55 protein-coding genes and 1 pseudogene (1 of these 56 running past the window's edge) are annotated in these 55,284 nt (G+C 64.1%); 16 read left to right on the forward strand and 40 right to left on the reverse strand.

The genetic code is table 11. The features are described from left to right. Positions 1 to 109 precede the first annotated feature (109 nt). On the forward strand, positions 110 to 1,150 hold the full coding sequence (locus HMPREF2565_RS11055; protein ID WP_371441019.1) for a methionine ABC transporter ATP-binding protein: 1,041 nt from the start codon (positions 110 to 112) through the stop codon (positions 1,148 to 1,150). Next, positions 1,147 to 1,827 carry a methionine ABC transporter permease gene (locus HMPREF2565_RS11060; protein ID WP_046648398.1) on the forward strand — a complete coding sequence of 227 codons (681 nt, stop codon included), beginning with the start codon at positions 1,147 to 1,149 and terminating at the stop codon, positions 1,825 to 1,827. Before HMPREF2565_RS11055 ends, HMPREF2565_RS11060 begins: the two co-directional genes overlap by 4 nt. On the opposite strand, the gene HMPREF2565_RS11065 is transcribed toward HMPREF2565_RS11060, so the two are convergent. Further along, positions 1,824 to 2,714, reverse strand: a complete 891-nt coding sequence (locus tag HMPREF2565_RS11065) for a sucrase ferredoxin (RefSeq protein ID WP_071407372.1) — start codon at positions 2,712 to 2,714, stop codon at positions 1,824 to 1,826. The two genes, HMPREF2565_RS11060 and HMPREF2565_RS11065, sit on opposite strands and share 4 nt — an antisense overlap. 98 nt (positions 2,715 to 2,812) lie before the next feature. On the opposite strand from HMPREF2565_RS11065, the gene HMPREF2565_RS11070 reads away from it, so the two are divergent. Continuing rightward, positions 2,813 to 3,466: an AMIN-like domain-containing (lipo)protein gene (locus HMPREF2565_RS11070; protein ID WP_083295510.1), complete on the forward strand. Its 654-nt coding sequence runs from the start codon at positions 2,813 to 2,815 to the stop codon at positions 3,464 to 3,466. 5 nt (positions 3,467 to 3,471) lie between these two features. Here HMPREF2565_RS11070 and HMPREF2565_RS11075 read toward each other — a convergent pair whose 3' ends face one another. Both HMPREF2565_RS11075 and HMPREF2565_RS11080 read right to left on the reverse strand, forming a co-directional pair. Then, positions 3,472 to 5,016, reverse strand: coding sequence for a DNA polymerase Y family protein (locus HMPREF2565_RS11075; protein WP_070545963.1), 1,545 nt, complete (start codon positions 5,014 to 5,016; stop codon positions 3,472 to 3,474). Beyond that, the gene (locus HMPREF2565_RS11080) at positions 5,013 to 5,696 is read right to left on the reverse strand and encodes a hypothetical protein (RefSeq protein WP_070545961.1); all 684 of its coding nucleotides are present in this window, start codon (positions 5,694 to 5,696) and stop codon (positions 5,013 to 5,015) included. The genes HMPREF2565_RS11075 and HMPREF2565_RS11080 overlap by 4 nt, the downstream gene beginning before the upstream one ends. 59 nt (positions 5,697 to 5,755) lie before the next feature. Between HMPREF2565_RS11080 and HMPREF2565_RS11085 the strand changes: the two genes are divergently transcribed. After that, positions 5,756 to 6,166, forward strand: a complete 411-nt coding sequence (locus HMPREF2565_RS11085; protein WP_070545959.1) for a hypothetical protein — start codon at positions 5,756 to 5,758, stop codon at positions 6,164 to 6,166. 25 nt (positions 6,167 to 6,191) lie between these two features. On the opposite strand, the gene HMPREF2565_RS11090 is transcribed toward HMPREF2565_RS11085, so the two are convergent. Further along, complete coding sequence (locus HMPREF2565_RS11090; RefSeq protein WP_070545957.1) at positions 6,192 to 6,845, reverse strand: response regulator; 654 nt, start codon at positions 6,843 to 6,845, stop codon at positions 6,192 to 6,194. A 2-nt stretch (positions 6,846 to 6,847) separates the two neighbouring features. Further along, complete coding sequence (locus HMPREF2565_RS11095) at positions 6,848 to 7,996, reverse strand: ATP-binding protein (protein ID WP_210384387.1); 1,149 nt, start codon at positions 7,994 to 7,996, stop codon at positions 6,848 to 6,850. Between the two features lie 113 nt (positions 7,997 to 8,109). On the opposite strand from HMPREF2565_RS11095, the gene HMPREF2565_RS11100 reads away from it, so the two are divergent. From HMPREF2565_RS11100 to HMPREF2565_RS11110, 3 genes are all read left to right on the forward strand, one after another. Continuing rightward, positions 8,110 to 9,165 carry a PspC domain-containing protein gene (locus HMPREF2565_RS11100; RefSeq protein ID WP_070680524.1) on the forward strand — a complete coding sequence of 352 codons (1,056 nt, stop codon included), beginning with the start codon at positions 8,110 to 8,112 and terminating at the stop codon, positions 9,163 to 9,165. An 11-nt stretch (positions 9,166 to 9,176) separates the two neighbouring features. Further along, entirely contained in the window at positions 9,177 to 10,226 is a 1,050-nt protein-coding gene (locus tag HMPREF2565_RS11105) for a threonine aldolase family protein (RefSeq protein ID WP_071407373.1), read from the forward strand. 79 nt (positions 10,227 to 10,305) lie between these two features. Beyond that, positions 10,306 to 11,430: an HNH endonuclease signature motif containing protein gene (locus tag HMPREF2565_RS11110; RefSeq protein WP_246819150.1), complete on the forward strand. Its 1,125-nt coding sequence runs from the start codon at positions 10,306 to 10,308 to the stop codon at positions 11,428 to 11,430. Positions 11,431 to 11,977: 547 nt separating this feature from the next. Here HMPREF2565_RS11110 and guaA read toward each other — a convergent pair. Continuing rightward, on the reverse strand, positions 11,978 to 13,546 hold the full coding sequence (guaA, locus tag HMPREF2565_RS11115; RefSeq protein ID WP_046648408.1) for a glutamine-hydrolyzing GMP synthase: 1,569 nt from the start codon (positions 13,544 to 13,546) through the stop codon (positions 11,978 to 11,980). A gap of 24 nt (positions 13,547 to 13,570) precedes the next feature. After that, on the reverse strand, positions 13,571 to 14,497 hold the full coding sequence (locus HMPREF2565_RS11120) for a LysR family transcriptional regulator (RefSeq protein ID WP_071407375.1): 927 nt from the start codon (positions 14,495 to 14,497) through the stop codon (positions 13,571 to 13,573). Between the two features lie 74 nt (positions 14,498 to 14,571). Between HMPREF2565_RS11120 and HMPREF2565_RS11125 the strand changes: the two genes are divergently transcribed. Next, on the forward strand, positions 14,572 to 15,537 hold the full coding sequence (locus tag HMPREF2565_RS11125) for an EamA family transporter (RefSeq protein WP_168162666.1): 966 nt from the start codon (positions 14,572 to 14,574) through the stop codon (positions 15,535 to 15,537). A 47-nt stretch (positions 15,538 to 15,584) separates the two neighbouring features. Here HMPREF2565_RS11125 and HMPREF2565_RS11130 read toward each other — a convergent pair whose 3' ends face one another. Next, positions 15,585 to 16,781 carry a GuaB3 family IMP dehydrogenase-related protein gene (locus HMPREF2565_RS11130; protein ID WP_070511368.1) on the reverse strand — a complete coding sequence of 399 codons (1,197 nt, stop codon included), beginning with the start codon at positions 16,779 to 16,781 and terminating at the stop codon, positions 15,585 to 15,587. A gap of 9 nt (positions 16,782 to 16,790) precedes the next feature. Beyond that, a complete protein-coding gene (guaB, locus tag HMPREF2565_RS11135; protein ID WP_071407376.1) occupies positions 16,791 to 18,305 on the reverse strand; it encodes an IMP dehydrogenase in 1,515 nt (504 codons plus the stop codon). Positions 18,306 to 18,454: 149 nt separating this feature from the next. Between guaB and HMPREF2565_RS11140 the strand changes: the two genes are divergently transcribed. Further along, the gene (locus HMPREF2565_RS11140) at positions 18,455 to 18,829 is read left to right on the forward strand and encodes a DUF5319 domain-containing protein (protein WP_046648414.1); all 375 of its coding nucleotides are present in this window, start codon (positions 18,455 to 18,457) and stop codon (positions 18,827 to 18,829) included. Between the two features lie 89 nt (positions 18,830 to 18,918). On the opposite strand, the gene HMPREF2565_RS11145 is transcribed toward HMPREF2565_RS11140, so the two are convergent. Together HMPREF2565_RS11145 and HMPREF2565_RS11150 are read right to left on the reverse strand one after the other, a co-directional pair. After that, positions 18,919 to 19,761, reverse strand: coding sequence for a hypothetical protein (locus HMPREF2565_RS11145; protein ID WP_071407377.1), 843 nt, complete (start codon positions 19,759 to 19,761; stop codon positions 18,919 to 18,921). 92 nt (positions 19,762 to 19,853) lie between these two features. Next, entirely contained in the window at positions 19,854 to 20,471 is a 618-nt protein-coding gene (locus tag HMPREF2565_RS11150) for a sigma-70 family RNA polymerase sigma factor (RefSeq protein WP_070545939.1), read from the reverse strand. Positions 20,472 to 20,821: 350 nt separating this feature from the next. Between HMPREF2565_RS11150 and HMPREF2565_RS11155 the strand changes: the two genes are divergently transcribed. Next, positions 20,822 to 21,121: a WhiB family transcriptional regulator gene (locus tag HMPREF2565_RS11155; protein ID WP_046648418.1), complete on the forward strand. Its 300-nt coding sequence runs from the start codon at positions 20,822 to 20,824 to the stop codon at positions 21,119 to 21,121. Positions 21,122 to 21,410: 289 nt separating this feature from the next. Here the strand turns inward: HMPREF2565_RS11155 and groL are convergent, their stop codons facing one another. The 11 genes from groL to glmS all read right to left on the reverse strand — a co-directional run bounded on the left by groL (position 21,411) and on the right by glmS (position 32,117). Then, positions 21,411 to 23,027: a chaperonin GroEL gene (gene groL / locus HMPREF2565_RS11160; RefSeq protein WP_049157037.1), complete on the reverse strand. Its 1,617-nt coding sequence runs from the start codon at positions 23,025 to 23,027 to the stop codon at positions 21,411 to 21,413. A gap of 12 nt (positions 23,028 to 23,039) precedes the next feature. Further along, on the reverse strand, positions 23,040 to 23,339 hold the full coding sequence (gene groES / locus HMPREF2565_RS11165) for a co-chaperone GroES (protein ID WP_167595557.1): 300 nt from the start codon (positions 23,337 to 23,339) through the stop codon (positions 23,040 to 23,042). A 355-nt stretch (positions 23,340 to 23,694) separates the two neighbouring features. After that, complete coding sequence (locus tag HMPREF2565_RS11170; protein WP_049157036.1) at positions 23,695 to 24,123, reverse strand: hypothetical protein; 429 nt, start codon at positions 24,121 to 24,123, stop codon at positions 23,695 to 23,697. Between the two features lie 78 nt (positions 24,124 to 24,201). Then, positions 24,202 to 25,254 (reverse strand): tRNA (adenosine(37)-N6)-threonylcarbamoyltransferase complex transferase subunit TsaD, encoded by a 1,053-nt coding sequence (gene tsaD, locus HMPREF2565_RS11175; RefSeq protein WP_071407378.1) that lies wholly within the window; start codon positions 25,252 to 25,254, stop codon positions 24,202 to 24,204. Beyond that, complete coding sequence (rimI, locus tag HMPREF2565_RS11180) at positions 25,248 to 25,733, reverse strand: ribosomal protein S18-alanine N-acetyltransferase (protein ID WP_046648421.1); 486 nt, start codon at positions 25,731 to 25,733, stop codon at positions 25,248 to 25,250. Before rimI ends, tsaD begins: the two co-directional genes overlap by 7 nt. Then, positions 25,730 to 26,422, reverse strand: a complete 693-nt coding sequence (tsaB, locus tag HMPREF2565_RS11185) for a tRNA (adenosine(37)-N6)-threonylcarbamoyltransferase complex dimerization subunit type 1 TsaB (RefSeq protein WP_070511358.1) — start codon at positions 26,420 to 26,422, stop codon at positions 25,730 to 25,732. The genes rimI and tsaB overlap by 4 nt, the downstream gene beginning before the upstream one ends. Further along, on the reverse strand, positions 26,422 to 26,967 hold the full coding sequence (locus HMPREF2565_RS11190) for a hypothetical protein (protein ID WP_046648423.1): 546 nt from the start codon (positions 26,965 to 26,967) through the stop codon (positions 26,422 to 26,424). Before HMPREF2565_RS11190 ends, tsaB begins: the two co-directional genes overlap by 1 nt. Positions 26,968 to 27,065: 98 nt before the next feature. Beyond that, positions 27,066 to 28,658 carry an aspartate:alanine exchanger family transporter gene (locus HMPREF2565_RS11195; RefSeq protein ID WP_071407379.1) on the reverse strand — a complete coding sequence of 531 codons (1,593 nt, stop codon included), beginning with the start codon at positions 28,656 to 28,658 and terminating at the stop codon, positions 27,066 to 27,068. 1 nt (position 28,659) lies between these two features. Next, positions 28,660 to 29,124: a tRNA (adenosine(37)-N6)-threonylcarbamoyltransferase complex ATPase subunit type 1 TsaE gene (gene tsaE, locus HMPREF2565_RS11200; protein ID WP_046648424.1), complete on the reverse strand. Its 465-nt coding sequence runs from the start codon at positions 29,122 to 29,124 to the stop codon at positions 28,660 to 28,662. Next, entirely contained in the window at positions 29,114 to 30,214 is a 1,101-nt protein-coding gene (alr, locus tag HMPREF2565_RS11205; RefSeq protein WP_175973961.1) for an alanine racemase, read from the reverse strand. Before alr ends, tsaE begins: the two co-directional genes overlap by 11 nt. Before the next feature lie 31 nt (positions 30,215 to 30,245). Then, positions 30,246 to 32,117, reverse strand: coding sequence for a glutamine--fructose-6-phosphate transaminase (isomerizing) (gene glmS / locus HMPREF2565_RS11210; RefSeq protein ID WP_071407380.1), 1,872 nt, complete (start codon positions 32,115 to 32,117; stop codon positions 30,246 to 30,248). 121 nt (positions 32,118 to 32,238) lie between these two features. On the opposite strand from glmS, the gene HMPREF2565_RS11215 reads away from it, so the two are divergent. Then, positions 32,239 to 33,072: a dienelactone hydrolase family protein gene (locus HMPREF2565_RS11215; RefSeq protein WP_071407381.1), complete on the forward strand. Its 834-nt coding sequence runs from the start codon at positions 32,239 to 32,241 to the stop codon at positions 33,070 to 33,072. A gap of 55 nt (positions 33,073 to 33,127) precedes the next feature. Here HMPREF2565_RS11215 and HMPREF2565_RS11220 read toward each other — a convergent pair whose 3' ends face one another. The 5 genes from HMPREF2565_RS11220 to glmM all read right to left on the reverse strand — a co-directional run bounded on the left by HMPREF2565_RS11220 (position 33,128) and on the right by glmM (position 37,275). Beyond that, complete coding sequence (locus HMPREF2565_RS11220) at positions 33,128 to 33,352, reverse strand: hypothetical protein (RefSeq protein ID WP_046648429.1); 225 nt, start codon at positions 33,350 to 33,352, stop codon at positions 33,128 to 33,130. 98 nt (positions 33,353 to 33,450) lie between these two features. Continuing rightward, positions 33,451 to 33,723 carry a hypothetical protein gene (locus HMPREF2565_RS11225; RefSeq protein ID WP_071407382.1) on the reverse strand — a complete coding sequence of 91 codons (273 nt, stop codon included), beginning with the start codon at positions 33,721 to 33,723 and terminating at the stop codon, positions 33,451 to 33,453. After that, positions 33,723 to 35,480, reverse strand: coding sequence for a zinc metalloprotease (locus tag HMPREF2565_RS11230; RefSeq protein WP_070517427.1), 1,758 nt, complete (start codon positions 35,478 to 35,480; stop codon positions 33,723 to 33,725). The genes HMPREF2565_RS11225 and HMPREF2565_RS11230 overlap by 1 nt, the downstream gene beginning before the upstream one ends. Beyond that, complete coding sequence (locus HMPREF2565_RS11235) at positions 35,480 to 35,791, reverse strand: hypothetical protein (protein ID WP_053089098.1); 312 nt, start codon at positions 35,789 to 35,791, stop codon at positions 35,480 to 35,482. The genes HMPREF2565_RS11230 and HMPREF2565_RS11235 overlap by 1 nt, the downstream gene beginning before the upstream one ends. Positions 35,792 to 35,931: 140 nt before the next feature. After that, positions 35,932 to 37,275, reverse strand: coding sequence for a phosphoglucosamine mutase (gene glmM, locus HMPREF2565_RS11240; protein ID WP_049157018.1), 1,344 nt, complete (start codon positions 37,273 to 37,275; stop codon positions 35,932 to 35,934). Positions 37,276 to 37,429: 154 nt separating this feature from the next. On the opposite strand from glmM, the gene HMPREF2565_RS11245 reads away from it, so the two are divergent. Genes HMPREF2565_RS11245 through HMPREF2565_RS11255 form a run of 3 tightly spaced genes read left to right on the forward strand, consistent with a single transcriptional unit; the run spans position 37,430 to position 39,206 of the window. After that, positions 37,430 to 37,978 carry a hypothetical protein gene (locus HMPREF2565_RS11245; protein ID WP_141745912.1) on the forward strand — a complete coding sequence of 183 codons (549 nt, stop codon included), beginning with the start codon at positions 37,430 to 37,432 and terminating at the stop codon, positions 37,976 to 37,978. Next, the gene (locus HMPREF2565_RS11250; protein WP_046648434.1) at positions 37,975 to 38,529 is read left to right on the forward strand and encodes a hypothetical protein; all 555 of its coding nucleotides are present in this window, start codon (positions 37,975 to 37,977) and stop codon (positions 38,527 to 38,529) included. The genes HMPREF2565_RS11245 and HMPREF2565_RS11250 overlap by 4 nt, the downstream gene beginning before the upstream one ends. After that, positions 38,526 to 39,206: a hypothetical protein gene (locus HMPREF2565_RS11255; protein ID WP_070821415.1), complete on the forward strand. Its 681-nt coding sequence runs from the start codon at positions 38,526 to 38,528 to the stop codon at positions 39,204 to 39,206. The genes HMPREF2565_RS11250 and HMPREF2565_RS11255 overlap by 4 nt, the downstream gene beginning before the upstream one ends. Here HMPREF2565_RS11255 and HMPREF2565_RS11260 read toward each other — a convergent pair. The 8 genes from HMPREF2565_RS11260 to eccCa form a co-directional block, all read right to left on the reverse strand. Beyond that, complete coding sequence (locus tag HMPREF2565_RS11260; RefSeq protein ID WP_141745913.1) at positions 39,203 to 39,871, reverse strand: hypothetical protein; 669 nt, start codon at positions 39,869 to 39,871, stop codon at positions 39,203 to 39,205. The genes HMPREF2565_RS11255 and HMPREF2565_RS11260 overlap by 4 nt on opposite strands. A 9-nt stretch (positions 39,872 to 39,880) precedes the next feature. After that, a complete protein-coding gene (locus HMPREF2565_RS11265) occupies positions 39,881 to 41,299 on the reverse strand; it encodes a hypothetical protein (RefSeq protein WP_070545921.1) in 1,419 nt (472 codons plus the stop codon). Between the two features lie 108 nt (positions 41,300 to 41,407). After that, entirely contained in the window at positions 41,408 to 41,944 is a 537-nt protein-coding gene (gene rpsI / locus HMPREF2565_RS11270) for a 30S ribosomal protein S9 (RefSeq protein WP_046648438.1), read from the reverse strand. Next, positions 41,944 to 42,387 (reverse strand): 50S ribosomal protein L13, encoded by a 444-nt coding sequence (rplM, locus tag HMPREF2565_RS11275; RefSeq protein WP_010189505.1) that lies wholly within the window; start codon positions 42,385 to 42,387, stop codon positions 41,944 to 41,946. The genes rpsI and rplM overlap by 1 nt, the downstream gene beginning before the upstream one ends. Before the next feature lie 436 nt (positions 42,388 to 42,823). Beyond that, a complete protein-coding gene (locus HMPREF2565_RS11280; protein WP_071407385.1) occupies positions 42,824 to 43,111 on the reverse strand; it encodes a WXG100 family type VII secretion target in 288 nt (95 codons plus the stop codon). Between the two features lie 70 nt (positions 43,112 to 43,181). Beyond that, positions 43,182 to 43,499, reverse strand: a complete 318-nt coding sequence (locus HMPREF2565_RS11285) for a WXG100 family type VII secretion target (RefSeq protein WP_046648440.1) — start codon at positions 43,497 to 43,499, stop codon at positions 43,182 to 43,184. Positions 43,500 to 43,673: 174 nt separating this feature from the next. Continuing rightward, the gene (locus HMPREF2565_RS11290) at positions 43,674 to 44,786 is read right to left on the reverse strand and encodes a type VII secretion-associated protein (RefSeq protein WP_071407386.1); all 1,113 of its coding nucleotides are present in this window, start codon (positions 44,784 to 44,786) and stop codon (positions 43,674 to 43,676) included. Further along, the gene (gene eccCa / locus HMPREF2565_RS11295) at positions 44,783 to 48,505 is read right to left on the reverse strand and encodes a type VII secretion protein EccCa (RefSeq protein WP_210385906.1); all 3,723 of its coding nucleotides are present in this window, start codon (positions 48,503 to 48,505) and stop codon (positions 44,783 to 44,785) included. Before eccCa ends, HMPREF2565_RS11290 begins: the two co-directional genes overlap by 4 nt. A gap of 129 nt (positions 48,506 to 48,634) precedes the next feature. Between eccCa and eccD the strand changes: the two genes are divergently transcribed. Together eccD and HMPREF2565_RS13550 are read left to right on the forward strand one after the other, a co-directional pair. After that, a complete protein-coding gene (gene eccD / locus HMPREF2565_RS11300; protein WP_071407388.1) occupies positions 48,635 to 49,966 on the forward strand; it encodes a type VII secretion integral membrane protein EccD in 1,332 nt (443 codons plus the stop codon). After that, a pseudogene (locus tag HMPREF2565_RS13550) lies at positions 49,963 to 50,931 on the forward strand (S8 family serine peptidase); the annotation flags it as partial. The gene eccD and the pseudogene HMPREF2565_RS13550, both read left to right, overlap by 4 nt. A gap of 184 nt (positions 50,932 to 51,115) precedes the next feature. Here HMPREF2565_RS13550 and eccB read toward each other — a convergent pair. The 5 genes from eccB to rpsD all read right to left on the reverse strand — a co-directional run. Next, positions 51,116 to 52,375, reverse strand: a complete 1,260-nt coding sequence (gene eccB, locus HMPREF2565_RS11305) for a type VII secretion protein EccB (RefSeq protein WP_071407389.1) — start codon at positions 52,373 to 52,375, stop codon at positions 51,116 to 51,118. A 53-nt stretch (positions 52,376 to 52,428) separates the two neighbouring features. Further along, complete coding sequence (gene truA, locus HMPREF2565_RS11310; RefSeq protein ID WP_071407390.1) at positions 52,429 to 53,289, reverse strand: tRNA pseudouridine(38-40) synthase TruA; 861 nt, start codon at positions 53,287 to 53,289, stop codon at positions 52,429 to 52,431. A 217-nt stretch (positions 53,290 to 53,506) separates the two neighbouring features. Continuing rightward, a complete protein-coding gene (gene rplQ / locus HMPREF2565_RS11315) occupies positions 53,507 to 53,995 on the reverse strand; it encodes a 50S ribosomal protein L17 (protein ID WP_070680573.1) in 489 nt (162 codons plus the stop codon). A 79-nt stretch (positions 53,996 to 54,074) separates the two neighbouring features. Further along, a complete protein-coding gene (locus HMPREF2565_RS11320) occupies positions 54,075 to 55,085 on the reverse strand; it encodes a DNA-directed RNA polymerase subunit alpha (protein ID WP_010189530.1) in 1,011 nt (336 codons plus the stop codon). Between the two features lie 69 nt (positions 55,086 to 55,154). Further along, positions 55,155 to 55,284: the end of a 30S ribosomal protein S4 gene (gene rpsD, locus HMPREF2565_RS11325; RefSeq protein ID WP_010189536.1), read on the reverse strand. The gene runs 476 nt beyond the window's last position; only the last 130 of its 606 coding nucleotides appear in the window; its start codon lies off the right edge, out of view; the stop codon is at positions 55,155 to 55,157.

Consider the following 55,284-nt stretch of genomic DNA (forward strand, 5'->3'; position numbering starts at 1 on the left):
CCCCCCCCCCCCCCCCCCCCCCCCCCCCCGAGTTCACGCTTCAGTGTGTGGCCGGGGGATTTGGCCGTTACACACGATTCACATAACCCCCACAAGGACACCTCACGTGATTGACCACACTGGCGCCCCTCGAGGCACCCGGATTGAGTTCCGCAACATCACCAAAGTCTTCACAAACAAAAAGACCACTACGAAAGCACTCGATAACGTCTCCCTGACCGTCGAGTCCGGCGAGATTGTCGGCATCATCGGCTTCTCGGGTGCCGGCAAGTCCACGCTGGTGCGCATGATCAACGGCCTCGATACCCCAACGTCGGGAGAGCTGCTTCTCGACGGCACCGATGTCGTCGGCATGCCCGAAAAGCAGCTGCGCGGTCTGCGCCGCAACATCGGCATGATTTTCCAGCAGTTCAACCTCATGTCCTCGCGCACCGCGGCGGGCAATATTGAGTACCCGTTGAAGCTGCAGGGCGTCGAGAAGCAGGAGCGTAAGAAGCGCGTTCAGGAGCTTTTGGAATTCGTCGGACTGGCGGACAAGGGCAATAACTACCCGGAGCAGCTCTCCGGTGGCCAGAAACAGCGCGTCGGTATCGCCCGCGCTTTGGCGAATAACCCTTCCCTGCTGCTGGCGGATGAAGCCACCTCAGCGCTCGACCCCACCACCACCCATGAGGTTCTTGACCTGCTGCGCAAGGTCAACCGCGATTTCGGCATTACCATCGTGGTCATTACTCACGAGATGGACGTCGTGCGCTCCATCGCAGACAAGGTCGCCGTTATGGAAGGCGGCCACGTTATTGAGTCCGGCAGTGTCTATGAGGTCTTCTCCAATCCTCGAACCAAGGTGGCGGAGAAATTCGTAGCGACGTCCCTGCGTAACACCCCGGACGTCGTCGAGGCCGATGACCTCTTGGCCCACGAGGGCCGCCTGTTCACCATCAACCTGACGGAGAAGTCCGGCTTCTTCGATGCCGCGGGCAAACTCGCGGACGAGGGCGTGTCCATCGCCGTGGTCCACGGCGGTATCACCACCTTGCAAAAGCACTCCTTTGGCAAGATCACCGTCCGCCTCAACGGCCCGGACGCCGCCATCGAAGACTTCTACGCACACATGCAACGCACCACCGAGATTGAGGAGATCCAACGATGAACGTCACCTACCTCGCGCAGGCCAATTGGGATCGACTGGGCGGCACGCTTGTCGACGCCGTCAAGGACACCCTCATCATGGTCGCCACCACCCTGGTGATCGCCGGCATCATCGGCTTGGTTCTCGGCATCCTGCTCTACACCACCCGCCCGGGCGGCATCCTGCAGAACAAGCCCATCTACTTCATCATCAACATCCTGGTGAACTTTGTTCGCCCGATTCCCTTCATCATCTTGCTGGCCTTTGTCCAGCCGCTGACGGTGGCGGTGCTGGGCAGCTCTATCGGCCGTGAACCGGCCACGTTCGTCATGGTTATTGCGGCCACGTTCGCGGTGGCGCGCATCGTGGAGCAGAATCTCGTGGCGCTGGACCCGGGCGTGATTGAAGCAGCCCGCGCGATGGGCGCTTCGCCGTGGAAGATCATCACCACGGTCATCATTCCGGAGGCGCTGGGCCCGCTGGTGCTGGGCTACACCTTCCTGTTCATCGGCATCGTCGACATGTCCGCGATGGCCGGCTACGTCGGCGGCGGTGGCTTGGGTGACTTCGCCATCGTCTACGGCTACCGCGCCTTCGAGTGGGAGGTCACCGTGGTGGCTACGCTTATCATCATCGTGCTGGTGCAGGCAGCGCAGTTCTTTGGCAACTGGCTCTCGGCCAAGATTATGCGCCGCTAACCGCGCGCCGCGTCCTGCGACGCGGCGCGTAGGATACGGACGCGGCGCGCGGCATAGAAACGAGAGGTCTTCGGCTCGTCTCCACAAGAAGAGACGACGCCGGAGGCCTCTTTTTCTTCGAGTTCTACGTCCCATGCGCGGCCATCGCGGTGGCGCACAGCGGCAGTACCTGCCGCTGTGGTATCTGTCGCGTCGACGGTGAGGTCGCCGTAGTGGAGGGTCTCGGAGGCGTCGAGAAGCTGGCGCGCCACCGCAAGCTCCGCCACCTGCCCTTGGGGCGTGGTGAGGCCGGAACCGCGGTTAGCGGGATAGAAATACTCGCCGTGCAGCGCCTTGCCCACGAGCTCGCGGCCAGCTTCCACGTTGAGGCGGCCAAAGGAATAGCCCCACGGCATCAGCAGCACCGACGGCGCGAAGCGGTGCCCCTTGGTGTGGGAGGTTTCCCACACGGTCTCCTCAAATTCGCATGCCAGGGAGGCAGCAAGCGGGCGGCCCTTGATTGCGCAGCAGGCATCGCGCTTGGCGTGGGTGCACACGAGCACCAGCGGCAGGCACGTGCCGGTGGGGTGCTCCAGATCCAGATCGAGGATGTCCTCCGGGCCGTTCAGGACGTAATCCTGCACTAACCCCTCGCGTGCCCACACGACGAAACAACGGAAGTGCCCCGTCCCCCGCTCGTGCCCGGCGCGCCCGGGGCGGCGAATGAGCTGCAGGCCCGCCACGCCTTTGAGCTTGGCCTTGAGCTTCTCGGTGAGGCCTGGGCCAAAAGTACGACCATCCAGCACGTCGCGAGACCAGGCCGTAGGCCACTCAAAAAGGACATAAACAGATTCTTGTTTAGCGGTACCAGCCAGGGGCTCGACCTGGACATCGGAGCAGAAGGTCATGGCGCCATCTTAACTGGCATCACTCCTTTCACAACAATGTGGTTACGATGTTTACTTCAATGCATAGAATGTCTCGCGGTACCGCTACCCTCGGAGTTATGCCGAAACACAATCTCTTGCGCACAGCCGCCCCCGTGGCCGCACTCGTTGTCTCGGGTGCGCTCGTGCTTCAGGGATGCGCTCCGTCTTCCTCCTCGGACGGCGGTACCGACGGCCCCACGAGGACTCTCGACGCTACCTTGTCCGGCGCCTCCACCTCCACTGCCACAGTCACTCCTGCTGCCCCCTCCCCCGCCGCACCGGCTGGGCTGACCCCGCTGGGCGACGCCAACATGGAGATGAAAACCCTCCGCCCACCGGCCCCCTCGGAGCTGGTGGTGACCGATGTCCGCGTGGGCAAGCATGAAGGTTTTGACCGCGTGGTCTTCGAATTCGTCGGGAACGGTTCACCGGGCTGGTTCATTGATTACACCGATGCCCCCGCCCAGCAGGGCTCCGGCAACCCGATTCCTTTCAAGGGTTCCACCGCGCTCGACGTCAGCATCGACGGCACTGCTTATCCCTTCCAGCTCGATATGGAAGACCCGAATATCGGCACCGTAAACGGCGCCGGCGGCCTAGTTACCCAGGTAGTCAGCGGCGGTACCTTCGAGGCTCGCTCGCAGTTCGTTATCGGGCTTAATGAACGCCACCCGTACTCGGTCCAGGTGCTCAGGGGGCCGACGCGCCTGGTCATCGACATCTTGAATTAAGCCGTTCAGGCATAGGTTGCCTCCACAGACCAGCGCCCGCCTGCCCACACGAGGAGCCAGGCGCGCTGGCCTTTCTCGTTTTCTCCGACGACTTGCAGGCGCGCGCAGCGCTGCGCCGCACCCGCCTCCCACCACCCGGTGTCTACGGGCCACGGGCCGGCCCAACCGGTCACCCGGTAGCGGTGGCGCCCCCATCCCAGACCCGCCGGCTCCCCGGAAAGGAGGGCCTCGGCGGTGACGATGACCTCCTTCGAGGAGACGTCGATAAGCCGAATCCGCGCGGCCGGGTGCGCCAGGCTCGCCGGGAGCGGCGCCGGGATGCGCCCCGGCCAGGTGCCCTCCGGCTGCGGATCGCGCTGCTCGCCATAGGGGACGTACTCGATGCGCTCGGCCACCCCACGCCCGCCCGCCGGGCGAGGCTGCAGCACGCGGTCCACCCCCAGCTGGGATTGCACCCGCGCGATGACACGCTTGGCCTGCTCCGCGGATTCGCCTGCGCCCCACAGGAGTCCATCCCCCGGCGGGGCGACCTCCACCGGCTCCAACGCCAGCTTGACGACGCCTCCTCCCTCACCCGGCGCACTCCCCGCCCACGCAGCACTCAGCCAGCCATCGAGCTGCCAGCGCACGCGGTCCGCCGTGGCGGCCTCGCTGAGCGCTTCCTGGGTACGCCAGATCCGCTCCAAACGCTCGCCGCCCTCGAACTCCGCAGCAACGCGCAGCCGCAGACACACCACGCCGGCCTCATCGAGCACCACATGCAGGCGCGCCGCGAGCTGGCGCGCGGCGAAGGCCGCAGCGTCCACGCGCTCTAAGGGTTCTTCGAAGTCCTGCTCCACGCCTAAGTCAGGGCACGCAAGCTCCGGCGCCACGCGCCGATCCGGTGCGGCCGCGGCCACCGCGTGGCACCGCCGTCCAGCCTCGCCGAAACGGGTGGTGACTTGGCGCAGCGGCAAACTCGCCAGCTCCCCTAACGTGCGCACGCCCAGCTGCTCCAAGGCATGCACCACGTCCGCCGCACACCCCAGCGCCACTTCCGCGGCCAATACTCCCACCGGCTGCTGAGCCAGAAAGTCGCGCGAGCCGCCTGCCGGGACTACCGCGCCCAGGTTGTGGTGGCGCGCGGCAATCAGCGCGGTAGCAATCTCATCGGCGACGCCGACGGTGGCGTCGAGGTGGGATCTGGCGGTGGCGTCGACAAGCATCTCCACTGCTTTTGCCTCGCTGCCGTGGAAACGCCCGGCCGCGCCCGCGTCCACGATGACCAGGCCCGGACGCAGCACCTCCACCGAGGAGGCCACCGCATCCAGCCCCGCGGCAATCTCCGCGAACACCACCCCGTCCCGGTCCGGGTTGACCTCCTCCACACGCAGCTCCGGTAGGAGAGCTTGGGCTTGGCGCACCCGCATCCCGCGGCGCACCCCCGCCCGGCGCGCTGCTGCGTTGCAGACCGCCACGCGGTGCTGGGCGGCGATAGCGCACGCCATCCTGTCGGCGTCCTGCAGCGCCTGGATAGGCCAATCCGGGAACCACAGCGCCGCGACCCTCACACGACCTCCAAGTGCGGGCGCGCGTCCGGCCGCTGCCCGCACGTGAGCACTCCACGGCGCGGGCGCATGCTTGCCGACGCCACCCGCACCCCTATATCAACTCCCCGAATACGCCCGCTGCCCCGGCCTAAGCCATGTACCGCAACGACCTCCGCACCTATCTCCATCGCCGTTCCTGGCAGCCGGGTTCCCACGGTGAGCAGGGCCGCCTGCCCTGCCCGCACCTTCGCCAGCACGGGGCGCGCCCGGGTGGGGCTCAGCTCGCCTGTGCCTTTGTGCACCACCAGGTCCAGCCCCTCACACAGCACGCCGGTCACCGCCCAGGGCTCCGCGCCCGGTTCGGGCACCGCGATGACCCGGGAGATATCTCCATCCTCAACCACCTGTGCGAGTGAGAGATCGGGCCAACCCACCACCGCAACGTGTCCGCCCGCCGCGCTAACATGGGATATCAGCTCCACCACGAGAGCGGCACATTCCGCACAGACGGTTGCTCGCTTGCGGGGAAGGCCACCGCCCGGGAGCAGCTCAGATAGCCCTTCGGGGACGCCGAGAAGCTCCACCTCCGGCTGCACCTGCGCAGCAACATCCGGGGTTTCCAGGCGTTGAATCTGGGCGCGCAGGACCGCAATTTGCTCGGCCTGCGATCCGCCCACCACACGAACACCTGTTTGATTCATGGATCCTATTATGAACCTCTCTCCGGACGCGCGCAATTGCGCTGGTAGCGTTAGGCGCCATGAATCCCCTCCGCGCGCACACCACCCCAATCCCCACCCCGCTGTGGGTGCGACTCGGTTCCTCACTGTTGGCTGGTGCCGCCGTGGCGGTGGGTACCAGCCGCATCCACTTCGGTCTCGCGCTGGGGCTCAGCCTGCTCTTCCTCCTCGCGGCCTGCGCGCTCGTACTCCTACACCCCTACCGCGCGGACCTGCGTGATTATGCCCAGCGCCACAACGTCACCATGCTGCCCAACGCGGCACAGCTCATCCCGCTTATGGTGCTGTGGTTGATGGTCATGTTCTCCCCACTCCTCGCGCTGCCTGCCTGGGGCAGCGCACTGGTGTGGGTACTCGTTTCAGGCGCGGCCTTCCTCCTCTTCCCCCACGTCGACGGCTCCCGCAAGCTCGCCTACGCACCCCCTGCCTAAACCCAACCCGCCTAGGCCAGGCTGTTTAAGCCAGGTCGCGCGAGGTGGCCCAGCGCGTGAGCTGATGGCGGTTGGACTGCTGGGTCTTGCGCAAAATATTGGAGGCGTGTGTTTCCACCGTCTTCACCGAAATGAACAGCTGCTTGCCAATCTCGCGGTATGTGTAGCCGCGCGCAAGCAACCGCAAGACCTCTAGCTCGCGCCGCGTGAGCGCATCCACCGCTGGGTCCTGCCCCTCCTCCGGCTCCGGCGCGGGCGAACCGGAGGCAAAAGCGTCGAGGACAAAACCCGCCAGGCGCGGCGAGAAATACGCATCCCCGCTATTGACCTGCACCACCGCCTCGGCCAGATCCGGGCCGGAAATATTCTTCGTCACATACCCGCGCGCGCCCGCCCGAATCAGCGCAATCACGTCCTCCGCCGCATCCGACACGCTCAGCGCCAAAAACACCGGCCGCGCCGGCTGATTAGCCGTCGCGTTAATAACGGCGAGGCCACCGCCGTCGGGCATGTGGACGTCGAGAAGCACCACGTCCGGGGAGGTACGCGCAATGCCCTCCAGCGCCTCCGCAACGGTCCCGGCATCGCCCACGATCTCAATCTCCGAGGACGCCGCCAGCTCCGCGCGAACGCCCGCGCGAAAGACGGAGTGATCATCAACCAAAAAGACCTTCACCATGCTCATAACGCTACCGCGAGCTCCACCTCGGTGCCCTCCCCCGGGGTCGAGGAAATCCGCACGCGCCCACCAGATCCTTCTACGCGCGCGCGAATACTGTCACGAATCCCGTGCCTATCAGCGGGAATATCCTCCACGTCGAAACCCACCCCGCGGTCGCGCACAAAGATACTCAGCTCGCCCGCCAACAACTCCGCATAAACATCCACCGCGTCCACACCCGCATGCTTGCCGGCATTCACCATGGCCTCACGCGCGGCCTGGATAAGCAGCTTCGCGGACTCCGTCAGCTCCATGTCCTCACCCACCGTCACAGCAGATACCCGCATGTCGAAGAGATCTTCCACCTCCCCGCACGCCGATTCGAGGGCACCGAAACAGGTGGTGGGGGCGGCGGAGGGGGCATCGAAAAGCCAGGCGCGCAGCTCGCGTTCTTGGGCGCGCGCCAAACGCGTCACCTCGCGCGAATCCCCCGCCCGCTTCTGAATCAGCGCCAGCGTCTGCAGCACCGAATCGTGCAGGCGGGCGGCAATCTCGGCGCGCTCCTCCGAAACCGCCTTCGCCGCCTGTTCCTGAGATAGCGAGCGCCAGAGCTTCAGCACCAGCGGCACCACCAGCGCGCCAAAGCCCACCAGCGTCAGCGCCGTGGCCAGGATCGCCGAACCCGATCCGCTCTCCCACGTCACCGCCGCCACCACGACGCCACCGATGACCAGGACGGCACCGGCCGCCACAGCAACCAGGCCCACCGGCGTGTTCAGCCCGCGGTCATACGCCAACCACGCCAGCACCGCGCCGATGGCCACCACCGCCAATGGCACCGCCACGCTTAGCGACGCCCCCGAAACCCCCAACACACCCACCGCACTACCCGCCAGCGCCAGGAACACCAGCACGAGGGAGAGGGGGCTGCGGCGGGTGGAGGGGGCGTCGTCAAGCGCGGGCGTGAAAATCCACAGCCCGGCATAGGCCATCGCCCCCACCCCACCCAGCAGGGTCAACGCGGTCAAGGCGATGCGCACGGAGAGCGCCGAAACCCCCAGATTCTGCGCCAGCCCCGCCGCCACGCCGGCGACCACGCGGCCAGATTGGGGACGCGACATCACGGGATAGGGCGCCGCGTTTTCTGCGGGCACATAGGGCGAAGTCATACTAGCCATAGTCCCACGCGCCACCCCTCGGGCACATCAGGGACAACCCTGAGGTCAAAAAATCAGGGCGATTACCGATACCGCCGCGAGGCCCCACGCGGCACCATAAAAGCATGACGAAGAACAGCACACTCAACCAGATGTGGACGACCCGCCCCGTCCGCCTTCCCAAGAAACAGGGCGGTGACGCGCACATCGCTGGTGTCTGCGAAGGCATCGCGGTGCGCTACCAGCTTGACCCCACGATTGTGCGCGTGGCCTTCGTGGTCGCAGCACTCGCCTTCGGCGGCGGCATCGCCGCCTACCTCCTCGCGTGGGCGCTCATGCCGCGCTTCGGTTCGCCCTACTGCCCGCTCGATGCGGCCATGGGCAAGGATGGCGTCAAGGAGGAACAAGAGCTCGGCTGGGTGCTGATTATCGGCGTCCTTCTGACGTTTGGCTCCGGCCCGCTGTTCCTCAGCGGACAATTCCTCGCCGGCCTTCCGCCCGCTGCGCTGACCTTCGGCCTGTTGGCGCTGGCGTGGTACGCCCTTCACCAACGCGAACCGCTACCGCCCAGCGGGCTGTTGGCTGCCGAACAGCCGGTGCGCGAGGAACCGGTCAACCTCAACCCTTATACCCCAGCAGACGGCCACCCCTTCCCACCGGGGCGTACGACCCCGCCGTCCTGGGATCCACTCGGCGTGGTGCCCGATGCCTGGGACCTGCCGGAGCCGGGCCCGCGGGAAGAACCGAAAAAGAAGCGCGGTTCGCAGTGGGCTGAGGCCGCGATTGCTCTCGGCGCTGTGGGGGCTGCCCTGGCGATTGCCTTCTTTGGAGTCACCTTCGTCATCGAGGCCGACGAAGAATCCGGCTTCAGCGCCCGCTTCAATGTCGGTTCTCAGCACATCGCGCCCACCCATGAAGATGAGCTCCAGGAATACTATGACCTAGGTATTGGCACCTCAACGGTGGACTTGAGCCAAATCGAAGACCTCAAGGAAAAGCACGATGTCACCATCGACGTCGGCATCGGCAGCGTCGAGGTCATCCTCCCGAAGGACGTCCCTGTATCACTCACCTGTGACAGCGGCTTAGGAGAAAGCAACTGCACCAACCGCCATGACGATGATGCGCTGCTAGATATCCGCATCGACCAAGGCATCGGCGAGCTCACCGTCACCGGCTAAACTGGCCACCCATGATTCACTTCGGCAACGATTACCACCGCTCAGCCCACCCCCGCGTCCTTGATGCCATCGCGGGGGCGGGCGGGGCTTATGCCGGCTATGGCGCCGACGAGCTGTGTGCCACGGCCGCTGAGCGCATCCGCACTGCCTGCCAGGCGTCGAACGCTGAGGTGCATTTCATGGTCGGTGGCACGCAGGCCAACGCCACCATCATCGCCCACCGCCTGCGCCCCTGGGAAGGCGTTATCGCGGCGGATAGCGGGCACATCGCCACCCATGAGACGGGCGCCATCGAGCACACCGGGCACAAGGTCATCACGTTGCCGAACCAGCTGGGAAAAATCACCGCCGCGCAGGTTCGCGCCTGCATGGATGAGTACCGCGCCTCCGGGGTGGAAGAGCACATGCCGGAGCCCGCACTGGTCTACATCACGCAGCCCACCGAGTTCGGCACCGCCTACTCCCGCGCCGAACTCGTGGCCCTGCGCGAGGTCTGCGACGAGTACGATCTGGGCCTGTTTGTCGACGGCGCCCGCCTCGGCTACGGCCTGTCCGCCTCGGATATCACCCTGCCGGACCTGGCCGCGCTTGTCGACGTCTTCACCATCGGCGGCACCAAATGCGGCGCCCTCTTCGGCGAAGCCATCGTCTTCCCCGCGGGTGCGCCGCGCTTTCGCAATGCGATGAAGCAAAACGGTGGCCTGCTGGCCAAGGGCTGGTTGCTCGGTGCGCAATTCGCCGCCCTCTTCAGCGCCCCTCCTACTGCCTCCGCCGACGCAGCAACGACCCTCTACGAGCAGATCTGCGCCCGCGCCAATGCCCAAGCCCAGCGCATCGCCGAGGCATTTCGTGCCGCAGGCATCGACATGCTCTTTGACTCCCCCACCAACCAGCAATTCGCGCTGTTGACCCGCGAGCAGGAAGAGAAGCTCTCGCAAGACTTCGTGTGCCAGTTCTTCGAAGAACACGAAGGCCTGCGCGTGGTGCGATTCTGTACGGCGTGGTCGACGGAAGAGAGGGACGTCGATAAGCTCTGCGCTGCGATTTCTGCGCTCAAGTAGCGAGGTTCCCCGGCCTGGTTTAGGCTGTGGGCTATGCAACTGGGGGGGTTACATTCAAGCACTAGCGCGCGGGCTCGACGTGGTCGAGCAATGCGCCGGTGTCACACGCGCTCAGCTGGTTGAGATGGGTGCGCGGCCGGATTTCGCGGAGAAGCTCCTAGGGCTGCACGCGGTGTATTTCGGGGACACGATGTTCCGCTCCCGGCAGCGCAAGGCCCGCCGCACGGGCCACGACGTGTTCACGCTCCTCGATATCGAGCGCTATTGTTCCAAGCTCAAAGCCCGCAGGGCCTGGGAGCTGCGCCAGCTACTAGCTGCCACCCCGCGGGAGAAAATCCCCATGGTGGCGAAGGCAAAGCTCAAAGAGTGGCGCCCGCCCAAGGACCCCGCCCCAGGCGTGCGAGTGACGCGGCGCGCGGGCCGCAACCACACGCTGAGCATTACGGATTCCTCGCTCAATATTTCCAAATTGCTGGCCGTGCTTAAGACCACCGACAAGGACTTGCTCACCGCGGCGCATACCGTGTTCCGCGGCGGGGGTGGCTCCGGCCAGAAGCTGCAGTCCAACGTCATCGTGCGCTTGGATGAACTCGACCGCATCGTCGACGGCGATGGCGAGGAGATTGAACTGCAGCTGACCAATGGGGCCACGATGACGGGGGCGGAGTTCGTGCGCGAAAAGCTTGCCGACGTCGGCCTCATCACCCTCGTCCATCCCCACCACGGCCCCGTGAACCTGTACATGGCGAGCCGCTTTGCCAACTTAAAGCAGCGCCTCGCGCTGTCTGCGGAGCACCCGACGTGCGCGTGGCCCGGGTGCAACGCGCCTGCCGACGACTCCCAGATCCACCACCTCACCCGCTTCCAAGACGGCGGGCCGACAAACATGGCCAACTTGGTGCCACTGTGTGCCTACCACAATGCGGTCAATGACGATGCTCCGGAAAAGCCCACCGGCCGCGGGCGCCTCGACCGCATCGATGGCCGCGTGCACTACCTGCCGCCGTGGGCCGGCCCGCCGATTCCCATTGAAAGCCCGGCCCACCCGCCGCGCTCCGCTCCGGGGCCAGCTCGCGCATCGTCAGGTTCGTCGACATCCGGCCCGCCCGACCCACGCTCCACGCCGCGTGGGACACCAGCCCCTGTCTCCGGCGCGCCACCGCATAACTCCGGCGAACCTCCGGACCCGCCACCGAGTTCATGAGTGCTTTTAGTCCGTAGACTTCGCCCTGATCTCACGGTGGAAGCCCCACCCCGCCGGCTCAATGGTTCAGCGGCTCGCGGGTCACCGCTCCGCCGAACCAACCGGTCGCAAGCTGCCGCTCCGCAGCCCCACCAGCCGGAGACGCCCTACGGCACACAGCCGCTTTAACCAGCCGCTCGCTGAGAAAATTTGCTCAGCGTGCGGCTACTCGCGCGCGCGATATAGAGGTATGCGTCCTTGTGCCGTGCGTACTAACGCCGTCGATACTGGCAACGGGCACGCTAACGCCATGCAGACTGGCACCTGTCGCGACCACCCCTGGAGGGTACGCAGGAGCCTGGCACCGCGCCATCTGCCCCCATTCCGCGGAGCTGAGTGCTGGGGACCGAAAACGGGGAACGCGGCCGCGCCCTGTTAATTCAAGGCGCGGCCGCGCTACACAGCGTCTGGAAGTTTGCTTCGCTGCCCGCTTTCTACCACCGAGCTATCTCACTGAGATACTCCACTGCACTACTACAGTGCGTGTCCTAGTGTCTTTCGGCTGCGCTTACTCCCACTCGATGGTTCCCGGCGGCTTCGAGGTTACGTCGAGCACCACGCGGTTGACTTCCTTGACCTCGTTGGTGATGCGGGTGGAGATCTTCTCCAGCACGTCGTACGGCAGGCGGGTCCAGTCTGCGGTCATGGCGTCCTCGGAGGAGACCGGGCGCAGGACGATCGGGTGGCCATAGGTGCGGCCGTCGCCCTGGACGCCGACGGAACGGACGTCGGCAAGCAGCACCACCGGGCACTGCCAGATCTCGCCGTCCAGACCAGCGTTGGTCAGCTCGGTACGCGCGATGAGGTCCGCCTGACGCAGCGTCTCGAGGCGCTCCTCGGTGACCTCACCGATGATGCGGATACCCAGGCCCGGGCCCGGGAAAGGCTGGCGCGCCACGATTTCCTCCGGCAGGCCCAGTTCACGGCCAACCGCGCGCACCTCATCCTTGAAGAGCAGGCGGAGCGGCTCGACGAGCTCGAACTCGACGTCGTCAGGCAGGCCGCCCACGTTGTGGTGGGACTTAATGTTCGCGGTACCGTCACCGCCACCGGACTCCACCACGTCCGGGTACAGCGTGCCCTGCACCAGGAAGGCGGCATCCTGGCCGTCCAGGGCCTGGTCGACGGCGCGCTCGAAGGAGCGGATGAACTCCGCACCGATGGCCTTACGCTTGGCCTCCGGCTCGGTCACACCAGCCAGCTTGGAAAGGAAAGCCTCGCGCTCATCAGCGGTGATGAGCTTGGCGCCAGTCGACGCCACGAAGTCCTTCTCCACCTGCTCACGCTCGCCCGCGCGCAGCAGACCGTGGTCGACGAAGACACAGGTCAAACGATCACCGATTGCGCGCTGCACGAGGGCTGCGGCCACGGCGGAATCCACGCCACCGGACAGGCCGCAGATTGCGCGGCCTTCCTCGCCGATCTGCTCGCGCACATCGTTAATGAGCTGCTCCGCGATGTTCTCCGCGGTCCAGTTCTGCTCCAAGCCTGCTACCTCAGTCAGGAAGCGCGTGAGCACCTCCTGGCCGTGCGGCGAGTGAAGAACTTCCGGGTGGTATTGCACGCCGGCCATCTGCTTGGACAGGCACTCGAAGGCTGCCACGGGAGCGCCTTCGGAGGAAGCGGTCACCTCAAAGCCCTCCGGGGCTTCCGTGACCGAATCGCCGTGAGACATCCACACCTTGTGGGTGTCCTCCAGACCCTTGTGCAGCACGCCGCCGGACACGGTCATGTCCGTGCGGCCGTACTCGCGGGCACCCGTGGAGGCCACGGTGCCGCCCAGGGCTTGGGTCATGGACTGGAAGCCGTAGCAGATACCAAAGACCGGGATGCCGAGCTCGAGCAGCTCCGGCTTCAGCGCAGGGGCGCCGTCCGCGTATACGGAAGACGGGCCACCGGAAAGGATCAGCGCGGCCGGGTTCTTGGCCTTGATGTCCTCCACGGAGGCGGAATTGGGGACAACCTCGGAGTAGATGTTGGCCTCACGCACGCGCCGGGCGATGAGCTGCGCGTACTGGGCGCCAAAGTCCACCACGAGGACAGGACGCGGGGTTGTATTTGGGTTAGTCACGGTCATCAGTTTAACGCAAGAACCCGCACCCTAGACCGCAGGGAGTGGCCCATAATCTTTCGCGGTGGCAGCTGCCTTGCTCAACGCCGCCCGAAACGCCCGCAGCGCAGGGTGTCCCTCGCGCCCAGCGCGAACCGCGGTGTAGAGCGTGCGGGTGGGATTACCAGGCAAGGCAACCACACGCACGCCTTCAATTTCCTCGAGGAAAAGGTCCGAGATCACCGCCACCGCGTGGCCCGTACGCACTAGGTGCGCGTGCAGGAACGGGTCCGGGGGTTCATAGAGCACGCTGGGGTTAAAACCATGCCGGCGGCACAGCCGGTGGACGAACCTCCCCAACAAAAACTCCTCCGGGTCCATGGCAAAAGGGATTTCGTCATCGAACGCTGCAAAATCCTCCAATCGCAACTCGCTCCAGGGTCCGGTGAGTGGGGTGATGAGGCGGAGGGGGTCGTCGAGAAGCAGCTCCCGGTGGGTGTGCTCATCCGTGGCGGGCATGTCCGACTCGTACTCTTCACCCAGGATGAGGTCCACCTCCCGGCGCGCCAGCAGCTCCATCGCGCCTTCGGCTTCGCGCTGGATGATTTGCACGCGCAGGTCCGGGTACTCCCTGGCCAGCTCCGTGAGCGCCCGCGGGACCAGCGAGGACATGATGGTTTGAAACGTCGTGACCTTAATCGTGCCACGCACCGCATTGGTTGATGCGATGACCTGCGACTCCGCCTCATCCGCCAACGCGAGCATCCGCTCAGCATAAGACGCAAGGATTTCCCCCTGCTCCGTCAAACGCACGCGCCGGCCGACCTTTTCATACAGCGCCACGCCTACATCCTTTTCACACTGCGCCAGTTGTTGGGAGATAGCCGAGTGCGTATAGCGCAGCGATTCCGCCACCGCGGTGACGGTGCCGAGGCGTTGCAGCTCGTAGAGAATGCGCAGACGATGCAGATCCAACATGACAGAATCCCTAACAGGTACGTGTTAAAAACTGTAGATAGACTAACAGTTCTTCCCACCCCACAATGGTCTGCATGACCAACCCGTTTGCCGTTCTATGCGTCATTGGCTCGTGCATTTCCCTCCAGCTCGGAGCCAGCCTCGCCATCCAAATTTTCCCCACCGGCGGGCCCTGGGGCACCGCCTCGCTGCGTTTGCTTTTCGCCGCCGTGATTCTGCTCGCCATTGCGCGACCGCGCGTGCGCACATGGAGCCGCGAGAAATGGATCTCTGCCACCATTTTCGGCCTCACTCTGGGCCTGATGAATGGCTTCTTCTATTCCGGCATCGAGCTGGTTGCGCTGGGGCCTGCCGTGACCATCGAGTTCCTCGGCCCGCTGCTGCTGGCGGCGTGTCTCTCCCGCTCGCTTCGCGACGCCACCTGCGTCGCCCTCGCCCTTCTCGGCATGGGTCTGATGGGCCTGGATTCCTTCAACGGAGACCCCCTCGACCTGCGAGGTGTGTTCTTCCTGCTGTGCGCCGGCGCGATGTGGGCTGCTTATATCTTGGCCAGCAAGAAGGCCGGCGCGCTCTTTAGCGGTGCAGACGGCTTGGCTATGGCTTTCCTCATCGGCGGCCTCGTGCTCCTGCCAGTGGGTGGGCGCGGGGCGGTGACGTTGGCCAGCGATCCCACCCTGCTGCTGCTCGCTCTGGGCACGGGCGTGCTGGCCTCGCTCATCCCCTACTCGTTGGAATTCCTCGCGCTGCGCAAACTTGCCCCCAATGTCTTTTCCATCTTGATCGCTTTGGAGCCCGTTTTCGCCGCGCTCTTTGGCTGGATCCTGCTCTCCCAGAACGTGTCTCAGCTCAAGCTGGCAGCTATCGGGCTGGTGGTGGTGGCCTCGGTGCTCCAAACCATGGCGCCGGCGCGCGGGCGCGTGGTTTTCCGCAAGGTGGCACTGCGCCCACGCCGCCTGAAGAAGCCCCGGCTGCCGTGGCGCCCGAAACCGCGCGCCAGCGACTCGGACGCTACGGCCACCGAGGCCAGCGCGGTGAAATAAGCTCCGCCCCGGGCTTTGTTGAGCGGAGCAGCGTTACAACGGGCGGGCTAGCGGACGGCCAGACCAACCTTCTGGAAGGACTTCAGATCCGTGTAGCCGCACTTTGCCATGGCGCGCTTCAGCCCGCCAACCAGGTTGAGCTCACCCAGCGGCTCGTTAGACGGGCCGTGGAGCACAACCTCCAACGACGGCGCACCCGCTGAGGCATCCTCGGCGGTGCCAGAAGCTGCGTTGCCAGAAGCAGCGGCGTCAAAAGCATCGGCGCCAGAAGTGCCGGTGCCCAAGAGAGCATCGGCCACGCCAATCGGCTCGATGAGGCCGCGCGGGAAACGCGGGTGGCCGGCCGTGGACGGCCAGTACCAGCCCTTGCCGCCGGCCTCCGCCGCGCGGGCCAGGACTGGCCCTAGAACGACACCATCGGCGCCACAGGCAATGGCCTTGGCGATGTCGGCGGAGGTGAAGATGTCGCCGTCGGCAAGCACGTGCACGTAGCGGCCCCCAGTCTCATCCAGGTAGTCGCGGCGTGCGGCCGCAACATCCGCGATGGTCGTCGCCATGGGGATATCGATGCCGACGGTCTCCGGGTTGGTGTTCACGCCGGAGCCAACGATGATGCCCGCAGCACCCGCGCGCATCAGGTGCAGCGCCGTGGTGTAATCCGCCACGCCACCGGCCACCACCGGGGTATCCAGCGAGCCGATGAACTCCTTCAAGTTGAGCGGCTCGCCACCAGTCTGCACGTGCTCGGCGGAAATCAAAGTGCCGTGGATGAACAGCAGCTCCGCACCCGCCTTAATAACCACGGGCGCCAGCTCGCGGGCGTGCTGCGGGGACACGCGCACAGCGACGGTCACGCCGGAATCTCGCACCTGTGCGATGCGCTCGGCCAGCAGCTCCTCGTTCAGGGGTGCTGCGTGCAGCTCCTGCAGCGTCGACAGGTCGCCGAAGTTCTCCGTCACGCGGGCAATCGCGCCCTCCAGATCCTCGTGGCGGCCCCACAGACCCTCTGCGTTGATGACGCCAAGGCCGCCCTGCTTGCCCATCTCGATAACGAACTCGGGAGTGGCCAGCGCATCGGTCGGCGCCGAGACGAATGGCACGTCAAAAGTGTAGGCATCGATGTGCCACGAGGTGTCCACATCCTTGGAGGAACGGGTGCGGCGAGTCGGCACCAGGGAGATCTGGTTCAGGTCATAGGTGCGGCGTGCCTCGCGGCCGACGCCGATTTCTACGTAATCGCGCATTGTTAGTCCTTAGCGGTAGTTCGGAGCTTCGACGATCTGCTGAAGGTGGTGCGGGTGAGACTCCTTGAGGCCCGCAGCGGTGATCTGGACAAACTGCTTGGTCTTGAGCTCAGCCAAGGTGGCGGAGCCGGTGTAGCCCATCGAGGCTCGCAGGCCGCCCACAATCTGGTGGACGATGGCATCGATATCACCGCGGAATGGCACGCGTCCCTCGACGCCCTCCGGCACTAGCTTGTCCTCGCTCTTGACGTCGGCCTGGAAGTAACGGTCCTTGGAGTAGGAGCGCTTCTCACCCGTCAGGCCGCGGCCCTGCATGGCACCCATGGAGCCCATTCCACGGTAACGCTTGTACTGCTTGCCCTGGACCACGACGATGTCACCCGGCGCCTCCGTGGTGCCGGCCAGCATGGAGCCCAGCATGACGGCATCGGCGCCGGCTGCCAAGGCCTTGGCGACGTCACCGGAGTACTGCATACCGCCATCGCCGATAACCGGCACACCTGCCGGGCCTGCCACGGCGGCGGCCTCCATGATGGCGGTGATCTGCGGGGCACCGACGCCCGCCACGACGCGCGTGGTGCAAATGGAGCCCGGTCCGATGCCGACCTTGATGGCGTCGGCGCCAGCCTCAATCATGTCGCGGGCTGCTTCACGGGTGGCCAGGTTGCCGCCGATGACGTCAATGCGGTCGCCGAAGTCCTTCTGCACGCGGGAGACCATCGCCAGCACGCGGTTGTTGTGGGCGTGGGCGGAGTCGACGACGAGGACGTCTACGCCGGCGTCGACAAGCTGGCCTGCGCGCTGGTAGGACTCCTCACCGGTGCCAATGCCGGCGGCCACGAGCAGGCGCCCGGAAGAATCCTTGGAGGCGTTGGGGAACTGTTCAGTCTTGACAAAGTCCTTGACGGTGATGAGGCCGACGAGCTTGTTCTCATCGTTGACGATGGGCAGCTTCTCCACCTTGTTGGCGGACAGCAGCGCCAGCGCCTCCTCCTTGCTGACGCCTTCCTTGGCCACAACCAGCGGCATCGGGGTCATAATCTCGGAGACCTTGCGGGAGAAATCCGGCTCGAAGCGCATGTCACGGTTGGTGCAGATACCCACGAGGGTGCCCTGCTTATCGACGACCGGCAGGCCCGAAATCCGGAACCGCGCGCACAGCGTGTCCACCTCGTCGATAGTCATGTCCGGGGTGGCGGTGACCGGGTCGGTCACCATGCCGGACTCGGAGCGCTTCACAATTTCCACCTGCTGCGCCTGATCCTCAGCAGAGAGGTTGCGGTGCAGGACGCCAATGCCGCCCTGACGGGCCATACCGATGGCCATGCGGGCCTCGGTCACGGTGTCCATCGCGGCGGATGCCAGCGGCACGCCGAGGCGAATGTTGCGGGTGAACTGCGCCGAGGTATCCACCTCGGAGGGAACGACGTTGGATTCTGCCGGCAACAGCAGGACATCATCAAAAGTAAGGCCGTAGAGTGCAATCTTGTCGGGGTTGTCTCCGCCGGTGTGGACGTGGCTCATGAGGGTGGGGCTCTCCTAAACTGACCAGATAGTTTTATGCGGTAGCCCTCACTGTAGTGCGTGGACGCCCCGTAGTGGTAGCCGTGGGTGGACGAATCGGTGTCGAGAGAGAATTGCTATGCGCGCACGGAGTTAATAGGCTCGCAGACGTGAACTTTTTCGCCAACATGCCCCGCGATCCTTTCGCGGACGATCCCAACGACCCAGCTTCCTTCCTCGAGGAGGAGGACCACGTCGAGCCGCTGTCCGAGGAGGACCGTCTCGCCGTCATCCACGATCTGGCCATGGTCCAAGAGTTCGCGCGCGTTCTCAGCCCGCGCGGCATCGACGGCATCTTCTTTTTCTGCGAGGACTGCGAGGAGAACCACTTCTACGAGTGGGACATCATGGCCTCCAACATGCAGGCCACGCTGGCAGGCCAGCTCGCCCCCGTCCACGAGCCGGGCGCGGAGCCGGACCCCATGCGCTATGTCCCGTGGGATTATGCGGTGGGCTACCTCGATGGCATGGATTCGCGCTACTAACGCGCGCGGTTGGCGCGGATTAAGTACCGCGCCTTATACAACGAAAGAACCTCTCCTCCCCGCTGTGGGAAGGAGAGGTTCTGTGCGTTTTATTGCTGGAACTGCGGCGGCGGGAGTTGGCCGTTATCCCCAGTACCATCCCCGTCGGAGTTATCGCCCTGCGGAGGCGTTGGCTGCTCGCCACCACCCGGCTGGCTCGGCTCCGGGTAAGTAGGCGCTGGAGGGTTCAGCGGGTTACCGGCCGACACCGTCTGCGTGACCACAACGGTGGACACCGCAGTCTGGGTCTGCGTGACGGTTGCCGGCTCCTGCGGCGGCTGCTCCTCTTCCACTGGAACGGGCTTTTCCACGGTCTGCGTCTGCGTCACCGTGGCGCGGGTCTGCGGCTTCGTCGTACGCGGCGCTTCTGCCTCGCGTTCCCGCTTGGCCTGGTCCACCATCTTCCGGGCTTCTTCGAGCAACTGGCGGGTGCCGTCCATGTCTCCCTGTGCGGAACGCTTTTCCATTTCGTCGAGCGTTCCAGCGAGCTCCACTACGGACACATCCTCATTGTTCGTGCCGAAGAGCGACTGATTCACGCCATAAAGCGGCGATCCCGGGCCGGCGTTGACGACCACCGCTCCGCTACCTGCGATCAGCAGCGTAGCTGCGGCCGCGCCGATGAGGCCGTGGATGAATGGCTTGCCCCGACGACGGCGACGTGCCGCATCCAGGGAAATAACCTCCGGCTCTTCGTCCGCGCCTTCGATGAGCGGGGCCGGGGGCATCTGCTTTTCGACGTCCCCGCGCAACTCCAGCAGGAGCCCTGCCAGCTCATCACCGCCATCAGAGGGATCCGTTCCTTCGGAGAGAGTGGTGAGGAATGCATCATCATCAACCAAAGGCTGCAGCTGCTCAGCGACGCCCTGCTGAGGCTGGTCCTTCTTTGCCACGATGTCCTCCCTTCCTTGATAGAGAAATTCTTAACTTATCGGTGCCAAGTGCCGATGGCTCACTGCTAGCTTGTGCTAGCCCCACTGCTGGTTCATTGCGTCTCGTGCGAGTCGAGGGATTTGCGCAATTGCGCCAGTGCACGATGCTGTGCCACGCGGACTGCGCCAGGGGTGGACTCCACAATTTCTGCGGTCTCCTCTGCCGACAGCCCCACGAACACACGCAAAATGATAATGTCCCGGGCCTTGTCACTTAACGTATCGAGCATGGCCCGCACTCTGTTACTACCGTCCATGACCAGAGCGGATTCTTCGGGGGTAGCGTCCTCAGCGGCGTCTTCCGGGACGTCGTCCGTGGGATGTGTCTGATCGCGGCTGAGGGCGCGGTGGGCGTCGGTCACCTTGTGGGCAGCGATGCCGTACACGTAGGCCATAAACGGGCGGCCCTTGTCCTTGTACGTGCCAATCGACGTCGCCACCGCCAAGCAGATTTCCTGCGCCACATCCTCCGCCGTGGGCTGACGGTGGCCGCCGATGCGGGCGCGGCAATAGCGCAGGACCTGCGGGTGAATAATGCGCATGATGCGCTGTAGGGCGCGGCGGCTACCGTCGACAGCGAGCGGAACGAGGTCCGCTAATTCCTTATCGCTGTCGCGCTTCGACGCCGCTGAGGAGCCGCTCGCGTCTGTAGCTTGAGTAGCCACTGTCATCCTTGCTTGTTCTGCTTGGTGTATTAGTTCATATTCTGCACGAATATCATGTCACAACCTTTGGTTGAAACCCGAAACGACGGGCCTATTCCCCACCCTTCGACGGCTATGAGAAAAGTTCATACACCGTTCATCTTAGATGTAGGTGCAGGTCATCAAGGGTAAAAGTGAGAGTTTTCGGCCTGCTACACCTACATGTCAGCATTGCGTAACGCGCCGTTTACCCAAGGAGGACACACTTCTATCTCGTCTCACCTCGCCCCGGTGCTCAGGGCGCCACCCCGTGCAAAGGCTTGCCCACAGCACGATGCGCACCCGGGCGCTCTATCTTTGATTAAGGAGAATCGAACGTGTCTCAGTCCTTCCTGCTCCCCGGGCCGAATGCGGACTTTTGGGATTGGCAGCTCCACGGGGCATGCCGTGGAGAAAACTCTGACGTGTTCTACCACCCGGACGGCGAGCGCGGGCGCGCCCGCGCTCAGCGCGAAAGCCGCGCCAAGGCGATCTGCCACACCTGCCCAGTCATCGAAATGTGCCGCGAACATGCCCTGGCCTCCGGCGAGCCCTACGGCGTGTGGGGTGGCATGAGTGAATCTGAGCGCGTCGTAGCTCTGCGCTCGCGCGACGCTCACGCCACCGTCAGCGCCTAAGCCCCTCGCTTCACGCTTCGTAGCCGTAACGGGGCCAGACGCGTGGTTTCTTTAGGTAGCATCATTTCCCGCTCGTACCGACAGTCTTCGCGTCGAGGCAACCCCCGGACTCCGTGCCCACATCCCAGGGGATCGCACGGCTAGCTCCGTAGAACAGTTACTCACCGGTGAGTCACCGGTGAATGCAGGACAAAGGCCCGCAGCCCCTTCCCCACGTACGGGGCTTGGGCGACGGGCCTTTTCTTGTAGCTCTTTGCTATTCCCGGAGAAACGTTGTTTCCCCGCGCTTTTAGTGGGCGTGCGCGTGGCCTGCCTGTGCCGGTTCCTCCTCGGCGGGCTTCTCCACCACGGAAGCCTCGGTGGTGAGCACCATGCGGGCCACGGAGGCGGCGTTAACAACTGCGGAGTGGGTGACCTTCACCGGGTCGATGATGCCCTGCTCCAGCAGGTTGCCGTATTCCAGGGTGGCGGCGTTGAAGCCTTCACCGTTGGCCTGCTCGGCAACGCGGGCGACGACGACGGAACCATCCAAGCCGGCGTTCTCAGCGATCCAGTAGGCCGGGCGGGTTAGCGCGCGGGCTACGGCCAGCACACCTACCTTGGCCTCGCCCTCGAAGCCCTCGGCGAAGGCCTCGAGCTCCTGGGAGATCTGAACCAGCGCGGAGCCGCCGCCAGCGATAACGCCCTCTTCAACGGCCGCGCGGGCGGCGTTGATGGCGTCCTCGACGCGCAGCTTGCGCTCGTTGACCTCGGTCTCGGTAGCGGCACCAACGCGGATGACGGCAACGCCACCGGAGAGCTTGGCCAGACGCTCCTCGAGCTTCTCCTTATCCCAGGTGGAATCGGTGCGCTCGATTTCGCGACGCAGCTGCTCGCGGCGCTCCTCGACGGCCTCAGCGGTACCTGCACCATCCACAATCACGGTGTCTTCCTTGGACACGGTGACGCGGCGGGCAGAACCGAGAACCTCCGGGCCGACCTCCTTGAGGTTGATGCCAACCTCCGGGTCGACGACGGTAGCGCCGGTGACGACAGCCAGGTCGTCCATGAAGCCCTTGCGGCGCTCGCCGAAGTACGGGGACTTCACGGCGGCGACCTTGAGGACCTTGCGGATGGAGTTCACGACGAGCGCCTGCAGCGGCTCGCCCTCGATGTCCTCTGCAATAATGAGCGTCGGGCGCGAGGACTCCGCGATCTTCTCCAGCAGCGGCAAGAAGTCCGGCAGGGAGGAGATCTTGTTGCGGACGAGGAGAATTGCGGCGTCGTCAAGCACGGCGTTGTAGGTCTCCTCCTCCGTTGCGAAGTACGGGGAGAGGTAGCCCTTGTCGAAGGAAATACCCTCAGTAACGTCCACGGTGGACTCGATGGTCTGGGACTCCTCGACGGTCACGACGCCGTCCTTGCCCACCTTGTCCATCGCGCCGGCAACCATCTCGCCGACCTCCGCATCGCGGGAGGACACGGTGGCAACCTGGGAGATCTCCGCAGAAGAGTTCACCGGGGTGGCGCGCTTCTTGAGTTCTTCGACGACCTTCTCAGCAGCCGCCGCGATGCCCTTGTTGAGCTCCACCGGGTTAGCGCCGGCGGCAACGTTGCGCAGGCCCTCGAATACGAGTGCCTGGGCCAGCAAGGTGGCGGTGGTGGTGCCGTCGCCGGCGATGTCGTTGGTCTTGACGGCCACGGACTTCACCAGCTGGGCGCCGAGGTTCTCAAAAGGATCGTCGAGGTCAATGTCGCGGGCGATGGTGACGCCGTCATTCGTGACGGTCGGGCCACCGAAAGCCTTGGACAGCACGACGTTGCGGCCGCGGGGGCCGAGGGTGACCTTGACGGCGTCGGCCAGCGTGTCTACACCGCGCTGGATGCCCTCGCGGGCCTCCTGGTCAAATGCAATCAGTTTTGGCATAGGGTTAATCGCCTACTTCTCGATGACAGCGAGCAGATCACGAGCGGACAGCAGGAGGTACTCCTGGCCGTCGTACTTCAGCTCGGTGCCGCCGTACTTGGAGAAGATGACGGTGTCACCCTCGTTAACGCCAACCGGGACAACCTCGCCCTTATCGTTGGTGCGGCCCGGACCGACGGCTACGACGGTGGCCTCCTGCGGCTTCTCCTTCGCGGAGTCCGGGATAACCAGGCCGGACGCAGTGGTGGTCTCAGCTTCAACGATCTGGACGAGGACCTTGTCCTCCAGCGGCTTGATGTTTGCCATGATGATTTCCTCCAAAGTGTTCTTAATGCGCGCCCACGTGGACGCGCGTGTGCCGGTTGTGGGTAGCCCAGCACAGCCGTCGTCGCGGGTGAACAACTGTGGGTCAAAACAACCTGCCTAGCACTCTACCCTCGCGACTGCTAGCCCTCAACAGCCCGGGCCGCCAACCCGTTCGCCCTCCGCGAACGCCGCCCTCGCGCGCGCGAGAGTTGTCATGATTCCCGCCGCAACCTCGGCCAATAGAACCGGAGAGCGTCTCGAAAACGGCCAAAGACGCTCGGACTCGATACGAGCCGTCGCGTCCTTGGGTTCCTGAGGGCTGCGCTAACGCACCCTAGGCCTACTTATGGGATTTACGAATTTAAACCTGCTTATCGGAGTTGATGACGGCCGCGCGCCACAGGTTGTACTCCTCCGGGTTGTCCTCGCGGTAGTTCTTCACCGCGCGGATGCCGTGCTCAACGGCCTCGACGACCTCGTCGATGTTCTTGTCGTCGCCGTCGGCAGTGACGAAGATGACCGGGCCGCAGATGGAGCGGATCGGGTCCTGCAGGAAAGCGGAGTTGCCGGTAGCGGCTGCGTTGCGGGCCAGGGAGGCCACCGGGTTCGGGTCGGCGTCGTCAGCCTTCGCGTTCGGGTTGAACAACGCCGCGTAGGTCTGGCCATCATCCTGGAAGGCCACGGAAACGCGATCCTCGGTGGTACCACCGAGGAATTGGTTTGCCTGTTCGAGCTCAAACTCGATGATGCGGCGGGACAGATCAGGGTTAACGAGGAATCCAGTGGTCATAGCGGTGTGAGCTCCTTGTGTGTGAGCCGGACGATTATCGGTCATCACACTACCGGCCCCCTGGGGATTGCGCATCCGCTAGCGCGCAGAGGCGACGAGGGGAACCTCCACCTCAAGCTGTGTATCGGTCCCGCATGCCAGGCCGGAAGGCTCGGCGCCTTCGTGAATGAGCTGGGCGGCCACCGCCGCAATCATCACGCCGTTGTCGGTGCATAGCTTGAAGCGCGGCACACGCAGCTCAATGCCCGCAGACTCGCAGCGCTTTGCCGCCAGTGCGCGCAGCCGCGAATTCGCCGCCACGCCGCCACCGAGCAGCAGCACCTTGGCCCCGGTGTCCTGGCAGGCGCGCACGGCCTTGGCGGTCAGCACATCCGCCACTGCCTCCTGGAAGGAGGCACACAGGTCTTCGACCTGGACCGTGGTGCCCTCGCGCTCGGCCTTTTCCACGTGGCGTGCTACCGCCGTCTTGAGTCCCGAGAAGGAGAAATTGTGGCGGTTGGGCCCGCGCAGGTCCTCGGCCTTGGACAAACCTCGCGGCAGGTCGATGGTGGGCTTTCCTTGGGCGGCCAGCTTATCGATGACCGGCCCTCCCGGATACCCCAACCCCAGGAGGCGGGAGACTTTGTCGTAGGCTTCGCCGGCGGCGTCGTCAAGCGTGGTGCCCAGTTCCTTCATGGGTTTGCCCACGGCCTCGACCTCAAGCAGCTGGGTGTGACCGCCAGAGACGAGCAGGGCCACCGAGTGCGGCAGCTCCTCGCCCTCCAGGTTGGCCACCGCGACGTGCCCGCCGAGGTGGTTGACGCCGTAGAAGGGCACGCCCCACGCCGAAGCAAAGGCCTTGGCGGCAGACGTCCCGACGAGGAGTGCGCCGGCGAGGCCCGGCCCCACGGTGGCGGCCACCGCATCTGGCTTCTCGACGCCCGCCTCCTCCAACGCTGCCTTCATCACCTGCGGCATGGCTTCGAGGTGGGCGCGGGAGGCAATCTCCGGCACCACACCGCCGAAGCGTGCGTGCTGCTCCATGGAGGAGGCGACGACGTCGGCGCGGATCTCCATGTGTCCGTTCTCAGACAGCTCGATGATGCCCACGCCGGTTTCGTCGCAGGAGGACTCGATGCCGAGGATTAACATCTCTCACTCTTTCGTGGTCGGTACATGGTGTGGGCGTCCGCGCCGGAGGGCTGATAGTAGTTGCGGCGCAGGCCGTTGATGACAAAATCATAGGCCTCGTAGAGGCGGATGGCCGGATCGTTGCCCACGCGCACTTCGAGGAAGATGGGCGCGTCGTGGGAATCTGCAAGCTCGACGATGGCGTCCATCATCAGCCGCGCGATGCCCTGCCGTTGGGCGGCAGGGTCGACACCGATGGTGTGGATTTCGTACTCCGGCCAGGCAGCGGGCCCCATCCGTCCCACGCCGGCGTAACCGAGAACTTCCGCGCGGTTGTCGTTGTGGTCGTCGCTTGCGTCAACCGCCCAGTAGGTGGTGTGGCCCGCCGCGATTTCCTGCTCGAAGGCATGCGCCGGCCATGGGTGTTCGCCGGGGAAGAGTACCTTTTCCAGCTCGGCGCAGCGCGGCGCGTCCGCGGGGGTCAGTGGGCGCAGCCTCATGATTCGGGAGTGTCCTCGATGCCGCCGACGAGCGCGGCCGAGCGCGGCTTGGCCTGTGGCTCCACGGCATCGGGACGGCGAAGGTAGAGCGGGACGAGTGGCGCGGGTTCAGCGGACAGATCAGCGCAGGCCACCAAACCCGCGGCGCGCGGTGTGGCCCACTCGCGGGGAAGGTCAGCGATACCTTCCGGCAAACGCGGGGCGATGGACTCTGGGAACACTAGGCGCGTGCTCTCCGGACTCGAAAGTCCGGCGGTGCTCAGATCGAGGGATTCCGGCTTCGATACGTTCGGGCCGCTACGGCGCTCCCCTTCGTCATAGGTGGCCCAGTAGACCTCTTTGCGGCGAGCGTCGATGGCCACCAGCCACTCCCCCATTCGACCATGCGCGATGGCATCCAAGGTGCACACGCCATGCACGGGCAGGTGGAGGGCCACGCCCAACGCGGAGGCGGTGGCCATGCCCACGCGCAGGCCGGTAAATGGTCCGGGCCCCGTGCCCACGACGATGGCGGAGAGATCTGGGTAGGTCAGGGAGGCGTCGGCAAGCAGCTCCTCGATGGTAGGGATGAGCTGCTCATTGTGGGCGCGCGTACCGCTGATGACGCGGTCGATGCTGTCGCCAGTGTCGGTGTCAACGATGCCCGTGACCAGATCCGTGGTGGCGGTATCGAGTGCGAGGACCTTCATTAGCCCACGAACTGCCAGGCAGGAGCGTCCTCATTGTCAGCGCCCTGCTGCAACATCTGGTCATCACCGCGCAGGAACTGCAGCGGCTCGCCCGGCTGGATGCCGCGCAGCGGCGGAGCGTCCTGGCCCTGGGCCTTGGCCATCTCCACCTGCTCGAGGACGCCGGAGCAGAGGTCCACCTGGGAGCGGTTCAGCTTCTCCACCTGGTACTCCTGATTGACGCTGACGGTGACAAAGTAGTTCTCATCCTCCGCCACCTTGCCGTCGACGAAGTCGATACCGGCGACATCCACGCCGCCTTCCCCAAGCTGCTGCTCCGTAGCACCCGGGCAGACGACGAGACCGGCAATCCAATCCTGGCCGTAGACGTCGGGGACCAAGAGCGCGGAGAAGCTCAGGTTCTTCGGGTACGTGTCCAAGGTTTCACCCAACGTCGAGGAAGGCTCCTCCGGCGAACGGGTCATGGACAGCGCGATGAGCAAGCCAAGGACGATGGCAAAGCCGCCGATGACGACGGTCGTGATGAATTGGCCGATTTTATTCATGGGGATGTGCTCCTAATAATAGGGAGTTCAGTACGGGGATATCCTACGCGACCGCCCTGCAGCGACCCTGACCGGCCCTTCCGGTGCCGATAAAAGGATCAGACGATCAACAGGGCAAGGACCTGACACATGAGGATCTTGCCGATCATCGCCGTGGGGTACACGGTGGCATAGCCGCGCTCTGCCAGCTGGGTGCCGGTCTGGGGGTTGAGGTAGGCCATGATCGCCGGGTTCGTGGTCATGCCTGCGGCGATGCCCATCGATTCATCAAACTTCAGGTGCAGCACCAGCATGGATACCGCGACGATGCCGATGGCGGAGACCAGCGACAGCACAATACCCACGCCCATATACTTCAGGGAGGTCGGATCCGACAAGGCGTCGCGGAACTGGCCGCCAGCCGACGTTCCCACGCCCGCCAGGAACAAGGTCAAGCCCAGCGTGGAGATAGTCTGCTTGGCGTGGAAAGGAAGCTGCCAGTTAATCGGGCCCGAGCGCCCCAGCGCGCCCAGGATGAGGCCGACGACGATGGGGCCGCCACCGAAGCCGAAGGACAGCGTCGTGCCGCCTGGCAGCGGAATCGGGATAGCACCGAAGAGCAGACCAATGAAGAGGCCGAGGGCAAAGGGGAAGAGATCGACGTTGCCGAGTTTGGCTTCGGAGTCGCCGAGGAAACGGCGGACGTCGTCAAGCCTGCCCGGCGCGGTGATGACGCGCACACGGTCCGAGTAGTGCAGGACGGTTTCCTCGTTCGGCACGACGTCGGAGTCACCGCGGCGCACGCGCGCGATGAGGAAGCCTTCCTTGACAGTGTCCAAGTCCTTGAGCTGATAGCCCGCAACACGTGGGCTGGACACGGTCAGGCGGCGGTAGACCAGGCCATCTTCCTCGTGGAGGTTGAGGTGGATCTCCTCACCCAGCTGGGAAATCGCACTATCGAGCGCTGGTGCCGTGCCGTTGAGCAAGAGCTCCATGCCGGCGCGCAGCGGCAGCTCCGGGTAGGCCAGGTTGTGGTTGTGGGGATTGTTGACGTGGCGGGTAGCGATGACACGCTCGCCGGTTACTTCCTGCAGCTCCCCTACCGTTGCGTCGAAGTCGCGGGTCAGGCGCACCGCCCGCCACTCCAGTGGCTCCGCAATCATGCCCTCGGCGCGGGCGTCCTCAACGTGATTCACGCGCAGCGCCTTCGCGCCGATGGCGGCCACCAAAATGGTTCCGATAATGCAGCCAGGGTAGGCCAAGGAATAGCCCACCACCGGGGTGCTATCGCCGCCCAGGGCCTCGACGACCGCGGCCATACCAGGCGTCGAGCTGAGCGAACCTGCCAGCGTGCCCACGCTGATCGCGGGGTCCAGATCAAAGAGGCGCATCGCCAAGGTTGTCAGCCCCGCGAGCAGGAAGAAGAAGACGATGACCACCATGGACATCTTCCAACCGCGCCGGCGGAAATCTTCGAAGAAGCTGCGACCAAAATTCAGGCCGATAACGTAAACGAAGATGGCCAGACCAAACTGATAAACAAAGGCGGGGACCACGATGTCCGGGTTCGCCGCGGACAAGCCCAAGGCCACGAACATCGCCGCTGCGGCGCCGAGCGAGATGCCGAAGACATTAATCTTGCCAACGGCCAGTCCCACCGCCATGATCAGAAAGAGCGTCAGCAGGGGCTGTTCGGCAAGAAAAGCCAGCACGTTAGTTCACCCATTTCCATGTAAAGACGCGGACGTCATCGTCCGAGTCGCGGTTGATTGTGATGGCGAGGTACGCATCGGACAGGCGCTCCATGAAGCCCCCACCCCACTCGGCAACGACCACGGCGTCCTCGATTTCGGTGTCCAAGTCTAGACTGTCCAGCTCCCCCAACGGATCATCCGAATGATCGAGCAAGCGGTAGGCATCCACGTGCACCAACGTCGGCCCGCCCACGCGGGAAGGGTGCTCGCGCGCGATGACGAAGGTCGGCGACGTCACCCGCCCCTTCACCTGCATCCCGCGGGCAATGCCCTGCGTAAAGGTGGTTTTCCCGGCACCTAAGGGGCCGTCGAGGATCACCAAGTCCCCTGCTTCCAGCGTCGCGCCCAGCTCTTCGCCGAAGGCCTGGGCATCCTCCGGGGTGGCAGCCACACGGCGCCCTTCGTGCGGAAAATCACTGCGCATCGTTAGCTCCTTCACAATAGGTGCGCGTGGTGCGCCCGGTGGGGCGGCACACCACTTCATAGTTGATGGTGCCAGCGGCCGCGGCCAATTCTGTAGCGCTCATACCGCCGCGCCCAAAGATAACGGCAGTGTCCCCGGCGCGCACGCCATGAGGGTTCGCGCCGAGGTCGACGACGATCTGGTCCATGCAGACCCGCCCCACCTGCTGGTACAACTCGCCACCAATGCCTACCTGCAGCGCCCCCTGAAAGGCGCGCGGCAGCCCGTCGGCATAACCCACGCTGACGGTGGCGAGCTCGCGGTCACTATCCGCGGTCCAGGTCAGGCCATAGCATGTGGACTCCCCCGCCGAAATCGGCTTCACAGCAACAACGGAAGCCTCCCACGTCATGGCTGGTTCCAGCCCATGGTCGAGCCCGGCCACCGGTTCAAGCCCGTACAGGGCCACACCGGCGCGCACTTGTTCAAAACGTGCTGAGGGGCGAGTCAATGCCGCCGGCGAATTGGCCAGGTGGTTCAGCGGGCACTCCAGCCCCACCTCGCGTGCAAGCGCTAGGGCCTGGCGGAATTCCGCCTCCTGATGATCATTGTGCGGGTGCTCCGGCTCGTCCGCACAGGCAAAGTGGGACATGAGGCCTAGGACGGTGATGTGGGGGGCGTCGGCAAGCAGGCGGAAGGTCTCCTGCCACGCATGCTTGTCGACGCCCGACCGGTGCATCCCCGTTTCCACCATCACGAAGGCTTCGGTGGGCGCTTCGGCAGCCTCGATGAGGGCTCGTGCGTGCATCAAAGATGGGATGCCGATCTGAATACCAGCGGCAAGGGCTGGGGCGAGGTCCTCCGTTGGCTCCCACAGCCACGCGGCGATGGGAAGGTCCTCGATGACGCCTCGCAACTCCACGGCCTCGACGAGCGTGGCCACCCCGAAGGCGTCTGCCCCCGCCTTCGCCATGACCGGTGCGCAGCGCTGCGCACCGTGCCCGTACGCGTCCGCCTTGACCACGCACATGAGGCGGGCCGGGGCCACCGCCTCCTTCACGCGAGCAACATTGTGGGCAATAGCGTTGAGGTCAACGGTGGTTTTTAACATACCCACCATTGTGCCACTTGAGGGCTCAGCGCTATTCGACGGTCACCGACTTCGCCAGGTTGCGCGGCTGGTCTACGTCATAGCCCTTGGCGGTGGCTACACCGCAGGCGAAAATCTGCAGCGGAACGGTAGCCAACAGCGGCTGCATCAGAGTCGGTGCCTGCGGGATGCGGATGATGTGGTTGGCGTAGGCCTCGACCGCCTCGTCGCCCTCTTCCGCGATGACGATGGTGATAGCGCCGCGGGCGCGAATCTCCTGGATGTTGGAGACGACCTTGGCGTGCAGGGAATCGCGACCGCGCGGGGAAGGCACGATGACAAAGACCGGCTGGCCCTCCTCGATAAGCGCGATCGGGCCGTGCTTGAGCTCGCCGGCAGCGAAGCCCTCCGCGTGCAGGTAGGCGATCTCCTTGAGCTTGAGCGCGCCCTCCAGTGCGACCGGGAAACCGACGTGGCGGCCCAAGAAGAGCACCGACTTAGCGTTCTCCATGGCAGTGGCCAGATCGTAGACCTGCTTTTCGTTGTCGATGACTGCCTGGACCTTATCCGGCATCGCACGCAGGTCATCCAGGACGGAATTGACCTCATCGGAGAACATGTTGCCGCGCAGGCGCGCCAGGTAGAGGCCAAGTAGGTAGGTCGCGGTGATCTGTGCCAGGAAGGCCTTGGTGGAGGCCACGGCGATCTCCGGGCCGGCGTGGGTGTAGAGGGCGGCGTCGGACTCGCGCGGAATGGAGGAACCCTGGGTGTTGCAAATAGCAATCACCTTGGCGCCCTGCTGGCGGGCGTGGCGCACTGCCATGAGGGTATCCATGGTCTCGCCCGACTGTGACAGGGCCACGACCAGGGTCTTCTCGTTGACAATGGGATCGCGGTAGCGGAACTCGTGGGCCAGCTCCACCTCACACGGGATGCGGCACCAGTGCTCGATGGCGTAGCGCGCGACGTGGCCGGCATAAGCGGCGGTGCCGCAGGCGATGACGATGATCTTGTCGATGGACTTGAGCACCGACTCCTCAATGCGGATCTCATCGAGGACCAGGTTGCCGGTCTCGTCGAGGCGGCCGAGCAGCGTATCGCGCACGGCTGCTGGCTGGTCGTGGGTTTCCTTCTCCATGAAGGAGTTGAAGCCGCCCTTTTCGGCAGCGGCGGCATCCCACTTGATCTCGAAAGGCTTGCCCTGGGCGGGGTTGCCGTCGTAGTCGGTGATCTCGATGTCATCCGCGGTGATGGTGACGACCTGGTCGTTGTCCATCTCCACGGCGGACTTGGTGTAGTCGATGAAGCCGGAGACATCCGAGCCGAGGAAGTTCTCCCCCTCACCCAAGCCGATGACCAGCGGCGAATCGCGGCGCGCAGCCACGATGCGATCGGCCTGCTCGGCATGAATAGCCAAGAGGGTGAACGCGCCTTCCAGGCGCTTGCCGGTCAGCTGCATAGCCTTGGTGAGGTCGCCGCCGGCCTCATTGTGGAACACATCTGCCAGAAGGGTGGCGGCTACCTCGGTGTCGGTCTCGGACACGAAGTTATGGCCCTTGGCCTCCAGCTCGCTCTTAAGCTCGGCGAAGTTCTCGATGATGCCGTTGTGCACGACGGCGAGCTTGCCGCCGTCCACGACGTGCGGGTGGGCGTTCAGATCGGTTGGACCACCGTGGGTTGCCCAGCGGGTGTGCCCAATGCCCAAGACGGAATCCTTCAGCGGGCGCGCAGCGATTTCAGCTTCCAGCGCAGCGACCTTTCCAGCCTTTTTGCGCCAGGAGATCTCCCCATCGGCGTACATTGCGACGCCTGCTGAGTCATAGCCGCGATACTCCAATCGGCGCAGGCCCTCCAGCACAACGTCGAGGGCAAAGTACTCACGACCATCGGTGTTATGGCCAATGTATCCAACGATTCCACACATGGAACGGAATTTTACAGCATGATTTATCGTGCCGAATCGCAAGGATCGTGCTTAAAACCTTCCCCCACCTATCTGGTACATGTCCACCTCTTTGTCTACGCTTTCCTCTATTCTGTAAAGCGTGTCTGCGAATTTGAAGAAGCATCTCGGTACGTTGTCCAAGCGCGGCCCGCACCGCGTCCTCGTTGGGGACCTGTCTTATGCAGGGCTAGAAGGCAAGGTCTACACCCCTGTTGAAGGCAAGGGCCTGCCCGCCGTGGCGTTTGCCCACGACTGGACGAAGAGCATCAAGGACTACCACGCCACCCTGCGCCACCTGGCCAGCTGGGGCATCGTGGTGGTTGCTCCCGATACGGAGACTGGTGTGTTTGCCAAGCACCGTAACCTGGCTGCCGACCTCGAATCGGCTTTGCAGATTGCCGCCGGCGTTAGGCTGGGCGCTGGCAAGATTTCGGTGTCCGCTTCCAAGCTGGGCGTTTTCGGCCACGGCATGGGAGGCGGCGTAGCCACCTTGGCTGCCGTGGATAACCCGAAGGTCCGCGCCGTCGCAGCCCTCTACCCTGCTGATACCTCACCATCCGCCGTTCAAGCTGCCCGCACCGTCAAAGCACGCGGCCTCGTTATCGGCGCGGGCCAGGATGACATCTTCCGCGCCGGCAACCCCGCAAAGCTGGCCAACGCGTGGGGCGGACCGGTGGCCTACCGGGAGATTGCCAAGGGCACGCAGTCCGGTTTCAGCGAGGATAAGTTCTTCAAGTTGGCACTTGGTTCCGGCTTCTTCCAGGGCTCCGCAGTCGAGACCGCCCGCGGCCTTGTGACCGGCTTCTTCCTTTCCACCCTGGCTGGCGAATCCAGGTATGACGGCTTTGCGGATGCCGATGCCTCCGCGAAGGGCGTTGAGAGCTTCACCGGCGAGGACTTAGCTCAACGCGCCGGCTTTGAGTACAGCAAATAAAGCTCCAACGAAAGAGCGCTTCACAGCGCGGCTTTTCCTAACTACAGCAGGACGATCAGTTGTCGTCCTGCTGTAGTTGTTTTAGCTTAGGGACTTCAAGAAAATACCAGGCAATAAGTGCAATGCCCGGCAGAAGCAACTGAGCGGCCGTCCACAGCTTTATGTGGGACATTTCTCTGTCGAATTTAATCTCAATGCCAAGCACAACAAAAGCCACCAAGAGGTACAGCATGGGAAGAACGCCCCACAGGACGTCATGAAGCCAAGGCACTGTTGTCATGCGGCATTCTCCTCACCCTGGTTGATACGTGCAGTAGGCAGTCACCTCACGGTATCACCTGTGGCTGCGAGGAACCAGACTTGTTTCTCGCTGCTGCTTCAGCTGCGCCTGAGCACCGACTGCACCTGACCGCGCGGACGGCCCCGGCCCTGCCCCTGCGCTTGACTATGCGGCACGCCCCTGGACTCTGGGTTTCGCCCCGGCGTAGGTGCGTGCGGCGCATGTGTGTGCGCTTGGGCTTGGGCCGCGCGCTGAGCGGACTTCTCAAGCTCGTCCTGTGCCTTAGCCATCGCTTTCTCAAACTCCAGCAGCCGTGCGGCTGTGCGCTCACGGAATCCGCGTGCGAACTCATCGAAATCATTGTGCGGCATTACCACTGCCCTGCCTTTCGCGCCTGTACGGATGGGGAATCTGAGCTTTCTTCCGGTGCCGTTTCCGGTGTCATTTCTGGTGCGGCTCCCGCGCCGGGAGCCGGCCCAGACGCTGGCTCAGGGGGCGGTTCAGGGGCTGGTACCGGTGCAGGTTCCGGCACTGGTGCCGGTGCCGGCGCTTCCGCTGCCTGCATATGCGCCAGCTTCTCCGGTGGAGCTTCTGGCTCCGGAACGTTATTTAGCTCTGGCGGTGGTGGCGTGACTCCGTTGTCCGGGGCTGGTTCTGGTGCCGGCGGTGGACCTGGCTCCGGTTCCGGCTGCGGCTCTGGTTCTGGTTCGGGCTCAGGCGCAGGTTCCAGCTCAGGCTCCGGTAGGTTCTCAATGAAATCCACGGCGGCTTCAGCCAGCAGCCCAAGCCCCAGAATGGCAACTCCTACGCCTAGGATGCCCAGACTTCCGCAGCAGGATTCCTCCAGCTTACACTCACAGGATTCCGCGTTAGGACTCTCGCCGCTTTCTTCCTCACAGTCTTCAGCTTCTACAGGCTCGTCAGGCTCCTCGACCTCTTCGACTACCTGCACCGCCTCCTCCGGGCATTCAGTCACCTCCGCCTGCACGGGTGCGGTCGGCACGTCAACCTCGCTGGGCACCTCAATCCCGGCGTCGGCCGGCGTGGTGGTTCCCACGTCGCGCGGCTGCTCAGTGCAGGTACAAGACTGCTGCGACTCCTTCTCCGCGTGGCACCCGCACGGCTTGTGCTCTTCTTCTGTTGCGGTGGAATCGGGTGTGGGCTGCGCTTGCGCTGCGGGCTCAGTCGGCACGGTATGCGGCGTGTTCGGTTTCGCTGGCCGAGGCTTATCCTCAGCCGGCGGGCATTCTTCTTCCGAAACCCCTGCGGGCTGGGTTGGCGCAGGTTTTTCTGGCGGTGCCACCGGTTTGTCTGGTTCCGGCTCGACTGGTTGCTGCGGTGGAGCAGGCTGCGCTGTCGGCGCCGGTGGCGTTGGCTGGGCTTGCGCCGGTGCCGTTGGTTCTGCGGGGCTCACAGGTTTCGTCGGTTCACAGGGCTCAGGATCCGGTTGTGGGCACTCCTTCGGCTTCTCCTCGCAACCGCATTCAGGCTCAGGCGGGGTTTCCGGCAGCTCCCGCTCGCATACCTCGGTGCAGCGCTTTTCAAACTCGCCGTAGCAATTTTCAATGGCAGTGTCGCGGTCCCGACAGGTTTGCGAAATGGTGTCATTCGTCTGGTCGATTAGGTCACCGCCAATGCGCGAAATAACTGGGACGATGGCCTTGCCCAACGGGTGCCGCTGCAGCAACATGGTCAAGATATTCAGCAGCGGAATTACTGCAGAAATCAACTCCGCTACGGCAGATTCGGAAACACTGACCACGTCTTCGATGGCCTCGGAGCACTGCTGCGCGGACTCCACCAGATCATCGGCTTCGTCCCTTTCCTTCTCAAAGTCATCCTGCACGCCGCGCAGGTGATCCATGATCGCTCCCCCAGCCAGCGACAGCACCGTGCCAAGGAGGAAATCCCGCAGACCATTGCCGCCGCGCAGTGGACGTCGCGCGCCCATCGCCGACGCGGTATGCGTCACGAGCTCTCCTGGGTTGATCCCGTCGACGGAACCCACCATGTCCCCCAACAAATCAATCGGTGTGCTGGGACCGGAGTAGCCGCCAAGGCTCGCAGCCTGAAACTGGGAGACTACCTGTGAATAATCGCCCAAGAGCGACTTGATCATCGTGGACATCAGTTCGCCCCCGTTTCCTGGCTGCCGAATTGGCCAGCGAGGCCACGGTCGACGTCGCCAAACGCCCGCACCTGCTCACGCGCGGCGCCCGCGGTGGCCGATATGTTCTCCAAGCGCCACGCACCGCGCTCGTGTAGCCGACTCAACAACGCCTGAATCTGCGCCCCATGCCCGCTAAAATCCCGCCCCGCAGAAGACGGGGCAAAGCTCGGTCTGTCCCCGCGGTGTGCGTCACTTTGGGCGCGGGCTTGGTCCATGACGTCGTCGAGAAGCCGCGTGGCTTCCTCCTCATCAAAAAATACGTCGGGCATGTGCGCCCTCCTTCTTGTCCACAACAAACAGTGATTCCTGCTCTTATTGGACTGAGAAAGCCACCCGCCGGTTCCCCCACCGCGCAGAAAAAGAAGAAACCCCAGGCCAAAGGCCCAGGGTTGCGATTATGCGGGTAGAACTAGACAGCGGCAACGACGGCAGCAAGCTTGCCCGCTACCTTGCGTGCCTGCTCCTTTTCAGCTGCTTCCACCATGACGCGGAAGAGCTCCTCTGTGCCTGAGGGGCGCAGCAGGACGCGGCCCGTATCACCAAGCTCTGCCTCGGCGGCGGCAATAGCTTCCTTGACTTCGGGAGCATTGAGGATGACCGCCTTATCGGACACCGGCACGTTGATGAGCACCTGCGGCAATACCGTCATCACGGAGGCCAGCTCCTTAAGGGTCTTGCCGGACTTAGCCATGCGCGCCATGATGGACAGTCCCGTCAGTGTGCCATCGCCAGTGGTGCAATCATCCGGCAGCACGACGTGACCGGACTGCTCGCCGCCCAGGGAGAAATCACCGCGGTTGAGCTCCTCCAGCACGTAGCGATCCCCCACGGCGGTTTCCTTGACCTCAATGCCCTGCTCCTGCATCGCCAGCTTCAGCCCCAGGTTCGACATCACGGTGGCCACCAGGGTGTTGAAGCGGAGGTCGTTCTCTTCCTTCATGCCCACCGCGAGGATCGCCATGATCTGGTCACCGTCAACGACGTTGCCCTCAGCATCGACGGCTAGGCAACGGTCAGCGTCACCGTCGTGGGCCAGGCCCAGATCAGCGCCGTGCTCGACGACGGCCTCCTGAGTCTTCTCAATGTGGGTCGAACCGCAGTCCTCGTTGATGTTGAAGGCATTGGGCTTGTTGTGGATAGCAATGACCTCAGCGCCCGCTGCCTCATAGGCCTGCGGAGCAACCTTGGAGGCAGCACCGTTTGCGGTGTCGACGACAACCTTGATACCGCTCAGATCCGTGGTGACGACCTCTGCTAGGTGCTTGAGGTAGCGCTCCCGGCCGTCGGGGGCCTCCGAAATAATGCGGCCAATCTTGGTCCCCGTGGGCCCACCGTCGGTGAGGTTGTCCATGGCAGCCTGGATGCGGTCTTCCACCTCATCCGGCAGCTTCTTGCCGCCCGCGGAAAAGAACTTGATGCCATTGTCCGGCATCGGGTTGTGGGAGGCGGAAATCATCACGCCGAGGTCCGCCCCAAAATCATCGGTGAGGAATGCGATGGCCGGGGTCGGCAGCACGCCGACGCGCACGACGTCGACGCCGCGTGAGGCCAAGCCCGAGGCAATCGCCGCATCCAACATCTCGCCCGACACACGCGGGTCGCGCCCAATAATCGCCAGCGGGCGGCGCTCGTAGGACTCCCGGTCCGAGGTCAGCACCTCCGCCGCTGCCTGCCCTAGGCGCAAAGCCAGAATGGGAGTGAGCTTCTTGTTCGCGAGGCCGCGAACTCCATCGGTTCCAAAAAGTCGAGTCATAGTTGTTTATTATGCCCGCTCCCCCTTGCCTGGCGCAGGTCGGCTCGTTCTTGTTGTGTAGACTTCTTCCCACCTTCTGCCCTGTGAGCAGGGCCGGTGGGGAGTTTCCCCAGTTAACGCGCGCGCTGGGCCGTCCTCTGCTTGAATAATCACCATGTCCTATGCGAAAGGCTTGACTCGCGTGAGGGAGTCGAAGGGAGTGAAACTCTTCAAAGCCCTCACCGATGGTGTGCTCACCAAGTTCAACATGGCGGTACTCGTTGTCGCAGCGCTATTTCTGGTGCTCGGAAATACCGAGCCCGCGGAAACGGAAGAACCTGCAGTCATCGCTCCGGGCGAAACGGTGGAGTTGCAGCAGGCCCAGGTGGTCGTCGATAAGCCCCGCGTCGAGGCCGGCCAAGTCCACGTCACCGCCACGTTCCTCAACACCCACGACATCGCCTTCACGGACTACCAACAGATGTTTAGCCTTACCCGCAATGGTGAGCCTATCCCCTTTGAGCAGTTCTCCATCGCGCCTTCACTGGAGAACGGGGCGGTGACCAGGCCCAACCCCGGGGTTCCCTTCGCCGTCGACATCACCGTCGACGATGCCCCCGGAACAGCGCTTGTTCTCAACGATCTGACGGTGCGCAAATCCAGCCTGGACATGTCCTACCGCTGGTTTGACCCCACCCCCGTAGCAGAGATGGAGTTGGCATGACCCACCGCAAATCTTCCTCCCTGCCCCTGCTCAACCGCAAGAAGGTCCCCATGATCGCCGTGGCCGCAGCGATCACCTCCCTGGGCATCTTCATTAGTGACCAGATGCCCGATCCGCGCGAGGTGGAATTCTCCCACTTTGAGTACACCGACGAAATACCCGGGCACACCCGCATTAGCCAGGTAGACGTCCACACTCGCCCGCTGGCGTCTGGAGACTACGCGGAATTCACCGGTACTCTGCCCGAGGGCGAGGAGCTCAGTGAGCTGTATGAAGTAGCCGTCGATTTCACGCTGGAGCGCACTCACTCCTACCCCCTGAGCCTGAAATTAGAAGACTCCGAGGGCCGTGTTTTCCGCACGACCACACCGCAATGCGACGCCGAGGTCGTCTCCCTCCCCATGACATGTACCAGTCTCTTTGTACTCCCAGAGGATTCGCTGGGCCCCGCCACGCTGGCGCTAGAGGTGGAGAATCTCCTCGGCGACTTCCACCAACAACCGGTCCCCATGGGCAAGGAACTTCACACAGCCGTGGAGGTTAAAGCATGACGTCCCAAGACACAGCATCGAAGAAGGCCTCGAAGGCGTGGTGGTGGGCAGCAACTCTTCCGGCGCTCGCGATCATGGTGGCGGCCTCCTCCTCCGTCATGGTGCACGGCTACCGCCCGCTGTCGATGCATTCAACCGTCGAGGCCACCAAGCAAGAGCCCGCCGAGTTCAGCTTTGATTATCAGCTAGACCACGATACCGCCCGGCGCTCGGCGACGGTCACCCTGGCCGCCATCGACAAGGCAGACCCCTCCGAATTCAGCTCCCTTTATGCCGACAAAAGCCTCATGGATCCCCCTGCGCTCCCCGGGGACACCGCACTCTACAAGGCCACCGTGGACTGGCATGCGGATCCGGAAAGCCCACTGGAAGGCTGCGAGGTCGGGCTCCGTGACGGCCAAGGGATCGAGCAACCTGTCCGCCTCGTGTTGTCCCCGCAGGACGTGCCGACCGATATGCCCGCCGCCTTCCCCAACCTCTGTGAACCCGAAGGGGCTGCGGGGCCGATGGCCATCAATCCTTTCGAACTAGATGCCAATATCCTCCCCGAGCCCAGCGCGCGGCCGGCTGAATGGGAGATGACGTACTACTTCGTCACCAACGCCGATTTCGAGCCTTCCGAATTATTCGTCACCTGGGGCGCCCCTTATGAGGTGCGCCTGCGCACAGGCGCTTAGAAGCCTTCTGCGCGGACAACCGCCTCAACGTCCTCCGCGCCCGGATCGGTCTTGTTCCACGGCCACGACACCATTACCTTCTCTTCTGGGTAGTAGACGAAAATGTCGCCACCGCCGAATCCATCCTTGCCCCATTCGTTGACGAGGACTTCCGGGGCGGAACCATTCGCCTCGCGAACAGTACGGGTCGACGTCTGGAAGGCATCATCGTGATAATCGGGCAAGGCTCTGTACATCTCTTCGGCCTCCTCCCCAATGACAATGTCCCGCGGACTATGGAATGTCATGAGCCCCTCAGCGTCCTGCTCCTTGGTAAGCCACGGCTTGCAGGAATAGCCGTGGGCTCCTTCTAGCAGAGCATTCTCGGATTGCAGCGGTGCTTCGGTACACAGGGCGATCTTCTCAATGAAGGCCTCCGGCAAGACGTCCGCGGTCTCAGGGCGCAGGTTCACGATGTGGTCCTCTCGCAGGTCCGGACGCGCCAGCTCCTCGCTGGACCCGCGCCTGTTGATCTGCTCAACCGTAATCCCGCCAGCAATCAACACCACCGCGACAACCAGGGTGAGAATGTTCAGCTTGCGCGCGCTGATGTGGGTATCAGGATCGGTCGTGGCTTCTGCGCGATCCACGTCACCGGCTTGAGTGTGCTCAGTAGTCTGTGTCACCGATTCCACCTACTTCTCTCCCGCCTGGCTCGCTGGGACGGCAGATTCAGCGTCCGGCTCTTCGCCTTGGTTTTCGTCGGTGCTCTCATCTGCGTCCTCCGCCTCGGCGTACTCAGCGTTGAGGAAGCGGTCCAGCGCGGCTACCACCAGCGGGAGCGCAACGAGGAAGTACACGGCTCGGGCAAGGACCAGCACATAAGGCTCAAGCCCAATGGTGATGGTCCCCAGCGCCAGCGGTTTGATGATGGCACGCAGGGCATAGATTACGCCCAGCTCAGCGCCCGAAGCCAAGACGAAGACGAGGCAGAAGGTCAGCATGGGGACCGCACCGGCGACTGCCAGCGTCTTGAAATTGCGCCACGCATTACGGAAGGGGCCGACGAGTGGCTGCGCGGCGTTGTCCAGCATGTCTCGCGTCGTTCGGAAGGCTGCTTCCGAATAGCGACGCCCATAATCGGCCCACATCTTCTGCTCGGCATGCGGGGAGAGCTTTCCTCGTTCGGCGGGACCTTCGATGGGGGCATCGGCTACCGTCTGCAGGGGCGGTACCGCGTCCTCCTCGCCTGACGTGTCCGGCTCAGAACTGTCCTTCTCTCTGGTCAGGCTCGTGTTGTAGACCACCGCGCCGAGGGTCAGCCATGCGAAGGGCACGACGATAAAGTTGCCGATTTGCGCCGCGTTATTCCACAGCCACCCAATCACCGCACCAATGACCCAGGTGTGGGCGACAATCCAATCCTTCGCCGTGACAATAGAGTCCCATACGGGGCCAATGCCTTGCCGGCTAAGAATCCACACACGGACCTTCTCAAAATTGCTGGTGATGCTTAGCGACGCCGTGGCCATCCACAGCACCTCCAGGTACGCGGCCGCAGTGGCCACGCCAAAGGCGCGCTCCCCCAACTGCAGCGCACCAATGAGTTTGCGCAGCACCACGATAGAAATGAGAAACCCTGCAAATAGCCATCCGGAGTTTATGAACGAGCGCCCGAAATCATAATCGAGAAAGCTGGTGGCCACCTCGATGGTCACGGAGTCGTAGACAAAGGTCCGCGCGTCGTCGCGCAACAGACCGTGGGAGGAATACACGGTGAGGAACGGGATGAGGAGGCCACCGACGGTCAGCAGCGTGGTCTTATCCAGTTTGCTAAAGCGGGTCTCGCCGCCAAAGAACTCCATGGACGGCTGCATGATCCAAAAGCACACGATGACGCCGGTCATCACAGAAAGCGGCGCAAAGGGGAAGATGAGCGTGGCGGCCAACGGCGAATACTCAGAAATAACCACCGCCAACCACAGCACCGCCGCGCGCACGGCCAGCGACAGGCAAATCACCGTGATCAGCTGCGGCAGGTACCGCCACAGCAGCTTTGCTGCGTCCAAGGGGACTGATAGTGCGTCCCGCGCGCTCTCAAGAATGACTTTCACGCCGCTTAGTATAAGGAGAATCACACCAGTGCGCTGCCCGAACGGGGAAAGCCGCCACCTCCCCCGAAAGGGAAGCAGCGGCTTTCGAAAATGCAGTATGCGCGAAGATTAACGCTTGGAGTACTGCGGGGCACGACGTGCCTTGTGCAGACCAGCCTTCTTGCGCTCCACGGCACGAGCATCACGGGTGAGCAGGCCAGCCTTCTTCAGGGCCTGGCGGTCAGCCGGGTTGTAGATGTTCAGTGCGCGGGCGATAGCCAGACGCAGGGCGCCGGCCTGGCCGGTCGGGCCACCACCGGTGACGGTGACCTTGAGGTCAAACTGGCCCTCGCGCTCGAGGATGGTCAGCGGCTGCAGGATGTCCTGCTGGTGCAGCTTGTTCGGGAAGTACTCGTCAAAGGCACGGCCGTTGACAGAGATGTTGCCGGAACCAGCGACGAGGCGGACACGAGCGATGGCGCGCTTACGGCGGCCAACGGTCTGAATCGGGCCCTCGTGGATAGCCGGGGCAGCGGTCTCAACCTCAGCCTCGGTGTCGGTTGCCAGGGAATCACCGATGGTGTTGGTGAACTCCTCGGTAGCGGCGGTTGCTGCAGCGATGTCGGCAGCGTCGGCTACATTGTTGTCGATGTTCTGCTCGGTCATTACTGTGCCACCTGCTTAAACTCAAAGGTTTCCGGCTTCTGGCCGGCGTACGGGTGCTCCTCGCCCACGAAAACGTGCAGCTTCTTGATGGAGGCGTTGGAAAGCTTGTTGTGCGGCATCATGCCCTTCACAGCTTCCTCGATAACGCGGACCGGGTTGGCGTCCAGGGACTGACCAAGGGTCATGGACTTCAGGCCGCCCGGGTAGCCGGAGTGGCGGTAGCGCATCTCGCGCTCGCGCTTGTTGGAAGAAATGTGGATCTTGTCCGCATTCAGGATGATGATGTGGTCGCCGCAATCAACGTTCGGTGCGTACTGGGGCTTGTGCTTGCCGCGCAGCATGTCAGCCACGGTGGAAGCAAGCTTGCCCAGAACCACGTCGGTAGCGTCGATGACGTACCACTTGCGGGTGATGTCACCGCTCTTCGGGTGGAAAGTAGACAAAATGACTCCTTGAAAGTCTGTCTCGGAACTGCCGGCCAACGCTATGTAAGCCCCTACGCGGTACATACAGCGGCCGGTGGAGACCTGCAGCACGCGCGCACCCACGTCGACGGGGTGCGGACACATAGGTGTTTCACTTTAGTATGAGGCTGTTTGAAAACCCAAAACGCCGATATCGCCCCTCACCAACGCCTCCATCCCCAGATACTTCGGGGTGGGGGTAGAGACAGAAACGTTGATGAGAAGCGATACCGGCGCCTTTCACTAGGTGGGCAGAAAGTGCTGACTGTGAGGTGGTGCGTCCAGCCCTTCCATTGACTGCACCCCCTCTCCTAGCCCTTCACGCCTTCCTCCACGCCACCCACCGCTCATGGTTGTGAATGGTGATGGAAGACTGCGCCCATACTCCTAGCGAAAGACCCGCAGTCGAGACGGTTTAGCCCCAGCTAGCGGCGGCGCGGCGGTTGACGTCACTCATATTGTCATTGCCCTGGGACACCGTGGTGGAGATGGTCGCTAGCACCGTGTTGAGCTCGGCGGCAGCTTTATCCCACTTGGCCTGCGCCGCGTTATATGCGGCGGCGCTTTCTCCCTCCCAGCTCGATACCATCGGCTGCAGGGTGGCCTTGAGGTCACCGAGGAGCCCGTTGATGCGGCCGGAGGTGGAGTTGATGTCGGCGGCGGCACCAGCGATGGCGCCAAACTGATACTTAATTCCAGACATTGCGTGTTCCTTATCTTCTGTGTGCTCGTGTGTGGTTCAGTGCGTGCGGCAATAGAAGGCTGCGGCTCTGTTAAAGGGCCAGGCCCGCGCCGCCGACGTTGTCGAAGGACTGGGCGTTATCTGCCTCGACCGAATCAAAGTTGCGGGCATTGTCCCTGATGTTGTCGCTGATGGCGGTCAGTGCCTCACGCAGCTGCTGTGCGGAGGAGTTGTAGCGCTGCATCAGGTTGTCAAAGGAAACCTGCGCGCGGCCTGCCCAGCTGGCGCGGACGGAGTCCACAACTCCCTGCAGACGGGTGAGCTCACCCTGTACCTCGTCATTGGTGGAGTCGACGCGGCCGGCGGTGGCCACCATTACGTCGGCTTCTGTGCGGAACGTTTGAGTCATTGTTCTCTCCCTTTCTTTGTTCCCTACCTGGGGCATGCCCCTTGCTAAGGGCCTGATGTGTGTTTCTTTCCCCCGAGAAGCACCCTGTGTCCTTCTCACCCTTATTGGACTGAGTTAGTGGCGCATCGGTTCCCACCGGTTTCAAAGTTTTTAATTTTTCTGGCTTGCCGCTGCTTAGTCCTTCTTAACCAGCGATTCCGCCGCCATTCGGCACGCTGCCTTCTGCACCACGTTGGGCTCGAACTTGGTGTGGCAGCCCACGGACATCTGGTGGCCTTTGTCCTCCCACATCATCCAGGTCACCCGCGAGCCATCGCCGGGGTCTTCGGTATAGGTCAGCCGCCCGGACTCCTCTACCGGATCACGGAGGGCGGGATCGGATTCGATCTGCTCCTTGATCTCCGCAAAAAGGACGTCAACGGGCACGTTGAAAAGCGGATCTGCAGCGACAAGGATCCGCAGGTTGGGATCCTCACCGGCCGCGGTAACGAGCCCATCTTCCACGCTGGTACGAAAACCCTGTGGCAAGACCAAGGACATCCCTTCCACGTCGATGGCTTGTTGGCCCGGACGCAGCTGCGCACTGCCGGTATCCCCGGGCGAGCCTTGCGTCCCGCCCTCCTCAGTCGGCGCGTCCGAGCTCTGGGTCGGGGCCGTACCCGGCGAATGGGCAGCACTGGAAGTACTTACCGCCGTCTGGTGTGGTGTCGCGGCTGCTAAGGCTGCGTCTTTGCGTCCCACGGCCCACCAGGACACCCCGGCCACGACGAGCACCATGACCGCAATGGCGATATAGAAGGGGTCGATGCCTCCCACGAGCGCAGAAAGGCGGTGTGGTGTCGCGCGATGGGAGCGTCGCGCGCGCGTGGCTCGCGGCCGCTCAGCTGTCACGGTGTCTGCATGGCCCTCGTCGTGCCCGTCCACAACCGCCCTTGTAAGAGTCGGTGTTTGTTCCACCACGGGCGGCGATGGTTCTGTTTCCACTACCGTCGCGCCCGCGCCGGTCAGTTGGCGGCGCAGGATGCTCACTGCCTCGTCAGTGATGTCCGTACCGGATGGATCCGCTACCACCTCGGCGCTTACCTCCGGCCACTCCGCCCCGCAGACCTTTTCTGCCTGGTCAAGGACGGCGTCGAGCGCCCAGCCTTCGGCGATGCCAGTGCCGGGTAGGTCATAGCGGTAGATCGTCTCCGGCCCCTCATAGATCGTGGCGGCGTCGAGCACCGTGATAACGAGTGCGGTCTCTGGCGTAGTCGACGGTGTGCGCAGTGCATGAGTCGCGGTCATTGGTTATCTCCCTTGCTGGATGTGGTGTGTGGTGGTTCTTCTGGTGTGTCGGTGTCCGGCACATACACCTGTGCCAGGCCTTGGGGTGCCCCACGCACGACCCATTGGCCGCGGCCGGGCGGCAGCGCTACCGGTTTGATGCCGAAGATGGCGCCTTCGTCGCGGTCGGCGTCGAGAAGCAGCAGTGCTGGCTGCAGGTCGCGCACTGCCGAGAGGAACTGCCCAAACAGCGCGCGCCCGATTCCTCCTGATTTGCGCGCGAGCACTAGGTGCAGGCCCACATCGCGGGCGTGCGGGAGAATCTCCACAAGTGGTGCCAGGGCAATGTCGCTGACCAAGTCGAGATCATCGATGACAAGGTAAATATCCGGCCCCTCCCACCAGCTTCGCGCGGCCAACTGCGCGGGAGTGACCTCGGGGCCGGGGAGGCGCTGCTCTAAGGTGCGGACGGTATCGAGGATGGCCTGGGTGGCTGCGCTTGCCGACGCCCCGTAGACCGCCACCATCTCCTCATCCAGCGTCCCCAAATGTGCCCGGCGCTCATCGATAACCACGAGGCGGGCTTCCTCCCGGTTCAGTTGGCTGATACCGGCGAGAATCACGCTGAGGAACTGCGACTTACCGGAACCTTGAGAACCAATGCACACGAGGTGGGGCTGCGTGGTCGGATCCCACGTCAGAAGGTCCAGGTCCGGCCCGCCAATTCCCCAAGCCACCCCGGCCGGTGGGCTGCCGGCCGGTTGTGGAAGCTCGGTGAGCAGGGCGGGCAGCATCTTCAACGGCGGGACCGGCTGGGCGTCCGCATGCACTCCGCAGATATGAGCGATATCCTGCGGGGACGTCGCAGCGAAGAGCAGGTTCTCCCCCGCCAGCGTGATGCCCCGACCGGGCGCTGCCGGGAGTTTTTGTTGTGCTTTGCGGTCAATGAGGGAATCCATGGCTTCACCCAGACGCAGCTCGAGGCGCGCCGCGATAAGGTCCCGGATTGACGGCCGCAGGCTGGTCCACCGCGCCGCCGCGATCAGGACGTGAACGTGGGAAGACGCACCATCTGCGACCAGCTGGGTAATCGGCTCGGCGAGATCTTCAAAATCCGCCCCAGAGGTGCCAATGTGGTGCCAGCCATCCACAATCAGGAAGGTGTGGCGGGATTCCGGGCGACGCACGAGGCCAGCGACTTCGTCGACGATGCGCCGTACCTTCTCCGGTTCCTCGCGGCCGGCCACCCCGGCCACGTGGGGCAGCCGTTCCAGAACCTGCAGTTGCCCGCCGCCCAAGTCAATGACATAAAAGCGCACCTGATCCGGCGAGTGCCGCAGGGCCATCCCGGAGGCGATACTGCGCAGCGCCATTGACTTGCCCGACTGCGGCCCACCGCACAGCGCCAGGTGCCCGCCACCCGTCGTGAAGTCCACGGTGAGCGGGTCTTGGCGCTGGTGATAGGGGCGGTCGATAAGCCCCACCTCGGCGCACAGCCCGCCGCCCGCACCGGGCGGTTCTACCTGCACAGCGGCGACACTGGACAGCTCCACCACGGCCGGCAAGGGCGGCAGCCAGATTCGCCGCGCTGACTGGCCACGCCCGGCGGCTTCGTCCCGGGCAGCAGCCACCACGGTGTCCAGGAGGGTGCTCGAGGAATCCACGAGTACCGCATAGTCCACGTCCTCTACCGCAGCGCGGTGCCCGGTGAAAAGCTCCAGGCGCGCCGTGTGCTGTGCGGAAGCATCATCTTCTAGGGCTACCCGGCGCGTCACTGGGCCGGATACATAGGAGGCCTGGAGCCGTGTGGGGGCATCGGCATCGGTTTTGAGGTAGCCGGCTCCCGGCTGGGCGGGGAGGTGGTAGGCGTCGGGCACACCGAGGACTTGGCGGGACTCCCCGGCGGAGAATGTCTTCAGGCCAATACGGTAGGACAGGTGCGAATCCAATCCCCGTAGGCGCCCTTCTTCTAGGCGCTGGGAGGCCAGCAGCAGGTGCACGTGCAGTGAGCGGCCGAGCCTTCCCACTGCGACAAAGAGCTCGGCGAAGTCCGGGTGCTGGCCCAACAGTTCCGAGAACTCGTCCACCACGATGACCAGCGCCGGCAGCGGTCCGTGCTCCGCCACCGCGGAAGCGGAGGCGTTGAACTCGCCCACATTGGCAAAGTTGCCGGCCTTGCGCAACAGCTCTTGGCGGCGGTTCATCTCCCCGGAGATGGCATCGTACATGCGCTCCACCAGGGTAGATTCCTCCTCCAGGTTGGTAATCACGGCGGAGGTGTGCGGCAGCTCCTCGCAGCCGAGAAAGGTCGCCCCACCTTTGAAGTCCACGAGCACGAGGTTGAGCTCCTCCGGGCTATGCGTGGCGGCTAAGGCCACGACGAGTGTCCTGAGCAGCTCCGATTTTCCGCTGCCCGTAGCACCGATGCACAGCCCATGCGGGCCCATGCCGCCCTGCGCCGACTCCTTCAGGTCGAGCACCACCGCCTGCCCGGACTCGTCCACACCGATGGGCACGCGCAGGCGTTCGACCGGGCTGCGGCCATGCCACATGCCGGAGGCCTGCAGCACATCCACGTCCCGGTAGCCCAGCAGCACAGGGAGGTCTGCATCGCGACCGTGCCGTGGCGTTGCCGGAGCATCGCCGCCGAAGGGGCGATGATAGGGCGCAAGCGTGCGGGCGTGGAGGAGGGCCGTGGAAACGTCGATAAGCGCGCAGCTGCCCAGCTCCTCCTCCCCCGCGGCGGTAACCACGGACAGCGCGCCTTCCGCCCGCAGGTAAATGCCTTCGTCCTCCGCACGGCGGCCCAGCAGCGAATGAGGTGTGACACCCACGGCGATGGTGGTCGTCGGGGCGTCCCCCGGCGCTCCCTCTTTGTCCAGTACACCGCGATGCCGGTGGTCCTCCTCCACGACGCGGATACGAAACTGAGCGCTCTCCGGATCCCTCGAGTGCGGCAGCCACTTCAGCCACTCCCAGCTCTCCCCGTGGTACTCAATGCCCACGGTTTCCGGGCCATGCAGTACCGCCAGGTGCAACAGCAGCGCGCGGGCCATACCGTGCGCATCCGCACCGGCCAGCCCCACGATAGGGAAGGCTTGGAGCTGGATGACCACCGGCATATCCGCCAGCGTTCCCACCGCGCGCACGGTCTGGCGCAGGCTCACCGCACACACTGGGTCGAGGTCTTCCGCGGCACCCGAATCTGGAACATTGATCGGCGTGCACAGTGCCATCGGCCCGGTGCCCACCCGCACCTCCAGCGCATCCGGGGCATCCGCATCCCGCTCCCAGAGGCGCGACGTCGGAATCAACGCGCCGAGCTGCCCAGGCGCCGGATTGCGGTGTTCCTCATGCGCGCGCTGCGCCGCCGCGCGCTCCAGCGCCTCCTCGCGCAGCGCCTTGAGGTGACGCAGGTACGTCCGGCGAGTTTCGTCCGGATCCTGCCCGCCTCCCTGCGGGTTGAACATCATCGCCATGCTGGCCAGCATCATGAGCGGGAACATGAGGCTCATGGGGCTTATCCGGCGCGCATCACCCGCGCCGAGAACCATGAGCGCCACCATGCCCACCATGGCCGCGATCATGACCAGCGGCATAAGCAGGCGAACCAACGGAACGGGCTGGGCACGGGCCGCCTCCGGCACGGCCTCGGCATCAATGCTGCCTTGCGGCAGTGGTGGCGCTGGTTCCCGATATGACGACAGCCCGGTGTCAACGACGCGTGTAGGTACGCGCATGTCAAAGTCCTTCCCCCCGAAGTACTCCACCGCCTCCTTAAGCGGTGGACAGCGTGCCACCAGTAAGCCACAATGTGAGGCAATGGGCAAGGGGTTGCCCAGAAATTTTTCTCGGGGGAGGTATTTTCCATGACTCGCGCACTCGCGCATTCTGTCCGTGTCACCGTCCGTATCCACGCAGGCCAGACCCGCAAAGAAGCGGATATCTCACTGCCGCTTTCGTCCAGCCTCGGGGAGGTGCTGGGGGAGCTGCTCGTGCTTGTCGACGTTCCCCCAGCACCCATCCTGTGGCGCGCCACTACCGCGGCGGGCAAGACCATATCGATGACCACGCCACTGGATCGCACCAGCGTAGAAGAAGGCTCCGTGCTGGTGCTTAGCCCGGATGCACCGGCGCCGGCACCCATCGTGCGCGACGCCGCGGAAGCATTAGCCGCCGATGTCTCCGCCACGCAGCTTTCTGGCCTGGCTGGGCTGTGGGGTGTGGCGGGCCTTATCGCCGGCGGTGGGCTCCTTGCCGCAACACTGTCCCCCACGGTCGGCTGCGCCGCCACTGCACTCCTCGCCCTCGTTCTTGCGGTATGGACGCGGCGAGGATCTCTGCTCGCCACCGCGCACGTCGCCGCGGGGCTGGCGGGCGGGTTAGCCACTGGCGCAGCATTTGTCGCTGGACCTGCAGGTACCGCGGTGTCGGCGGCACCCGTCGTGGGGGCCGCGACCGCCGTCGGTGCGACGGCGGTGCTCTCCCACCTGGTACGCATCGGCGGGCTGCGGGACCGGGCTACTGCCGCGACGTGGTGCCTGCTCGTGCTCGTCGGTCTCCTCGGCCCCGCCCCGCTCCTCGCAGCCACCGTGGGCCTGTTGGCGGGCGCTCCCCTGCTGACCACGCGGCTGGCGGGTTTGCGCGTGCCGCAGCTTCCCACCGCCGGGCAAGACTTAAGCATCTCGGACGAGGTACCCACCGATAACGCGCTCGCTGCCCGGCGCGCCGGGCAGGCCTACGAGGGCATCGCGGTGGGCTGCGCGGTGGCGGGCATCCCTGCCCTGCTCCTCATCGCATTAAACGCCAACGCGGCGGCAACCCAGGGGGCCTCCCAAGCGCTGTGTGTAAGTATCGCTGGCGGGGTCATCGTGCATGCAGCACGCCATGCCCGGCCCATTGCTGCGTGGGCACTGGGAATCTATGGCCTCGCCGCTGCGTGTTCCGCGGTGGCTGTGCCGCTGCGCGAGTGGCAGCTGCTTTCCGCGCCAACCACGGAAACATGGGTGCTCAGCGTCATCGCGGGGCTCATCGTTGTGGCCATGCTGTCAGTACCGGTGTGGGCAGGCAAACTACGGCAGATTGAGCCGACCACCATCGTGTGGTTCGAGCGCGCCGAAGCCCTCGCACTGGCTGCGTGTTTGCCGCTCGCCGCACACCTGGCTGGGCTCTTCGAGTTCATTAGGGGGCTGGGCTCATGATAGCTCTAATTAGAATCGGCGCCGCCAGCGCTGCTCTTGGCGCTGGTCTGGCGTGGGGGTCCTGTGTGTTGCCCGGGCCGGTAGCTGCTGCCCGCGAGCCAGACACCGCGTGCGCGGAGGCTACCCTCGCCGCGGCAGGGCCGCAGCCTTCCGCGCAATACTCGGACTATCGCGCGCGGCTGCATTCTTTTGCCACGGGTGCCGGGGTGAAGGTCGCGGTCATCGACACCGGAGTGGCCGCGCACCCCCAGCTGCGCGTGACACCGGGAGCGGACTTCGTAACCCCAGACGAGCCCGACCCGCTGCGAGACTGTGACCTGCACGGCACGGTGGTGGCCGGGGTCATCGCAGGAAGAGAGCTCGGCGTGGCCCCGGATGCGGAAATCTACGCCATCCGGCAAACCAGTTCGCATTTCAGGCAACCGGCGCCGGATAACTCGGCAGGGGCCGATGGTTCAGCGGAGGAAGACCACGGTTCCGGAACGCTGGCCAGCCTGGCTGCTGCCATCGAGGATGCCGTGAACGCGGGAGCTCAGGTCATCAACGTCTCCGTCGTGTCCTGCGTCCCGCCGGATGCCGCCTCACGGGTGGATCGATCGGGCTTGGACGCAGCGCTGCAGCGCGCGGAGGACGCTGGGGCGGTGGTGGTGGCGGCGTCGGGAAACGCGACATCCGGTGGCTGTGAACAAGGTGATGTGGTCTTCCCCGCCGTGGCGGATACTGTCCTCGCGGTTGGCGCCCTAGCCACCCCGTACGACCTTGCGGATTACTCCATCGCTGCACCTCTCAGCGCAGAGGGCAACGTCCCCCTCGCCTTGGAACCCGGCGGCGGCTGGGCCAGTGCCAAGGGGGATACTCTCTTTCAGGGCACATCCTTCGCCGCGCCGCTGGTCAGCGGAACGCTCGCTCTGTTGGTGCAGCGCTACCCCGACGAGTCCCCGGCGCAGCTGCGCCAACGCGTCATCGATTCCGCCGAGCCCGGCCACGGGGTGGTCGATCCCCTCACCGCGGTGACCTTTCGTCCTGCGGCCGAAACCCGCGAGGAGCGTTCCTTTGCGGTGACACCACTGACAGCACCGGCCGCCCAAGGCTGGCCTATGGTGCGCCTACTCCTCGGGGCCCTGGGGTTCCTCGTCCTCGTGGCTGTTATCAGTGCTCATTCTTTAAGGCCTCCGCGCGGCTCAAGGCAGAACCTTCCGGCAGCAGACGCAGAATCTCCCACGGCACCTGCTCCGGTTCCCCCAGGCCCAGCGCGTTTAGCTCCCCGGCGCTAGCCAGCTCGTAGCGCCTGCCGGTGGCAGAGACCACGTGATAACCATGCCCGCTGTCTACGCCCACGCCCGCCCGCAGACCGGCGAAACGCTGCGCCGCCGAATCACCCGGCAAGTCCACGGTGGCTGACACCGGGCGCGTCATACCGGCTCCATGCTGGTGCGTCGCGCACAACCAGCCCTGCTCAGGAGACAGGAAGTCCATGCGGGTAGCCGGGAGGTTGAAGGTCGGTGGGACGTCGCCAAGCGCGGCTACCTCCTGCGACTGTGCCGGCAAACGCTGCGCGCCCATGCCGACGAGCATCTCCGCCTGGGTGGGAGTGATGGCGAAAACGCCCTGCTCCGTTCGCGCCCACAGCTGTTCGCCGGTATCCAGAATCTCTGGTGGCGCGGCTGGGAAACTCAGCGGCTCCAGTTCGGCGAAGGCATTGAGTAACTCCGCGGGCACGCTCCACACCGCCGTCTCCGCGGTCATCCCCAAGGCGCGGCGCAGTACCCTGCCTTGCGTGCTCGTGGCCTCGGGCAACACGACGCGCCCTTGGCCGGTGAGCAACCACTGCGTGCCCTCGGATTCCGCCACGGCGGCATGCTCTTCGTCGAACCCGGGAACGGCGTGGTGCGCCACCACGGTCACGGTGCCGACGCGACTGCTGGACTGCCAGTTCTCCCCTTGGGTGGATTCCTCCAGGCAGGCTGACCAGCTTGGCTCCTCCCCTGTCGCAGCGGCAAGGAGGTCCGGGGCATCGGCAATCCCCAGCGGTGTGCCTAAGCTTATCTGGTCTAGAAAGCTATCCCCGGCCGCATGTGGCTCCACCGCTTCGTTGGCAATGAGCCGGGCCGACGCCAGGTTAGCCACCGGGTGGTAGGTGCCATTGACCAGTGCTAAAAGCTGTCCCTCCGCAGAGCGGACCACGGGCGCATCCCCGGGTTGCGGATCCGGTTGCATCCACGCAATGAGCCCCGAACCGAGGCTAAGGAATGCGACTGCGGCTACTCCACCGAGCAGTGCGCGCCGGCGCCGTTTCAGCGGATCATGGATCATCCTGATATCGCCGAAAACTAGGCCGTGCTCGAGCCGGCGCAACAAGAACTTGTGGCCCGATACCTGGGCCTTGGTAGTAGGCAACGCGCGTGCCATGAGAATCCTCCCCGAATCAGTGCACCCCCCTCCCTGGTGCAGTGGGGTCTAGATTAACCCAACTCCGTGTTTTCCGCAGCGCGACGGCTGCGAGTCATCTTCGCGCGTGCAGCCAATTGGTCTGCGTCGGGATAGTCCACGCCAACCAGGCTCAGCCCCGCGGCCGGGGCGAGGGGAATCTGGGAGGACCTGCTGGTTTCCTGAAGCATCTGGGCCGCGAACTCCACATCGCGGGAACCTTCGCCCACTCGCAGGCAGCATCCCACGAGGCAGCGCACCATGGACCAACAGAAGGCATCGGCGCTAACGTGTGCCTCATAAAGCTTCGGTTCTGCGGGCGTTGAGACGTCCTTCCACTCGAAGGCGAGCAACTCGCGGATGGTCGTGGCGTGTGGCTTGGCCTTGCAGAAGGCCACGAAATCGTTGAGACCCACCAACTGATCGGCGGCGGCCTGCATTAGGTCCAGGTCCACCGGCTTGAGCCACGTTGCGGTGTCCCGAGCGCGGGTCGGCAGCGCGCCGCGCGGATGAGTGGTGATGCGGTAGACGTAATGGCGGCGCAGGGCGGAAAAACGTGCGTCGAAATCGTGCGACACCTCGGTGCAGGCGTGCACGCGGACGTCGACCGGCAGCAGCTTGGCCAAGCGCCGGACCAGTTTGGCGGGATCGCCATCGATGCTGCGCTGACTTAGTGCGGCGCGAGTGGTGTCGAAGTGCGCCACCTGACCGCTGGCATGCACGCCCGCGTCGGTGCGCCCAGCCACCGTGAGCTCCACCGGGTGGCGCAAGACCATAGCCAGCTTCTCCTCGATGGTCTGCTGCACCGTGCGAAGGCCGTCCTTCTGCCGGGCCCACCCGTGGAAGTCAGTGCCGTCATAGGCCAAGTCCAATCGCAGACGAACGCTTTCACTCATGGGGGTTGATGATACCGTGCGCTCGACGTGCCGTGGGGACTGCGTCCGTGGTCCGTTTTAACAAATAGTGGCCTGAAAAGTGGAATTTTTGGACCCTTATTTGTTAAAACGGTACACCCCCAACACGGCTCCCCTCTCTGCGCGTGGCCCGTAGAAAACGACAAAGGCCCGCGCCCCACTACAGTGGTGAACGCGGGCCCTTAAGACCTAAGAAGAACTACTTCTCCTCGGTGGTCTCCTCAGCCTCGGTAGCCTCAGCGGACTCAACCTCAGCCTCTTCAGCCTTAGCTTCCTCGGCCTGCTTGGAAGCAGCAGCGCGGGTAGCGCGGTTAGCCTCAGAGGTCACGGTCTCCTCGAGAACGAGGGAGATCTGGGACATCGGGGCGTTGTCGCCGGAGCGGTTGTCCAGCTTGATGATGCGGGTGTAGCCACCCTCACGGTTCTCAAACTTCGGTGCCAGCTCGTCGAAGAGGTAGGCAACAACATCCTTGTGCGGGATGAGCTTGAGAACTGCGCGACGGTCAGCAACGGTGCCGGCCTTCGCCTTGGTGATGATCTTCTCGGCGTAAGGACGAAGCAGCTTCGCCTTAGCGTCGGTGGTCTTGATTGCGCCGTGCTCGAACAGGCTCGCTGCCATGTTGCTCAGCAGGTGCTTCTGCTGGCTGGCGGAGCCGCCGAGACGCGGACCCTTCTTGGGGGTAGGCATTATGTACTCCTCGTGTGCGGATTAATTGAGCGCGCGACGGGGCGCAAAAAGCCGCGCCGTCACGATTCAGTGGAATTCTTTACTCGGAATCGTCGGAAGCCGGGTCCTTGAAGTCGCCGGTCTCTGCGTCGTAGCCTTCGAGCTGGGTCGGGTCGAAGTCCTCAGGGGTGTCCTTGAGGGCCAAGCCCAGGTTAGCCAGCTTGATCTTTACCTCGTTGATCGACTTCTGACCGAAGTTGCGGATATCCAGCAGGTCCGATTCGGTGCACTCAGCGAGCTCACCGACGGTGTGGATCTCCTGGCGCTTCAGGCAGTTGTAGGAGCGGACGGAGAAGTTCAGATCCTCGATCGGCATGCTGTAGGCGGCGATGTACTCCGTCTCCTGCGGGGACGGGCCAATCTCAATGCCCTCAGCAGCGGTGTTCAGCTCGCGAGCCAGGCCGAAGAGCTCGACCAGGGTGCCGCCGGCGGAAGCCAGGGCGTCGCGTGCGGAAATCGAGTTCTTAGTCTCGACGTCGATGATCAGCTTGTCAAAGTCAGTGCGCTGCTCAACACGAGTAGCTTCGACCTTGTAAGAGACCTTCAGCACCGGGGAGTAAATCTGGTCGACCGGAATGCGGCCGATTTCTCCCGAGGTGGCGGCAGCCGGGACGTAGCCACGGCCGCGCTCGACGACGAGTTCCATCTCCAGCTTGGCGGACTCATTCAGCGATGCGATGTGCAGATCCGAGTTGTGGATCTCCACGCCGGCCGGCGGCTGGATATCGCCTGCAGTGACCTCACCCGGGCCTTCCTTGCTCAGGTACATGACCACCGGCTCGTCGGAGTCGGAAGACAGAACCAGACCCTTGACGTTAAGGATGATTTCGGAAACGTCTTCCTTCACACCATTGATGGTGGTGAACTCGTGGAGCACACCGTCAATCTTGATGGAGGTTACTGCCGCGCCCGGGATGGACGAAAGCAGCGTGCGACGAAGCGAGTTACCGAGGGTGTAACCGAAGCCCGGCTCGAGCGGCTCGATAACGAACTTAGAGCGAGACGAGTCGATGAATTCCTCGGTGAGCTGAGGACGCTGGGAAATAAGCATGGAGTTTCTCCTTGTCGGCGCCCGCTATTTGACGCCGGTAGAAGGGGTAAAGATGAAAGTGTCGAAGGATTACTTCGAGTAAAGCTCGACGATGAGCTGCTCCTGCAGCGGAACGTCGATCTGAGCGCGCTCGGGCAGCTGGTGCACGAGGATGCGCAGGGTGTCCGGAACGACCTGCAGCCACGCCGGAACGTTGGCG

This window comes from Corynebacterium sp. HMSC072A04, from assembly GCF_001809235.1.
In the GTDB taxonomy this organism is placed as follows: Bacteria; Actinomycetota; Actinomycetes; order Mycobacteriales; family Mycobacteriaceae; genus Corynebacterium; species Corynebacterium hiratae.

Bases quoted from the DNA above. Each gene is read 5' to 3' on its own strand.
- HMPREF2565_RS11220 (WP_046648429.1), bottom strand. From the start codon at position 33,352: ATGACAACAGTGCCTTGGCTTCATGACGTCCTGTGGGGCGTTCTTCCC.
- HMPREF2565_RS11245 (WP_141745912.1), top strand. From the start codon at position 37,430: ATGTCCTATGCGAAAGGCTTGACTCGCGTGAGGGAGTCGAAGGGAGTG.
- HMPREF2565_RS11255 (WP_070821415.1), top strand. From the start codon at position 38,526: ATGACGTCCCAAGACACAGCATCGAAGAAGGCCTCGAAGGCGTGGTGG.
- HMPREF2565_RS11060 (WP_046648398.1), top strand. From the start codon at position 1,147: ATGAACGTCACCTACCTCGCGCAGGCCAATTGGGATCGACTGGGCGGC.
- tsaD (WP_071407378.1), bottom strand. From the start codon at position 25,254: ATGTTAATCCTCGGCATCGAGTCCTCCTGCGACGAAACCGGCGTGGGC.
- eccB (WP_071407389.1), bottom strand. From the start codon at position 52,375: ATGGCACGCGCGTTGCCTACTACCAAGGCCCAGGTATCGGGCCACAAG.
- eccD (WP_071407388.1), top strand. From the start codon at position 48,635: ATGACTCGCGCACTCGCGCATTCTGTCCGTGTCACCGTCCGTATCCAC.
- HMPREF2565_RS11130 (WP_070511368.1), bottom strand. From the start codon at position 16,781: ATGCGCGATTACGTAGAAATCGGCGTCGGCCGCGAGGCACGCCGCACC.
- eccCa (WP_210385906.1), bottom strand. From the start codon at position 48,505: ATGCGCGTACCTACACGCGTCGTTGACACCGGGCTGTCGTCATATCGG.
- HMPREF2565_RS11100 (WP_070680524.1), top strand. From the start codon at position 8,110: ATGACGAAGAACAGCACACTCAACCAGATGTGGACGACCCGCCCCGTC.
- tsaB (WP_070511358.1), bottom strand. From the start codon at position 26,422: ATGAAGGTCCTCGCACTCGATACCGCCACCACGGATCTGGTCACGGGC.
- HMPREF2565_RS11150 (WP_070545939.1), bottom strand. From the start codon at position 20,471: ATGACAGTGGCTACTCAAGCTACAGACGCGAGCGGCTCCTCAGCGGCG.
- HMPREF2565_RS11285 (WP_046648440.1), bottom strand. From the start codon at position 43,499: ATGACTCAAACGTTCCGCACAGAAGCCGACGTAATGGTGGCCACCGCC.
- HMPREF2565_RS11065 (WP_071407372.1), bottom strand. From the start codon at position 2,714: ATGACCTTCTGCTCCGATGTCCAGGTCGAGCCCCTGGCTGGTACCGCT.
- HMPREF2565_RS11225 (WP_071407382.1), bottom strand. From the start codon at position 33,723: ATGCCGCACAATGATTTCGATGAGTTCGCACGCGGATTCCGTGAGCGC.
- HMPREF2565_RS11090 (WP_070545957.1), bottom strand. From the start codon at position 6,845: ATGGTGAAGGTCTTTTTGGTTGATGATCACTCCGTCTTTCGCGCGGGC.
- truA (WP_071407390.1), bottom strand. From the start codon at position 53,289: ATGAGTGAAAGCGTTCGTCTGCGATTGGACTTGGCCTATGACGGCACT.
- HMPREF2565_RS11120 (WP_071407375.1), bottom strand. From the start codon at position 14,497: ATGTTGGATCTGCATCGTCTGCGCATTCTCTACGAGCTGCAACGCCTC.
- HMPREF2565_RS11290 (WP_071407386.1), bottom strand. From the start codon at position 44,786: ATGACCGCGACTCATGCACTGCGCACACCGTCGACTACGCCAGAGACC.
- groL (WP_049157037.1), bottom strand. From the start codon at position 23,027: ATGCCAAAACTGATTGCATTTGACCAGGAGGCCCGCGAGGGCATCCAG.
- rpsI (WP_046648438.1), bottom strand. From the start codon at position 41,944: ATGACCGAGCAGAACATCGACAACAATGTAGCCGACGCTGCCGACATC.
- HMPREF2565_RS11170 (WP_049157036.1), bottom strand. From the start codon at position 24,123: ATGACCACTGGATTCCTCGTTAACCCTGATCTGTCCCGCCGCATCATC.
- glmM (WP_049157018.1), bottom strand. From the start codon at position 37,275: ATGACTCGACTTTTTGGAACCGATGGAGTTCGCGGCCTCGCGAACAAG.
- alr (WP_175973961.1), bottom strand. From the start codon at position 30,214: ATGTTAAAAACCACCGTTGACCTCAACGCTATTGCCCACAATGTTGCT.
- HMPREF2565_RS11085 (WP_070545959.1), top strand. From the start codon at position 5,756: ATGAATCCCCTCCGCGCGCACACCACCCCAATCCCCACCCCGCTGTGG.
- HMPREF2565_RS11070 (WP_083295510.1), top strand. From the start codon at position 2,813: ATGCCGAAACACAATCTCTTGCGCACAGCCGCCCCCGTGGCCGCACTC.
- HMPREF2565_RS11095 (WP_210384387.1), bottom strand. From the start codon at position 7,996: ATGACTTCGCCCTATGTGCCCGCAGAAAACGCGGCGCCCTATCCCGTG.
- HMPREF2565_RS11235 (WP_053089098.1), bottom strand. From the start codon at position 35,791: ATGCCCGACGTATTTTTTGATGAGGAGGAAGCCACGCGGCTTCTCGAC.
- tsaE (WP_046648424.1), bottom strand. From the start codon at position 29,124: ATGCGCAGTGATTTTCCGCACGAAGGGCGCCGTGTGGCTGCCACCCCG.
- HMPREF2565_RS11190 (WP_046648423.1), bottom strand. From the start codon at position 26,967: ATGAATAAAATCGGCCAATTCATCACGACCGTCGTCATCGGCGGCTTT.
- glmS (WP_071407380.1), bottom strand. From the start codon at position 32,117: ATGTGTGGAATCGTTGGATACATTGGCCATAACACCGATGGTCGTGAG.
- HMPREF2565_RS11230 (WP_070517427.1), bottom strand. From the start codon at position 35,480: ATGTCCACGATGATCAAGTCGCTCTTGGGCGATTATTCACAGGTAGTC.
- HMPREF2565_RS11250 (WP_046648434.1), top strand. From the start codon at position 37,975: ATGACCCACCGCAAATCTTCCTCCCTGCCCCTGCTCAACCGCAAGAAG.
- rplQ (WP_070680573.1), bottom strand. From the start codon at position 53,995: ATGCCTACCCCCAAGAAGGGTCCGCGTCTCGGCGGCTCCGCCAGCCAG.
- rimI (WP_046648421.1), bottom strand. From the start codon at position 25,733: ATGAGGCTGCGCCCACTGACCCCCGCGGACGCGCCGCGCTGCGCCGAG.
- HMPREF2565_RS11105 (WP_071407373.1), top strand. From the start codon at position 9,177: ATGATTCACTTCGGCAACGATTACCACCGCTCAGCCCACCCCCGCGTC.
- HMPREF2565_RS11280 (WP_071407385.1), bottom strand. From the start codon at position 43,111: ATGTCTGGAATTAAGTATCAGTTTGGCGCCATCGCTGGTGCCGCCGCC.
- guaB (WP_071407376.1), bottom strand. From the start codon at position 18,305: ATGAGCCACGTCCACACCGGCGGAGACAACCCCGACAAGATTGCACTC.
- HMPREF2565_RS11320 (WP_010189530.1), bottom strand. From the start codon at position 55,085: ATGCTTATTTCCCAGCGTCCTCAGCTCACCGAGGAATTCATCGACTCG.
- HMPREF2565_RS11125 (WP_168162666.1), top strand. From the start codon at position 14,572: ATGACCAACCCGTTTGCCGTTCTATGCGTCATTGGCTCGTGCATTTCC.
- HMPREF2565_RS11080 (WP_070545961.1), bottom strand. From the start codon at position 5,696: ATGAATCAAACAGGTGTTCGTGTGGTGGGCGGATCGCAGGCCGAGCAA.
- guaA (WP_046648408.1), bottom strand. From the start codon at position 13,546: ATGACCGTGACTAACCCAAATACAACCCCGCGTCCTGTCCTCGTGGTG.